Source organism: Streptomyces sp. ISL-98 (assembly GCF_018614055.1).
In the GTDB taxonomy this organism is placed as follows: Bacteria; Actinomycetota; Actinomycetes; order Streptomycetales; family Streptomycetaceae; genus Streptomyces; species Streptomyces spiramyceticus.
Genome location: NZ_JAGGPB010000005.1, coordinates 308,610 through 366,280, shown reverse-complemented (window position 1 = coordinate 366,280; position 57,671 = coordinate 308,610). Strand labels below are relative to the sequence as shown.

At 70.5% G+C, this 57,671-nt stretch carries 46 protein-coding genes, 2 tRNA genes and 1 riboswitch (2 of these 49 cut by a window edge); of the genes, 20 read left to right on the top strand and 28 right to left on the bottom strand.

What is annotated here, in order from left to right; all coding sequences use genetic code 11:
• A protein-coding gene (locus tag J7I98_RS06845) for a hypothetical protein (protein ID WP_251020199.1) crosses the window boundary here: on the top strand, positions 1-291 show its end. 543 nt of this gene lie to the left of the window's left edge; only the last 291 of its 834 coding nucleotides appear in the window; its start codon lies beyond the left edge, outside the window; it ends in the stop codon at positions 289-291.
• Here J7I98_RS06845 and J7I98_RS06840 read toward each other — a convergent pair.
• Positions 288-608 (bottom strand): hypothetical protein, encoded by a 321-nt coding sequence (locus tag J7I98_RS06840; RefSeq protein WP_214919658.1) that lies wholly within the window; start codon positions 606-608, stop codon positions 288-290. The two genes, J7I98_RS06845 and J7I98_RS06840, sit on opposite strands and share 4 nt — an antisense overlap.
• A gap of 100 nt (positions 609-708) precedes the next feature.
• Here J7I98_RS06840 and J7I98_RS06835 point away from each other — a divergent pair, with 100 nt between their 5' ends.
• On the top strand, positions 709-939 hold the full coding sequence (locus J7I98_RS06835) for a DUF4287 domain-containing protein (protein WP_214919657.1): 231 nt from the start codon (positions 709-711) through the stop codon (positions 937-939).
• Between the two features lie 73 nt (positions 940-1,012).
• Here J7I98_RS06835 and J7I98_RS06830 read toward each other — a convergent pair whose 3' ends face one another.
• Entirely contained in the window at positions 1,013-1,894 is an 882-nt protein-coding gene (locus tag J7I98_RS06830; RefSeq protein WP_214919656.1) for a Bax inhibitor-1/YccA family protein, read from the bottom strand.
• Positions 1,895-2,009: 115 nt separating this feature from the next.
• Positions 2,010-2,091, bottom strand: a tRNA-Leu gene (locus tag J7I98_RS06825).
• 400 nt (positions 2,092-2,491) lie between these two features.
• Between J7I98_RS06825 and J7I98_RS06820 the strand changes: the two genes are divergently transcribed.
• Entirely contained in the window at positions 2,492-3,259 is a 768-nt protein-coding gene (locus tag J7I98_RS06820; protein ID WP_214919655.1) for an ABC transporter ATP-binding protein, read from the top strand.
• Between the two features lie 60 nt (positions 3,260-3,319).
• Positions 3,320-5,863 carry an ABC transporter permease gene (locus J7I98_RS06815; RefSeq protein WP_214919654.1) on the top strand — a complete coding sequence of 848 codons (2,544 nt, stop codon included), beginning with the start codon at positions 3,320-3,322 and terminating at the stop codon, positions 5,861-5,863.
• 81 nt (positions 5,864-5,944) lie between these two features.
• Here the strand turns inward: J7I98_RS06815 and J7I98_RS06810 are convergent, their stop codons facing one another.
• The 13 genes from J7I98_RS06810 to J7I98_RS06750 form a co-directional block, all read right to left on the bottom strand.
• Positions 5,945-7,258 (bottom strand): cyclopropane-fatty-acyl-phospholipid synthase family protein, encoded by a 1,314-nt coding sequence (locus tag J7I98_RS06810; RefSeq protein WP_214919653.1) that lies wholly within the window; start codon positions 7,256-7,258, stop codon positions 5,945-5,947.
• A gap of 184 nt (positions 7,259-7,442) precedes the next feature.
• Positions 7,443-8,837: an NAD(P)/FAD-dependent oxidoreductase gene (locus J7I98_RS06805; RefSeq protein ID WP_214919652.1), complete on the bottom strand. Its 1,395-nt coding sequence runs from the start codon at positions 8,835-8,837 to the stop codon at positions 7,443-7,445.
• Between the two features lie 346 nt (positions 8,838-9,183).
• Positions 9,184-10,125 (bottom strand): Ppx/GppA phosphatase family protein, encoded by a 942-nt coding sequence (locus tag J7I98_RS06800; RefSeq protein WP_214919651.1) that lies wholly within the window; start codon positions 10,123-10,125, stop codon positions 9,184-9,186.
• Positions 10,122-10,667: a DUF501 domain-containing protein gene (locus tag J7I98_RS06795; protein WP_214919650.1), complete on the bottom strand. Its 546-nt coding sequence runs from the start codon at positions 10,665-10,667 to the stop codon at positions 10,122-10,124. Before J7I98_RS06795 ends, J7I98_RS06800 begins: the two co-directional genes overlap by 4 nt.
• Before the next feature lie 69 nt (positions 10,668-10,736).
• Positions 10,737-11,216, bottom strand: a complete 480-nt coding sequence (locus tag J7I98_RS06790; RefSeq protein ID WP_214919649.1) for a septum formation initiator family protein — start codon at positions 11,214-11,216, stop codon at positions 10,737-10,739.
• Between the two features lie 114 nt (positions 11,217-11,330).
• Positions 11,331-12,617: a phosphopyruvate hydratase gene (gene eno, locus J7I98_RS06785; protein WP_214919648.1), complete on the bottom strand. Its 1,287-nt coding sequence runs from the start codon at positions 12,615-12,617 to the stop codon at positions 11,331-11,333.
• Between the two features lie 247 nt (positions 12,618-12,864).
• Complete coding sequence (locus tag J7I98_RS06780) at positions 12,865-13,551, bottom strand: transglycosylase family protein (RefSeq protein ID WP_214919647.1); 687 nt, start codon at positions 13,549-13,551, stop codon at positions 12,865-12,867.
• A 3-nt stretch (positions 13,552-13,554) separates the two neighbouring features.
• A riboswitch (cyclic di-AMP (ydaO/yuaA leader) is annotated at positions 13,555-13,736 on the bottom strand.
• A 269-nt stretch (positions 13,737-14,005) separates the two neighbouring features.
• Positions 14,006-14,980: a transglycosylase family protein gene (locus J7I98_RS06775; protein WP_214919646.1), complete on the bottom strand. Its 975-nt coding sequence runs from the start codon at positions 14,978-14,980 to the stop codon at positions 14,006-14,008.
• A 113-nt stretch (positions 14,981-15,093) separates the two neighbouring features.
• A complete protein-coding gene (locus J7I98_RS06770; protein WP_214919645.1) occupies positions 15,094-16,347 on the bottom strand; it encodes a cytochrome P450 in 1,254 nt (417 codons plus the stop codon).
• A 116-nt stretch (positions 16,348-16,463) separates the two neighbouring features.
• Positions 16,464-17,453: a nucleoside triphosphate pyrophosphohydrolase gene (locus J7I98_RS06765; RefSeq protein ID WP_214919644.1), complete on the bottom strand. Its 990-nt coding sequence runs from the start codon at positions 17,451-17,453 to the stop codon at positions 16,464-16,466.
• A 34-nt stretch (positions 17,454-17,487) separates the two neighbouring features.
• Complete coding sequence (locus J7I98_RS06760; RefSeq protein WP_214919643.1) at positions 17,488-18,135, bottom strand: SurA N-terminal domain-containing protein; 648 nt, start codon at positions 18,133-18,135, stop codon at positions 17,488-17,490.
• 71 nt (positions 18,136-18,206) lie between these two features.
• A complete protein-coding gene (locus tag J7I98_RS06755) occupies positions 18,207-18,656 on the bottom strand; it encodes a GtrA family protein (RefSeq protein ID WP_214919642.1) in 450 nt (149 codons plus the stop codon).
• Positions 18,653-19,624: a glycosyltransferase family 2 protein gene (locus tag J7I98_RS06750; RefSeq protein WP_214919641.1), complete on the bottom strand. Its 972-nt coding sequence runs from the start codon at positions 19,622-19,624 to the stop codon at positions 18,653-18,655. The genes J7I98_RS06755 and J7I98_RS06750 overlap by 4 nt, the downstream gene beginning before the upstream one ends.
• A 211-nt stretch (positions 19,625-19,835) precedes the next feature.
• Between J7I98_RS06750 and J7I98_RS06745 the strand changes: the two genes are divergently transcribed.
• A complete protein-coding gene (locus tag J7I98_RS06745) occupies positions 19,836-22,337 on the top strand; it encodes a YfhO family protein (RefSeq protein WP_214919640.1) in 2,502 nt (833 codons plus the stop codon).
• 63 nt (positions 22,338-22,400) lie between these two features.
• The gene (locus tag J7I98_RS06740) at positions 22,401-23,303 is read left to right on the top strand and encodes a class I SAM-dependent methyltransferase (RefSeq protein WP_214919639.1); all 903 of its coding nucleotides are present in this window, start codon (positions 22,401-22,403) and stop codon (positions 23,301-23,303) included.
• A 119-nt stretch (positions 23,304-23,422) separates the two neighbouring features.
• Here J7I98_RS06740 and J7I98_RS06735 read toward each other — a convergent pair whose 3' ends face one another.
• The 3 genes from J7I98_RS06735 to J7I98_RS06725 all read right to left on the bottom strand — a co-directional run bounded on the left by J7I98_RS06735 (position 23,423) and on the right by J7I98_RS06725 (position 27,808).
• The gene (locus J7I98_RS06735) at positions 23,423-24,970 is read right to left on the bottom strand and encodes a serine/threonine-protein kinase (RefSeq protein WP_214919638.1); all 1,548 of its coding nucleotides are present in this window, start codon (positions 24,968-24,970) and stop codon (positions 23,423-23,425) included.
• Positions 24,967-25,557 (bottom strand): hypothetical protein, encoded by a 591-nt coding sequence (locus J7I98_RS06730; protein WP_214919637.1) that lies wholly within the window; start codon positions 25,555-25,557, stop codon positions 24,967-24,969. Before J7I98_RS06730 ends, J7I98_RS06735 begins: the two co-directional genes overlap by 4 nt.
• A gap of 184 nt (positions 25,558-25,741) precedes the next feature.
• On the bottom strand, positions 25,742-27,808 hold the full coding sequence (locus tag J7I98_RS06725) for an N-6 DNA methylase (RefSeq protein ID WP_214919636.1): 2,067 nt from the start codon (positions 27,806-27,808) through the stop codon (positions 25,742-25,744).
• Positions 27,809-28,003: 195 nt separating this feature from the next.
• Here J7I98_RS06725 and J7I98_RS06720 point away from each other — a divergent pair, with 195 nt between their 5' ends.
• A complete protein-coding gene (locus J7I98_RS06720; protein WP_214919635.1) occupies positions 28,004-28,807 on the top strand; it encodes a DUF4190 domain-containing protein in 804 nt (267 codons plus the stop codon).
• Between the two features lie 87 nt (positions 28,808-28,894).
• Here J7I98_RS06720 and J7I98_RS06715 read toward each other — a convergent pair whose 3' ends face one another.
• Complete coding sequence (locus J7I98_RS06715) at positions 28,895-29,674, bottom strand: HNH endonuclease family protein (protein WP_214919634.1); 780 nt, start codon at positions 29,672-29,674, stop codon at positions 28,895-28,897.
• A gap of 135 nt (positions 29,675-29,809) precedes the next feature.
• Here J7I98_RS06715 and J7I98_RS06710 point away from each other — a divergent pair, with 135 nt between their 5' ends.
• Positions 29,810-31,102: an SGNH/GDSL hydrolase family protein gene (locus J7I98_RS06710; protein ID WP_214919633.1), complete on the top strand. Its 1,293-nt coding sequence runs from the start codon at positions 29,810-29,812 to the stop codon at positions 31,100-31,102.
• 93 nt (positions 31,103-31,195) lie between these two features.
• Here J7I98_RS06710 and mfd read toward each other — a convergent pair whose 3' ends face one another.
• The 3 genes from mfd to J7I98_RS06695 all read right to left on the bottom strand — a co-directional run bounded on the left by mfd (position 31,196) and on the right by J7I98_RS06695 (position 38,332).
• Positions 31,196-34,750, bottom strand: coding sequence for a transcription-repair coupling factor (gene mfd / locus J7I98_RS06705; protein WP_214919632.1), 3,555 nt, complete (start codon positions 34,748-34,750; stop codon positions 31,196-31,198).
• Between the two features lie 217 nt (positions 34,751-34,967).
• Positions 34,968-37,559, bottom strand: coding sequence for an ABC transporter permease (locus J7I98_RS06700; protein WP_214919631.1), 2,592 nt, complete (start codon positions 37,557-37,559; stop codon positions 34,968-34,970).
• Entirely contained in the window at positions 37,556-38,332 is a 777-nt protein-coding gene (locus J7I98_RS06695) for an ABC transporter ATP-binding protein (protein ID WP_214919630.1), read from the bottom strand. Before J7I98_RS06695 ends, J7I98_RS06700 begins: the two co-directional genes overlap by 4 nt.
• A 262-nt stretch (positions 38,333-38,594) precedes the next feature.
• On the opposite strand from J7I98_RS06695, the gene J7I98_RS06690 reads away from it, so the two are divergent.
• The 3 genes from J7I98_RS06690 to J7I98_RS06680 all read left to right on the top strand — a co-directional run bounded on the left by J7I98_RS06690 (position 38,595) and on the right by J7I98_RS06680 (position 42,425).
• The gene (locus J7I98_RS06690; RefSeq protein ID WP_374225080.1) at positions 38,595-40,214 is read left to right on the top strand and encodes an MFS transporter; all 1,620 of its coding nucleotides are present in this window, start codon (positions 38,595-38,597) and stop codon (positions 40,212-40,214) included.
• A gap of 223 nt (positions 40,215-40,437) precedes the next feature.
• Positions 40,438-40,824, top strand: coding sequence for a DUF485 domain-containing protein (locus J7I98_RS06685; protein WP_214919629.1), 387 nt, complete (start codon positions 40,438-40,440; stop codon positions 40,822-40,824).
• On the top strand, positions 40,821-42,425 hold the full coding sequence (locus tag J7I98_RS06680) for a cation acetate symporter (RefSeq protein WP_308377691.1): 1,605 nt from the start codon (positions 40,821-40,823) through the stop codon (positions 42,423-42,425). The genes J7I98_RS06685 and J7I98_RS06680 overlap by 4 nt, the downstream gene beginning before the upstream one ends.
• Before the next feature lie 57 nt (positions 42,426-42,482).
• Here the strand turns inward: J7I98_RS06680 and J7I98_RS06675 are convergent, their stop codons facing one another.
• The 3 genes from J7I98_RS06675 to J7I98_RS06665 all read right to left on the bottom strand — a co-directional run bounded on the left by J7I98_RS06675 (position 42,483) and on the right by J7I98_RS06665 (position 47,489).
• Entirely contained in the window at positions 42,483-43,376 is an 894-nt protein-coding gene (locus tag J7I98_RS06675) for a cellulose-binding protein (RefSeq protein ID WP_214919628.1), read from the bottom strand.
• A 238-nt stretch (positions 43,377-43,614) separates the two neighbouring features.
• Complete coding sequence (locus J7I98_RS06670; RefSeq protein WP_214919699.1) at positions 43,615-46,500, bottom strand: SUKH-4 family immunity protein; 2,886 nt, start codon at positions 46,498-46,500, stop codon at positions 43,615-43,617.
• Positions 46,501-46,505: 5 nt separating this feature from the next.
• A complete protein-coding gene (locus tag J7I98_RS06665; protein WP_214919627.1) occupies positions 46,506-47,489 on the bottom strand; it encodes an SMI1/KNR4 family protein in 984 nt (327 codons plus the stop codon).
• A gap of 238 nt (positions 47,490-47,727) precedes the next feature.
• On the opposite strand from J7I98_RS06665, the gene J7I98_RS06660 reads away from it, so the two are divergent.
• Together J7I98_RS06660 and J7I98_RS06655 are read left to right on the top strand one after the other, a co-directional pair.
• A complete protein-coding gene (locus J7I98_RS06660; protein ID WP_214919626.1) occupies positions 47,728-48,333 on the top strand; it encodes a YwqJ-related putative deaminase in 606 nt (201 codons plus the stop codon).
• Between the two features lie 10 nt (positions 48,334-48,343).
• A complete protein-coding gene (locus tag J7I98_RS06655; protein WP_214919625.1) occupies positions 48,344-48,859 on the top strand; it encodes an SUKH-3 domain-containing protein in 516 nt (171 codons plus the stop codon).
• Positions 48,860-48,977: 118 nt separating this feature from the next.
• On the opposite strand, the gene J7I98_RS06650 is transcribed toward J7I98_RS06655, so the two are convergent.
• On the bottom strand, positions 48,978-50,303 hold the full coding sequence (locus J7I98_RS06650) for a sensor histidine kinase (protein ID WP_214919624.1): 1,326 nt from the start codon (positions 50,301-50,303) through the stop codon (positions 48,978-48,980).
• Between the two features lie 161 nt (positions 50,304-50,464).
• Here J7I98_RS06650 and J7I98_RS06645 point away from each other — a divergent pair.
• The 7 genes from J7I98_RS06645 (at position 50,465) to J7I98_RS06615 (ending at position 56,115) form a co-directional block, all read left to right on the top strand.
• Positions 50,465-50,536 (top strand) — tRNA-Gln (locus J7I98_RS06645).
• A gap of 131 nt (positions 50,537-50,667) precedes the next feature.
• Positions 50,668-52,113 carry a bifunctional UDP-N-acetylglucosamine diphosphorylase/glucosamine-1-phosphate N-acetyltransferase GlmU gene (gene glmU, locus J7I98_RS06640; protein ID WP_308377692.1) on the top strand — a complete coding sequence of 482 codons (1,446 nt, stop codon included), beginning with the start codon at positions 50,668-50,670 and terminating at the stop codon, positions 52,111-52,113.
• 121 nt (positions 52,114-52,234) lie between these two features.
• Positions 52,235-53,212 (top strand): ribose-phosphate diphosphokinase, encoded by a 978-nt coding sequence (locus J7I98_RS06635; protein WP_214919623.1) that lies wholly within the window; start codon positions 52,235-52,237, stop codon positions 53,210-53,212.
• Between the two features lie 192 nt (positions 53,213-53,404).
• Positions 53,405-53,989 carry a 50S ribosomal protein L25/general stress protein Ctc gene (locus tag J7I98_RS06630; RefSeq protein ID WP_214919622.1) on the top strand — a complete coding sequence of 195 codons (585 nt, stop codon included), beginning with the start codon at positions 53,405-53,407 and terminating at the stop codon, positions 53,987-53,989.
• Between the two features lie 122 nt (positions 53,990-54,111).
• Positions 54,112-54,702, top strand: coding sequence for an aminoacyl-tRNA hydrolase (gene pth / locus J7I98_RS06625; protein ID WP_214919621.1), 591 nt, complete (start codon positions 54,112-54,114; stop codon positions 54,700-54,702).
• A 57-nt stretch (positions 54,703-54,759) separates the two neighbouring features.
• Positions 54,760-55,230, top strand: a complete 471-nt coding sequence (locus tag J7I98_RS06620) for a hypothetical protein (RefSeq protein ID WP_214919620.1) — start codon at positions 54,760-54,762, stop codon at positions 55,228-55,230.
• A gap of 198 nt (positions 55,231-55,428) precedes the next feature.
• On the top strand, positions 55,429-56,115 hold the full coding sequence (locus J7I98_RS06615) for an LPXTG cell wall anchor domain-containing protein (RefSeq protein WP_214919619.1): 687 nt from the start codon (positions 55,429-55,431) through the stop codon (positions 56,113-56,115).
• Positions 56,116-56,233: 118 nt separating this feature from the next.
• On the opposite strand, the gene ppc is transcribed toward J7I98_RS06615, so the two are convergent.
• Positions 56,234-57,671, bottom strand: the 3' portion of a protein-coding gene (ppc, locus tag J7I98_RS06610; RefSeq protein WP_214919618.1) for a phosphoenolpyruvate carboxylase. The gene runs 1,289 nt beyond the window's last position; only the last 1,438 of its 2,727 coding nucleotides appear in the window; its start codon lies off the right edge, out of view — the gene reads right to left on this strand; it ends in the stop codon at positions 56,234-56,236.

Sequence of the window (57,671 nt, the reverse complement as noted above, 5' to 3'; positions counted from 1 at the left end):
GAGCGCACCGTGACCCGCCTCGAAGAGCTCGCGGCCGCCCGCACCGAGCTCGCCGACGTACGCCCGGGGCCCCTCGGCACCCTCGACGTGTACGTCTTCACGGACGGTACGACGCTCTGTATGACGCCGGGACACCGCGAGACCGCCGAGCGCCTCGCCGAGGCCCTGCGCGACGGCGAGACGCCGATACTGCTGGGCGGCTCCGGCATCTCCGGCGCGTACGCGCTGACCTTCGCCTGCGGCGAGGAGAGCGTCTACATCCTCGCCGACCGGGTCATCGCCTCGATCTAGAGCTGCGCCCGCGCCGCCGAGGCTCTCACCAGACTCACGGCCTCGTCCAGCTGCTGCTCCGACGGGGCCGTTTGCAATGCCCCAGCCAAATCATGGCCAGCCACCGACAATTGATCAGCCACCGCGAACGCACCCGCGTCCGGCATGATCCGCGGCTCGCTCTCCGGCTCCTCCAGGCGCTGTGCCCGTACGGCCAATTCCCTGGCCAGAGCAAGTCCTTCGGCGGCGGCGCCGCGCTGCAGGCGGCTCTGCGGGGCGGCGCGCAGCCGGTCGGCGAATCGGTCCACGGCGGCCGTCAGAGGCGTTGTATCGAGCACGCCGCGACCCTACGCGCCCGCCCTGGACTGTTGCCAACGGGCGAACGCTCAGGCACGGTGGCGTGAAGGAGCACTCGCGCAATGCGTCCGGAGGCGCCGAATGTCCCAAGTCTTCTCCGAAGAGACCCATCGAAATCTGCTCTCCCGTATCCCCCACTGCACCGGTCGTGAAATCTCCGACTGGCTCCGCGCCGTAGATGACGGCCCAGCCCTCTTCCGCTTCGACGAGAAGGTGAGCTGGCTCCGGAGCGAACACAACCTCGCCTACGGTCACGCGAAAGCAATCGTCCACGAGTACGACTTGAGGCGGGCCGCTCGCCGGCTGCTCTAGCGGACAGCGGTCGGCAACGCGGAAGGGCCCGCCCGGCACACGCCGGACGGGCCCTTCCTCATGCCTGGGACTGCTAGTCGTCGCCGCTGAAGATGGCGACGAGGCGCAGCATCTCCAGGTAGATCCACACCAGCGACATCGTCAGACCGAACGCCGCCAGCCAGGACTCCTCACGCGGAGCACCGTAGGCGACGCCGTCCTCGATCTGCTTGAAGTCCAGCGTCAGGAAGAATGCGCCGAGCAGGATCGCGATGATGCCGACGACCGCGCCGAGCGGACCCATGCTGCGCAGGCCGCCGTCCTCGACTCCGCCGAAGACCACGAGCAGCAGATTGACCGCCATCACGAGAATGAAGCCGATGGCGATGGCCATGCCGATACGGGCATACCTCGCGGTGACCCGGATCCAGCGCTGCTTGTAGGCGAACAGCGTTCCGGCCGCGACCGCCATCGTGCCGAGGACCGCCTGGAACGGCGCTCCCGACCAGCGCTCGTTGAACATCTCGCTGATGACGCCGAGGAAAACGCCCTCGAAAGCGGCGTAACCCAGAATCAGCGCAGGAGACGCCTTGCGCTTGAACGACTGGACGATGGCCAGTACGAAGGCCACCAGCGCGGCGCCGACGGCCAGACCGTAACTGGTCGGCGTGGTCGGCAGCAGCGTCCAGGCGAGCGTGGCGCCGACGACGACGGTGCCGAGCGTCATGGCCGTACGGGTCACGACGTCGTCGATCGTCATGACGTCGGTGCGCGCGGGCGCCTGCGGGGCGCCGTACTGCGTGTCCTGCTGGGCGTACGGGTTGGTCGCGTACGGGTTCGTGGCGCCCTGGGCATAAGGGTTGCCCTGCGTCGCACCGACGGCGGGGCCCCCGGCCTGCGGTGCCGCGTTGAAGCCCGCGTAGCCGTTGTCGCGGCTGAAGCCCCGTCGCGAGAAGACCGGGTTGCTGCTCCTCATCTCACTCCTCCATGGCCACCGTGTGTGGTCTCTGGACAAGAGTAATGGGAAAGCAAAAGGAACACCCTAGTGCCAGAGGAGGATCTTTCGAAGATCCCGCCCGTACGGCTAAAGGTGCCCGGAGCCGGACTCGAACCGGCACGCCCGCGAGGGCAGCGAGGTTTAAGCTCGCCGTGTCTGCGTTCCACCATCCGGGCCAGGTGCGCGGCTCCACAATTCGCGGGTCAGAGCCTATCCGGAGGCTTCCCCCGAACAGCGGAACGCCTGGCCGATGTTGTCTTATTTTATTGACGCTTGAGGGCCCGTCAGCGCCCGTAAAGGGCCGTCGGCACATGCCGGGCGCGGTAGGCGGCCGCAAGGGCCGGCGTACGGGAATGACGGAAACTCGCCTGCCCGCGCCTCTTTCCGCGCCCTCCCCCCGCCCTGCTTCGTCCCTCCCCCGGTCTCAGGGGCGACGTCATACCAAAGGAGGACGGGCGAGGGCCCCGATGCGACTCAAGAGGGCCCCGGGAACGGGCTCGGGGGCTGATCCGTGGGGCCCGAACGGACGGGACGATGAATCCGTTCCCGTAAACGTCCGCGACAGGAGTCCCACTCGTGACCACCACCACCGCTCACCGCGCCACCGCGGTGGCAGCACGCGCCACGGAGCTTTCCAAGGTCTACGGACAGGGCGAGACCCAGGTGGTCGCCCTGGACCGGGTCACCGTGGACTTCCGGCAGGGTGAGTTCACCGCGATCATGGGCCCGTCGGGATCCGGCAAGTCGACGCTGATGCACTGCGTCGCGGGCCTCGACTCGTTCAGCTCCGGCTCCGTACGGATCGGCGAGACCGAGCTGGGCACCCTGAAGGACAAGCAGCTCACGCAGCTGCGCCGGGACAAGATCGGCTTCATCTTCCAGGCGTTCAACCTGCTGCCGACGCTCACCGCCGCCGAGAACATCACGCTGCCGATGGACATAGCGGGCCGTAAGCCCGACAAGCAGTGGCTGGAGCAGGTCATCGGCATGGTCGGCCTCTCCGACCGGCTGAGCCACCGGCCCACCGAGCTCTCCGGCGGCCAGCAGCAGCGTGTCGCCGTGGCCCGCGCACTGGCGAGCCGCCCCGAGATCGTCTTCGGTGACGAGCCGACCGGAAACCTGGACTCGCGCTCCGGCGCCGAGGTGCTCGGATTCCTGCGGAACTCCGTGCGGGAACTGGGCCAGACCGTGGTCATGGTGACGCACGACCCGGTGGCGGCCTCGTACGCGGACCGCGTGATCTTCCTCGCCGACGGCCGGATCGTCGACGAGATGCTGAACCCGACCGCGGACGGCGTACTCGACCGGATGAAGGAGTTCGACTCCAAGGGCCGCACCAGCTGATCATCCCGGCCCGCAGCCCGCCCGGCCTCCCGGCCGCCCCACCCCAGGACTGACAGAAACATGTTCCGTACCGCCCTGCGCAATGTGCTCGCGCACAAGGCCCGACTGCTGATGACCGTGCTCGCGGTCATGCTCGGCGTGGCCTTCGTGTCCGGCACTCTCGTCTTCTCCGACACCATCGGCAACGCCTACAAGAACAAGTCGGCGAAGAGCTTCGACCATGTGTCGGTCGCCATCCAGCCCGACCGCTCCTCCGAGCCCTCCGGCGAGGCAGGCCAGGGAGCCAAGCAGCAACCCCTGCTGACCGACGCCCTGCTGAAGAAGGCTCAGGACCTTCCCGGCGCCTCCTCCGTCATCGGCGACATGTCCGGTTTCACGGCGCTCGCCGACAAGAACGGCAAGCTCGTAGGCCAGAACTGGGGCACCACGGGCGCCAACTTCTACCCCGGCGCCGACGGCAAGGACTCCCGTTACGACTTCACCGCCGGGCACGCACCGCGCAAGGCCGGTGAGATCGCGCTCGACAGCCGCACCGCCGGGCGCACCGGCTACAAGGTCGGCGACACCGCCCGGCTGTCCACCGACGGACCGGTGACGGAGCAGCGGGTCAGCGGCATCTTCGACACCTCCAACGGCAACGTGGTGGCCGGCGGCAGCCTGGTGCTGTTCGACAACGACACCGCGCGCAAGATGCTCGGCAAGACCGAGTACGACCAGATCGACATCAAGGCGGCCGCCGGCACCTCCCAGGCCGCCCTCAAGAGCGCGGCCGAGAAGATCCTTCCGAAGGACACCCTGGCCGTCACCGGTGACACGCTCGCCGACGACCAGGACCGGATGATCGCCGAGCAGACCAGCGCGCTGAGCCAGACGCTGCTCTACTTCGCCGCCATCTCGCTCTTCGTCGGCATCTTCATCATCGCCAACACCTTCACGATGCTGGTCGCCCAGCGCACCAAGGAACTGGCGCTGATGCGCGCCATCGGCGCCTCCCGCCGCCAGGTGACGCGTTCCGTACTGACCGAGGCGTTCCTCGTCGGCCTCATCGCCGCGGTGACCGGTTTCGCCCTGGGCATCGGCGTGGCGGTCGGCCTGCGGTCCCTGGTCAACTCCATCGGCGCCTCGCTGCCGGAAGGCCCCCTGGTCATCGCCCCGATGACCGGCGTCGTCGCGCTCGTCATCGGTGTGGTCGTCACCATGCTCGCCGCGTGGCTGCCGGGCCGCCGCGCCGCGAAGATCCCGCCGGTCGCCGCGATGAACAGCGTGCACGCCACCCCGACCGTGCGCGGTCTGGTCGTACGCAACACCATCGGGTCGGTCATCGCCGCCCTCGGTCTCGGCGCCCTCTTCATGGGCGTCTCCGCCGGCAAGGACGGCATGCCGTACATGGCGCTGGGCGCCGGGCTGATGCTCATCGGCGTCATCGTGCTCACGCCGCTGCTCTCCCGCCCGTTCATCGCCGCCGCCACTCCGCTCCTGAAGCCGTTCGGAGTCACCGGCAAGCTGGCCCGGCAGAACTCGCTGCGCAATCCGCGCCGTACAGCCTCCACCGCTGCCGCGCTGATGATCGGCCTCACCCTCATCACGGCGATGACGGTGATCGCGACCTCCATGCAGACCGCGATCAACAAGATGGCGGCGGACTCCCTGAAGTCCGACTACACCGTCTCCATGGCCAACTACCAGCCGCTGTCGCCCGAGGTGAACAAGAAGCTGGCGGCCCTCCCCGACGTCGAGGCGAGCAGCCCGATGCGCGTCGCCTACGGAGAGGCCGACGGTACGTTCACGAGGATCGCCGGCGTCGACCAGAAGCACATCGGCGAGCTGCTGAACCTCGACTTCACCAGCGGCTCGCTGGACGGCCTGACCGGCAACTCGACGATCATGGATCACGACACCGCCGACCGGAAGGGCCTGAAGGCGGGCGACACCACCTCGGTGAAGTTCGACGACGGCAAGACGGCCGAGCTGAAGGTCACCGGCGTCTACCGCGAGAACGACATGCTCAACGGGCTCTTCACGCCGACCGCCGTGGTCGACCCGCACCTGGAGAAGACCGCCGACGAGCAGGTCCTGCTCAAGATGAAGAACGGTCCCTCCGACCGGGCCGAGGACTCCATCGTCAAGGCTCTCGGCGAGAACCCCGCCATCAAGATCCAGGACAAGCAGGACATCAGCGACGAGGTCGGCGGCGCCATCAACCTCATTCTCAACATGATGTACGGCCTGCTGGCGATGGCCGTCCTGATCGCGGTGCTCGGTGTCATCAACACGCTGGCCATGTCGGTGTTCGAGCGCAAGCACGAGATCGGGATGCTGCGGGCGATCGGCCTCGACCGGTCGAAGGTCAAGCAGATGGTGCGACTGGAGTCGGTCATCATCTCGCTGTTCGGCGCGGCGCTCGGCATCGGCCTCGGGATCTTCCTGGGCTGGGCCGCGGGCAGTGGCATCAGCGAGTCGGTGAAGACGTACGTCATGGAAATCCCGTTCGCCCGGATCGGGGTCTTCCTCGCCATCGCCGCCCTCGTGGGTGTGCTCGCCGCCATGTGGCCGGCGCGCAGCGCGGCGCGGCTGAACCCGCTGGCGGCGATCAAGGCGGAGTAGCCGACGGAGTGGAGCGGTACGCAGACGGCGAAGGGCCGGCCCACGGGGGGTCGGCCCTTCGCCGTCTGTTCGCCGGGTGTATCAACGACCCCCGGAATTCCTCCAGTCACGCGATCGCAACGGCATGCCGGACGTGCCGCCCTCCCCCGACCGCACGGCGAGCACCTGGTTGACGCCGATCTTGTTGTGCTCGAAGGAGAGCGCGGAGGCCGCCATGTAGAGCTGCCAGACGCGGGCCCGCCCCTGCGAGGTCGCCCGTACCGCCGCCGCCCAGTTGTCCTCCAGGTTGGAGACCCACTGGCGCAGTGTCAGGGCGTAGTGCTCGCGGAGCGACTCGACGTCGCGCACCTCGAAGCCGGCCTCCTCCAGCGTGGCGACGGTACGGCCGACCGGGGCGAGCTCCCCGTCGGGGAAGACGTACGCGTCGATGAACTCGTCGACGTGGTACGCCTCTTCGTCCGGTTCGGGGCGGCGGGCGATCTGGTGGTTGAGCAGCCGGCCGCCCGGCTTGAGCAGCGAGAACAGCGTGCCGGCGTACTCCCGGTAGAGCGCCGAGCCGACGTGCTCGGCCATGCCGATCGACGAGATCGCGTCGTACGGACCGTCCCTGACGTCCCGGTAGTCCTGCACCCGGATCTCGATGCGGTCGGTCAGGCCCTCCTCGGCGATGCGCTTGCGGGCGAACGCCGCCTGCTCGGTGGAGAGCGTGACACCGGTGACCTGGGCGCCGTACTCGCGCGCCGCGTGGATGGCCATGGAGCCCCAGCCGCACCCGACGTCGAGCAGCCGGACGCCCTCCCTGAGGCCGAGCTTGCGGCTGATCAGGTCGAGCTTGCCGCGCTGGGCCTCTTCGAGTGTCAGCCCCTCAACGGAATCGTCGAAGTACGCGCACGAGTAGACCATCGACGGGCCGAGCACCAGGGCATAGAAGTCGTTGCCCACGTCGTAGTGGTGGCTGATCGCTTCCTTGTCGCGGCGCCTGGTGTGCAGCGGGCCGCTGCGCCGTCTGACCTCTTCGCGGGGCGGGGGAGGCGGCGGCCACAGGCCCACCAGGCCGACCATGCCGCAGGCGGCGGCGCGCAGGCGGGGGTCGCGTACGGGATGGATGGGGGACTTGGTCTCGGCGCCGCGGTCCCAGAGCAGCCCGGCGATGTGGTCCAGGGCCTCGTACAGGTCGCCCCGTACCGAGATCTCGCCCGCCACCCAGGCCCGGGCGAGGCCGAGTTCGCCGGGCTTCCAGAGCAGGCGGCGCAGGGCACGGCGGTGGTGGATGACGAGGGTCGGCGCGTCGGGCGGGCCGGACTCGCTGCCGTCCCAGGCCCGGATGCGGACCGGTAGTGGTTGCCCGAGGAGTTCCTCGGCAAGCGTGGTCAGCCGCAGGGCGGCGTCGGCCATGGTGCACACCTCCGTGACAGTGGAGCCCGGATGCCTTGGCGACATTCATTCCACATAACACCGGGCGCCACCCCGCAACATCCCGGTACCGGGTACCGGGTACCCGGAAGTGCGGGAACGCCGAAGGGGCCGCCCGCACCACGGATGGCGGGCGGCCCCCTCGGGCTGCGACGTACTGGCTGTACTAGGAGGCCTTGGCCTTCTCGCCACCGGCGGGCGCGGCAGCCTTGGCGGCCGGAGCCGGCGCCGGCTTGGCGGCCTCGTAGAACTCCTCGCGGGGAGTCTCCATGGCGCCGAGCGAGACGACCTCGCGCTTGAGGAACATCGCGAGGGTCCAGTCGGCGAGGACGCGGATCTTGCGGTTCCAGGTCGGGACGGCCATGCCGTGGTAGCCACGGTGCATGTACCAGGCGAGACGGCCCTTGAGCTTGATCTTCACCTTGCCCATGACGATCATCGCGACGCCCTTGTGCAGGCCGAGACCGGCGACCGCACCCTTGTTGGCGTGGCTGTACTCCTTCTGGGGGAAGCCCCTCATGCCGGAGATCACGTTGTCGCCGAGGACCTTCGCCTGACGGAGCGCGTGCTGGGCGTTCGGCGGGCACCAGGCGTTCTCGACGCCGGCCGCGCGGGCGGCCATGTCCGGGACCTGGGCGTTGTCGCCCGCGGCCCAGATGTAGTCGCTGCCCTGCACCTGGAGGGTGGCGGCGGTGTCCACGTGGCCGCGGGGGCCGAGCGGCAGGCCGTAGCGGGCCAGCGCCGGGTTCGGCTTCACACCGGCGGTCCACACGATGGTGTTGGAGTCGACTTCGAGGCCGTTGTTGAGCACCACGTGACCGTCGACGCAGGAGTCCATGCCGGTCTTGAGGTAGACCTCGACGCCGCGGCTCTCCAGGTGCTCCTTGCCGTACGCGCCGAGCTTCGGCCCGACCTCGGGAAGGATCTTGTCGGCCACGTCGACGAGCAGGAAGCGCATGTCTTCGCGCTTGACGCTCGTGTAGTACTTCGCGGCGTCGCGGGCCATGTCCTCGACCTCGCCGATGGTCTCCGCACCCGCGAAGCCACCGCCGACGAAGACGAAGGTGAGCGCCTTGCGGCGGACGTCCTCGTCGGTCGTGGAGTCGGCCTTGTCCAGCTGCTCAAGAACGTGGTTGCGCAGGCCGATGGCCTCCTCGACGCCCTTCATACCGATGCCCTGTTCGGCCAGGCCGGGGATCGGGAAGGTGCGGGAGACCGCGCCGAGCGCGATGACCAGGTAGTCGAAGGGCAGCTCGTAGGCCTCGCCGACGAGCGGCGCAACCGTGGCGACCTTGCGGTCCTGATCGATGGTCGTGACCCGACCGGTGAGCACCTCGGCCTTGGGCAGGACGCGTCGCAGCGGTACGACGACGTGCCTCGGCGAGATGCTGCCGGCGGCAGCTTCGGGGAGGAAGGGCTGGTACGTCATGTACGAGCGCGGGTCGACGACCGTGACGGTCGCTTCCGCATAACGCATCTTCTTGAGAATGCGTCGTGCTGCGTACAGGCCTACGTACCCACCGCCTACTACGAGGATCCTGGGACGCTCCGTGGTGCTCATGCCATCGAGTATCCACCCCATCGAAGGGGGTGGCTCGTGAGCCCCTTCACAAGCTCCTTGGGGCCCTCTGCTACACTCCGCCGCCCACGTGACACAGGTCATGGCGCGGCGGGGGAACCAGGGTGTAGGGCGGCACGTTGAAAACCCCCCGTGAGCTGGCCCCTCGGCCTATATCCGGGGCTGGACCACTGCCCCGGGCCACCCGGACGTGACGCGTCCGGAACGGTCCGAAATGGGACCGCAGGGCGCGAGTTGGGCCCCCGACCGCCCCGCAGGGGGCAGATCGGGGGCCCAGAGACCCCAATTCCTTGTGAAGAACTTCACGAAGTTCGTCGGCGGGTGCCTCTCAGGCGATGGACCAGCCGATTCCATCAAGAATGTCGTGCTCGCTGACGAGGACCTCCGAGGCCCCGGTCCGCTCCATGATCTCCAGCAGTACGAGCGCTCCGGCCGCGATGACATCCACCCGGCCGGGGTGCATGACGGGGATCGCGGCCCGCTCTGCGTGCGTCGAGATGAGCAGCTCGCCGGTGATCCGCTTGACCGACTCGTACGTGACACGCGAGTGGTGGATCAGCGCCGAGTCGTACGCGTGGAGCCCCAGCGCGATGGCGCCCACGGTCGTCACCGAACCCGCGAGCCCGACCAGGGTGTGCGCCTCGCGGAGCGGCACCGTCTCCTCCGCGAGGTCGAGCGCGGCGCGGATGTCGGCTCGTATGGCGGTGATCTGGCCGAGGGTGGGCGGGTCGGAGACGACCCCGTCCCGCATGAGGTGGCGCTCGGTCATCCGTACGCAGCCGATGTCGACGGAGCGGGCGGCCCGTACGTGGTCGTCGCCCACGACGAACTCCGTGGAGCCGCCGCCGATGTCCACCACCAGGTAGGGCCTGGGCAGGTCGGCGCGGCCCGCGAGCTCCTTGGTGGCGCCGGTGAAGGAGAACTCGGCCTCCTGGTCACCGGTGATCACCTCGGGCTCGACGCCGAGGATGTCGACGACGCCGCGGACGAATTCCTCGCGGTTCTCGGCGTCGCGCGATGCGGAGGTCGCCACGAAGCGGATCTTCTCGGCGCCGTGCGCCTTGATGACATCGGCGTACTGGTGGCAGGCGGCGAAGGTACGCTCCAGCGCTTCCGGGGCGAGGCGGCCGGTGCGGTCGACGTCCTGGCCGAGGCGCACGATCTCCATGCGCCGGTCGAGATCGACGATCTCGCCCGTCCCGGGGTCGGCGTCGGCAACGAGCAGCCGGATGGAGTTCGTACCGCAGTCGATGGCGGCAACACGGGTCACTTGTCGTCCTCCTGGCCAGTCTTGTCGGCGCACGGCGTCACGCACGGGCCCTTCGCCCACCACTCGGGCAGCAGCGCGAGCGCTTCGTCGCCGAACGGGTTCACCCCGGGCCCGGCCGCCAGCGAGTGGCCGACCAGGACGTGCAGGCACTTCACGCGGTCCGGCATGCCGCCCGCGCTCGGGAAGCCCTGGAGCACCTCGATCGCGTCGCGGCGCTGGATGTAGTCCTCGTGGGCCGCGCGGTAGGCGGCGGCCAGCTCCGGGTCGTCGGCGAGCCGGTCCTGCATCTCCTTCATCAGGCCCGAGCCCTCAAGGGTGCCGATGGCGCCGGCCGCACGGGGGCAGGTGAGGTAGTAGAGCGTCGGGAACGGCGTGCCGTCCTCCAGACGCGGGGCCGTCTCGACCACGTCAGGCTGTCCGCACGGGCAGCGGTGCGCGATGGCGCGCAGGCCGCGCGGCGGGCGGCCCAGCTGCAGCTTGAACGCGGCGATGTCCACCTCGGTGGGCTCGGTGCGCGGGGTGGTCGGGGGTGCGGCGTCCATGCGTGCGTTCGTGCCTTCGTGTTGTGTTGGCTTACTGATTACCACGTACTGATTACTGCTTGCTGATTACTACTGCTGGTCCGGGCGGTCGGCGTTGTCGACGCCGTCCCAGAGGTTGGAGTACCAGGGACGGTCCGCGGCGCCCTGGTCGTCGCGGCGCTTGTCGCGCGCGTCCGGGTCGAAGACCGTGAAGCCCGTCTCGCCGGGGCGTACGAGATGGAGGTGCTCACGGGCCAGGCGCTCGATGTACGCGTCGTCCTTGAGCCGGGCCTTCTCGTCGCGCAGCTGCTCGACCCGGGCGCCGGCCTCCTGCATCTTCCGCTGCTCGTCGGCGATCTCGCCGCGCTGCGACACGTACTGACGCATCGGATAGGCGAGCGCCACGATGAGCGAGCAGAGCACCAGGACGAGCAGCGCCGCCCGGCCGGTGAGCCGGGAGCGGCGGGCCTGACGGCGGGTCTGGGAACGGTAGACGCGGGCGGCGGTCTGCTCACCGAGCAGCCGCAGCCTGGTCGCAGTGGAGAACCGGTCCCGGTTCTTCGCGGCCATGTCTCCCGCCTCCCCTTATACGCGCGTACGTCCCCGCACACGGTACGGGACCGTGGGCGGGGACGTAGGGAGGCTGGGGTCTTCAGCCCTTGCTGTGCTTAACCCTTGCCGCGCTTATCCCTTGAAGCGGGGGAACGCGCTGCGGCCCGCGTACACCGCCGCGTCGTCGAGGATCTCCTCGATGCGCAGCAGCTGGTTGTACTTGGCGACGCGCTCGGAGCGGGCCGGGGCGCCGGTCTTGATCTGACCGCAGTTGGTGGCGACGGCGAGGTCGGCGATGGTGACGTCCTCGGTCTCACCGGAGCGGTGCGACATCATGCACTTGAAGCCGTTGCGCTGGGCCAGCTCGACGGCGTCCAGGGTCTCGGTCAGCGAACCGATCTGGTTGACCTTCACGAGCAGCGAGTTGGCGGCGCCTTCCTCGATGCCGCGCGCCAGGCGCTCCGGGTTGGTGACGAAGAGGTCGTCGCCGACGATCTGGACCTTGGTGCCCAGCTTGTCGGTGAGGACCTTCCAGCCGGCCCAGTCGTCCTCGAAGAGCGGGTCCTCGATGGAGACGAGCGGGTACGCCGCCACGAGCTCCTCGTAGTACTCCGTCATCTCGGCGGCCGAGCGGGACTTGCCCTCGAACTCGTACGCGCCGTCCTTGTAGAACTCGGACGCGGCGACGTCGAGCGCGAGCGCGATCTGCTCGCCCGGGATGTAACCGGCCTGCTGGATGGCCTCGAGGATGAGGTCGAGCGCGGCGCGGTTGGAGTCCAGGTTCGGGGCGAAGCCGCCCTCGTCGCCGAGGCCGGTGGACAGGCCCTTGGTCTTCAGGACGGACTTGAGGGTGTGGTAGACCTCCGTGCCCCAGCGCAGGGCCTCGGAGAACGACTCGGCGCCGATCGGCGCGATCATGAACTCCTGGATGTCGACGTTGGAGTCGGCGTGCGACCCACCGTTGAGGATGTTCATCATCGGAACGGGCAGCAGGTGCGCGTTCGGGCCGCCGAGGTAGCGGAAGAGCGGCAGGTCGGACGCCTCGGAGGCGGCGTGCGCGACGGCAAGGGAGACGCCGAGGATGGCGTTGGCGCCGAGGGAGGCCTTGTTCTCGGTGGCGTCCAGGTCGAACATCGCCTGGTCGATCAGGCGCTGCTCGGTGGCGTCGTAGCCGACGAGCTCCGGGCCGATCTGCTCGATGACGGCGAGGACGGCCTTCTCGACACCCTTGCCCTGATAGCGGTCGGGGTCACCGTCGCGGAGCTCAATGGCCTCGAACGCTCCGGTGGAGGCACCGGACGGAACAGCAGCACGACCGGTGCTGCCGTCGTCGAGGCCGACCTCGACCTCGACCGTGGGGTTGCCTCGGGAGTCCAGGATTTCCCGGGCTACGACGACGTCGATGGACGGCACGAGCATCTCCTTCTGGGATGTGACGCTAGGGGTGCAGGGTCGCATTGGCCTTGCGGCAAGAGCCTATCCGGCTCGGGAGCATCGGTCGGCCGATGGCCCGCCCCCTGGGACGAGAAGGCGCCCGAATACCCGCAAGACGGTACGAAACTCCTGGCCGGAAGTCGCGACGTACTGGGCAGTAACGACAAAACCCCGGCCCGGCGCGTACGGGGGAAGACGCGCCGGGCCGGGGAGCTCTGTGGGGTTGTCAGGCTCAGCCGAGGTGCAGCTGCTGGCCCGGGAAGATCACGTCGGCGTCGCTGATGATGTCCTGGTTCAGCTCGAAGATCTTCTTCCAGCCGCCCTCGACGTCCTCCGCCTCGGCGATCTTGCCGAGGGTGTCGCCGGACTTCACCTTGTACTCGCCGTCGCCCTTCTTGACGGCCTTGCGGCCCTCGTCGCGGGAGGCCGCCCGGGTGTCGCCGGAGCTGCGCTCGGCCTTGGGCTCGGCCTGGGCCGCCTTGGGCTGGGCCGCCTTGGGCTGGGCCGCCTTGGGCTGGGCCTGCTCGGCGGAGCCGCCGTCGTACGCGGCGCCGGACAGGCCCACGCCGCAGTTCGGCCACGCGCCCTTGCCCTGGCCGGCCAGGACCTTCTCGGCTATCTCGATCTGCTGCGCCTTGGAGGCCTGGTCGGCGGTGCCGGCGTACGCGGTGCCGCCGTACGCGGCCCAGGTGGAGGCCGAGAACTGCAGGCCGCCGTGGTAGCCGTTGCCGGTGTTGATGGACCAGTTGCCGCCGGACTCGCACTGCGCGACCTTGTCCCACTCCGCGGCGGTGGCGGCCGAGGCGGACGTGGCGCCCATCAGCGGGGCGGCGACGGCGACACCGGTGATGCCGGCGAACGCGGCGAACCGGACGGCCTTGGACGGGCGACGGTGCTTGGCCTTGCTGGAAAACAGCATGCGACATCTCCTCACCGACGCCTACGAGGTGAGCTGTCGGGTTCGGGCCATGTGAGTTGCCCGGCCGCGCGACCTGGTGCGATCTGTCGCGCGGCTTCACCCCAAGCCGGTTCCGGTGCGTCTTTCGACGGCCGGGCCCGGCACTTACCTGGGTCCCCCGCTCCTGCCTACGGCGCTTTACGCGTCAGCTACTCCCCCGACCGACGGCAGGATTCGGCGTGACGGTCGACGGGGCCCGCGGTGGCGAGCGGTTCGACCGTAAACACATGACTCCCCGATGTTCAAAGACGCACATCGGGGAGAAATCGCCCCTACTTGCCTTCGCATAACCGGCATTCACGCAGGTCAGAGGCGAAACGGGTGGAGTGTCCGGACCGACCGCGCCAGTTGAGGCAAAGAGACCCTTGTCTCACTGGCTCCAATGGGGACATAGCGGCCCGAACTCCCCCTGTTTTCAGCTCAGATCAAGGCTCTGGCCAGGAAGGATGAGGTCCGCGTCGGACCCGATGGCCTTCTCGTTGGCCTCGTAGAGCGCGGGCCAGCCGCCGGGGACGTCGTGCGCGTCGGCGATGGACCAGAGGTTGTCACCGGTTCGCACGGTGTACTCACCTTCGCCCGCATTGCCTGCCTTGTCGGCATTAGTCGCGTTGGCCGCGTCGCGCGGCGATCCGTCACCTCGGGAGGCGTGGCGGCCCGATTCATACTTGTTGCCTGAATTGCCCGCTGCGGCGTCGGTGCGGTTCTCCTCGCGGGCTTCTTCGCCGCGGTGCTTGCCCGAGGGGGCGCTCTTCTCGGGGGCGGGCGGAGTGGTCTCGCCCGCGGGGGTGGCGTCGGAGGGCTTGGCGGGCTCGGAGGCGTCCGACCCGGCAGGCTCCTCGCTCTCTTCAACCTTGTCGGCCTTGTCGGCCTCGTCGGCCTTCTTCGTCTTGGCGGCTCCGGAGTCGGAGCCCACGATGTCCTCAAGGGACTCGGACCCTTCCGAAGCGTCCGGACTGTCCGAAGTCTCCGACGGCGCCGGCTCGGCGGTCGCGCCGTCGCCCGGCGGGGTGTCGTCACCCTCCACCAGGCCGGAGATGGTCGCGCAGCTGGGCCACGCCTTCGGCCCCTGGTCGGCCAGGACCTTCTCCGCTATCTGGATCTGCTGGGAGCGGCTGGCGAGGTCGGCGCGCGGTGCGTACGCCGTACCACCGTTGCTCTCCCAGGTCTCCTGCGAGAACTGCAGTCCGCCGTAGTAGCCGTTGCCGAGGTCGGCACTCCACATGCCTCCGCTCTCGCACTCGGCGACCCGGTCCCAGGTCGTGGTCTCGGCAGCGTTCGCGCCGGTCGCGCCGAGGAGCGGGATGGCGATGGCCGAGCCGGCGACGCCTGCCGCGACGACGAGAGCTGGAGCCTGACGCGGGCGTCGGTGTCGACCGTTCCCGGAGCGCATGCGGTTGCCTTTCGAGTGACGGCTGAAGTTGACGGTGAACGTAGCCGTACTCGAACGCTTGTCACAAGTCGATGCAGCAGAGATCACGTGAAGGTCTCATACTTGACGCACCGTCAACTCTTCCCGGTTCCGAACTCCACAGGAAGCGTGCGCAGTCCGCGCATAATGAGGCCCCCACGCCACCGCAAATCGTCAGGTTCCACCGCAAGTCGCAGGTCGGGAAGGCGCCGAAGCAGCGTCGAGATCGCCGTCTGCCCTTCCAGCCGGGCCAGCGGCGCGCCGAGGCAGTAATGGATGCCGTGCCCGTACCCCAGGTGCGGATTGTCGCGGCGCGAGAGGTCGAGCGTGTCCGGATCACGGAAGCGCTCGGGGTCGCGGTCGGCGGCGGCGAGTACGACGAGTACGGGGTCGCCGGCCGCGATGTCCTGGCCGCCGAGGGTCAGCGACTCGGTGGCGTACCGCCACGTCGCGAGCTCCACCGGCCCGTCGTAGCGCAGGAGTTCCTCGACTCCGGTGGCGAGCAGCTGCGTATCGCCCTCGGCGAGTGCGCGCTGGAGCCGCTCGCGCTGCTCCGGATTGCGCAGGAGCGCGTACACGCCGTTTCCGATCAGGTTGACCGTCGTCTCGAAGCCGGCGAAGAGGAGAATGAAGGCCATCGCGGCGGCTTCGTTCTCGGTGAGGTGCTCGCCGTGGTCGCTGGCGCGGATGAGGCCCGAGATGAGGTCGTCGCCCGGTTCTTCCCTTTTACGGTGGATGAGTTCGGCGAGGTAGTTGCGCATCTTCTTCACCGAACGGGCAACGCCACCGCGCGGACCGCCGCCGTGCCGGATCATCATCCCGGCCCAGTCGCGGAAGTCGTCCTGGTCCTCGCGCGGTACGCCGAGAAGGTCGCAAATGGCATAGATGGGGAGCGGGAAGGCGAACTCGTGGATGAGGTCGGCGTTCCCCTTCTGCACGAAGCCGTCGATCAGCTGATCCGTCAGCTCTTGCACGCGCGGCGCGAACTCGGCGACCGTGCGTGGCGTGAACGCCTTCGACACCAGCCGCCGCAGCCGGGTGTGGTCCGGCGGGTCGATGTTCAGCAGATGCGTCATGAGCTCGGCCTTGCGTTCACCCGGAATGCCCGTCTTGCGCTTGGCGTGCGCGGACCCGGTGTGGTGAGCCGGATCCTTGGAAAGCCGCTGATCGGCCAGCGCCTGCCGGGCATCCCCGTACCGCGTCACCAGCCATGCGTCGACCCCGCTGGGCAGTGTGGTCCGGTGCACGGGCGAGTGCTCGCGCAGCCAGGCGTACGCGGGGTAGGGGTCGGTGGCGAACTCCCAGGTGAAGAGCGCGGGGGTGGGGGCGGAGGCGTGCTGGTCGGGCATGCGTCGACAGTAGCTGCGGGCGGTGCCCGCCGCGCTGGGCCGTCCCCTCCCCTGCCCCTTCCCGCTGTGACCTTTTGCGGCTGCCGCCGTAAGGGGCTCCGCCCTGGACCCCGCGCCTACCGCCGCCCCGCCGCCTCCGTTGCGAGGATCGCGTCGCGGTATGTCCGGCCCGCTGCGCGCAGTGCCGCTTCCGGGTCCACGCCGGCCGCCTCCGCCTGTACCGCCAGGGCCAGAAGGTCGTAGCCGATTCCTTCGCCCGTCGGGAGTGGGACTTCCAGGCCTGCCGTTCGTACGCGGGAGGCCAGCTTTGCCGCCAGGGCCAGGCCCGGCTGGCCCAGGGGGACGCCGTCGGTCAGTGAGTCGCGCTGCTTTTCGGCCGCCTTCGTGCGGAGCCAGTGCTCCTTGACCTCCTCCGGCGTCTCGGCGGTCTCGTCGCCGAAGACGTGCGGGTGGCGGTGGATCAGCTTCTCGACGATCGTGCCGGCTACGTCGTCGATCGAGAACGGCTCGTCCTCGTCCTCCTGCGCGATGCGCGCGTGGAAGACGACCTGGAGGAGTACGTCGCCGAGCTCCTCGCGGAGTTCGTCGCGGTCGCCGTCCTCGATGGCCTCGACGAGTTCGTACGCCTCCTCGATGCCGTACTTCGCGAGGCCCTTGTGGGTCTGCTGCGACGACCACGGGCATTCGAGGCGGATGCGGTCCATGACCTGGACCAGGTCGAGCAGGCGTGCGCCCGGCAGGTCGTACGAGCCGGGGAGCAGCTCCAGGTCGGGCATCTGGACGCGACCGGACCCGGCCAGCCTGGCGAGGCCGTCGGTCAGGGCCTTGTCGCCCTCGCCGGAGGGGATGACGACGACCGTGCAGTCGCCCTCGCACGCGTCGAGCAGCTCCTGCGCGGTCGGGGCCGCGTGCTCGACGGTGATGCCCGCCTCGCGCAGGTACGGCAGCTGCGGGTGGCCCGCGTCGGCGCACAGCACCTGGTCGGCGGCCCGCAGCGTCTGCCAGGCGGGCCAGGACAGCAGGCCGGGCGCGACGCGGTGGCTGGCGGTGAGGAGGACGATGCGGCCGGGGGCGGCGGGTGCGGGTGCGGAGGCTTCGCTGGTCACCTCTCGAACGTACCTCGCCCCTGTGACAACGCCGCTACACGCCCTCGGGGGCGGCCGCCTCCTTGGTGACCTGGGTGATCCACGGCGCCTTGTAGTCGCCGAGCTGCATCTTCTCGTCGTCCCAGGTGCCGTAGCGCGGGTTCACATTGATGCGCAGTGCCTTCGACGCCGCGATGAACGCCTCGTTCACCTTCTTCTGGCCGGCGGGGGTGTTCGTCGCGCCGATCGCCGCCGCGAGCTTGCCGACCAGGACGTCCCTGCGGATGGCGTTGTCGATCTGGTCCGGGGCGATGCCGCGCTGCTGGAGATACATCGCGGCGAGCTGCTCCTCGCCGCCCGCCTGCCGCACCGCGTCCGCCTTCGCGGTCTGGATCTCCTTGCGGCTCGCGCTCGCACCGGCGTCATCGGCGGCCCGCTGCACGATCCGGTCGACGATCAGGTCGTAGAGCTTGGCGCGGCCGAGCTGCCCGGTCGAGCCGACCAGCTGGGCGGCCTGCGGGGAGGACTGCTGGGCCTGGCGTACGTCCTTGACCTGCTCCTGGAGGGCGGCCACGTCGATACGACCGCCGCCCACGACGGCCGCCGCTCCTGGATGCGCCTCATTGCCGCAGGCGGCGAGGAACGGTGCCGCGACGAGGAGCGCGGCGGAGACGGAGAGCGCGGTGCGACGGCGGCGGTGCAAAGGGTGCCTCCCGGCGGTGATCGTGCGGCATAGCAACGAAAGTGCGACGAACGACCTTGCGGTGATCGATGTTAGGCAGTCGGAGTGGTCCGGGCCACTGATTCGCCCAACGATTCGTTCGCGTTCGGGGATGCGCTGTCCCGGGAGTCCCTGGAGGGACCGCCGAGCATGATCGTGCGGGAGACCACGAAAGTGATCGGGATCGCGGCGGACGCGGCGATCAGGGGGGCGTACGTGCTGGTGAAGTGCAGGACGTCCACCAGGAGGTAGACGCCGCTCGTGGTGATCACGAAGTTGGCGGCGTTGGTGAGCGGGAAGAGCAGGAACTTCCGCCAGGTGGGGCGCGTGTTGTAGGTGAAGCGGCAGTTGAGGAAGAAGGAGCCGGTCATGCTGACGGCGAAGGCCAGGACGTGCGCGGCGACGTACGGCAGCCAGGGCAGGAGCAGCAGGTAGCAGGCGTAGTACGTGCCGGTGTTCACCACGCCCACGAGGGCGAACCTGACCAGCTGACGGCGGATCATCGGCGGACGAGCTCCCTGCCCTGCCGCTGCTGGGTCGCGGCGGCCGCTGTCTCCACATTCGTCGCCTGCACCAGGAAGTGCGGGCGCCTTTTCACCTCGTAATAGATGCGGCCGACGTATTCGCCCACGACGCCGATCATCATCATCTGTACTCCGGCGAGCGCGGTGAGGGCGACGAGCAGCGTCACATATCCCGGGGTTTCCACTCCGTTCACGACGGCGTCACCGACAATCCACGCCGAATACGCCATTGCGACGGCGAGCAGCAGCAGGCCGAGATAGAGCGCGGCCCGCAGCGGCTTGTCATTGAATGAGAGAAGGCCGTCGAGCCCGTAGTTGAGCAGCTTCGAGAAGCTCCATTTCGTGCTGCCCTCCTCGCGGACGGCATTCTCGCACTCGAAGGTGACCTTGGAGAATCCGACCCAGGCGAACAGGCCTTTGGAGAAGCGGTTGTACTCGGTGAGTTCGAGTACGGCGTCGACGCTGCGGCGCGACAGCATGCGGAAGTCGCCGACGCCGTCGACGAGCTCGACGTCGACCAGGCGGTTGATGAGCCGGTAGTACGCACGGGCGGCAAGCGTACGCGTGACTCTGTCGCCCTTCCTGGTGCGCCGGGCAATGACCTGGTCGAAGCCCTGCTCGTGCAGTGCCACCATGCGGTGGACCAGCTCCGGCGGGTGCTGGAGGTCGGCGTCCATGATGACGACGGCGTCGCCGGACGCGTTGCGCAGGCCTGCCAGCATCGCCGCCTCCTTGCCGAAGTTCCGGCTGAAGGAGACATAGCGTGTACGCGGACCCGATTCCGCGATCTCCTGGAGGATCGCGAGCGTACGGTCGCTGCTTCCGTCGTCGACATAGACCAGTTCGACGGGGTGGCCGAGGCTGCCGAGCTCCTCGGCCACGCGCTGGTGGAAGCGGCCGATGATCTCCTCTTCGTTGAAGCACGGCACAACAATTGAGATGAGCACGGCTCTCCCCGGTGGGCACTCGGTTGAGGCAGGCGGTCAGCGAAGAACAGCCCCCGGATATGACGGAGGTCGACGCTCCACGTGACGCTGGGGCATCCAATAAGTGAACTCGCCAGATTATGACCGCTTTTAGCCGGAGCCAGTGCCATTGACATCTCTTTTGCCTTCACATGCTGGCTTATTCGGTATGACACACAGTAGAACGATCATTATGTCGACTACGGATTCGGTCAGAGGCCGCGCCATGGCGCTCTCCGCGCTGATCACCGCCGTGGCCGTGTGCGCGGGTGACGCCCTCGCCCGTAGCCACCCCTTCGGCCCGCGCACCCGCAGCGTGAACGACCTCGGCAACCAGTTCGTGCCGTACCACGCCCGTCTGTGGGACCTTCTGCACGGGCGGGCGGACGGCGGGGTGCTGGTCAACTGGCAGTCCGGGTACGGCACGAGCTTCCTGCCCGACATCGGCACGTACGTCAGCAGTCCCTTCGCACTGCTCGTCGGACTCTTCCCGCGCGACGAGATCGACCTCGCTGTGTACGTCGTCACGGTGCTCAAGATGGCCGCGGCCGCCGCCGCCATGACACTCCTGCTGCTCGCCCTGCGCGAAGGCGGCAGCCGGTGGTGGGCCGCGGCGGTGCTCGGGTCCTCGTACGCGCTGTGCGGATGGGCGGTCACCGAGGCCGTCTACAACCCGATGTGGATGGACGGCCTGATCGCCTTCCCGCTGCTGTGCCTGGTGGGCGAGTGGGCGCGTACGGGCAGCCATCGCGTCCTGGGTCCGGTGGTCGTGGCCGTCGCATGGACCGCGAACTTCTACACGGCGTACATGGCGACCCTCGGGGCCGGTCTCGTTCTGCTGCTCCGGCTGCTGACCGAGGAGCCTGTCGTACGGGCACGGGTTCGGGCGCTGCTGCGTGCCGCCCTCACCACGCTGCTCGGCATCGGTCTCGCGGCCCCCGTCCTGGCCGTCGTCTTCCTCGGGGCGAAGCACGCCTACCCCGGCTGGACGAAGGACTTCGCGCCCGCCGGGTGGGGCGATGTGTTCGCCCGCGCTCTCCCGGCGACGTACAGCTTCTTCACGCCTGCCGTCTTCGTCGGCACCGGCGCGCTGTTGCTCGCCTGCACGCTGCTGTTCAACCGGGCGGCGCGGCGGCGCGAGCGGGTCGGCTGGACCCTGCTGGCCGTCGCGGTTGCGTTGTCGATGCAGTGGGGGCCGACGCATCTGGTGTGGCACGTCTTCGCGACGCCCAACGGCAGCCCCTACCGGCAGACGTTCGTCCTCAGCGGGATCCTGGTGATCGCGGCCTGGCTTTCGGTCTCGTACGGCTGGCCGGGGCGGCGCGCGCTGCTCGGCGGGACGGCCGTGGTCGTGCTCATGGCCCTGGGCGCGGTGACAAGCCCCCGGATCACCGCCTGGACGTACCCGCTCTTCGCGGCCGGGGTGGCAGCGGCGGTGGGCGGGGTGGTGCTGGCCCGGCGGGGCCGGGTGCTCGGCGTGGCCGCCGCACTGCTGCTGATCTGCGCGCAGGTCGGGCAGGCCGCCGTGACCACCGCTCACGCCGACCGGCAGCGCCTCAACAGGCTCGACGACTACGCGCCGTGGGGCGCGCGGCAGGAGGCGCAGGCCGACGCGGTGGCAGAAGCGGACGGGTGGCCGGCCTTCCGTACGGAACCGGGGCGTGAACAGACCACGGCCAACGACCCGCTGACCGTCGGCGGCCAGGGCGCGTCGTACTACAGCAGCCACACCCCCGACGTCCTCACCCGCACGCTGGCCGCGCTCGGCACCGGCTGGACGTCCAACGGCCGGTCCGTACAGGGCGTCGACAGTCCCGTGACGGACGCCCTGTTCTCCGTCGGCGCTCGCGTGCACATGCCGCGCGATCAGCACCAGCGCTGGGCGCGGCCGGACGACCGCAAGGTGACGGTCACGCGGGCCGCCGTGCCGCAGCTGGTCACTGTGCGCCCACCCGCTACGGAGCCGCGCTTCGGCGTCTCGCCCTTCCGTAACCAGGAGAAGCTGCTGGGCGCGTCCGTCTATACGCTCCCGGCCACAGCACTGCGGTCGCCGGGGACGCTGACCGCCACCTGTCCGGCCGGCAGCGAAGTCTTCCTCTGGGCACCCGATTTCTTCGGTACAGCACGCCTCCAAGGCGGCGGTACAGAGGCCGACATACGCGGCGGGCTCCCCGCGCGGCGTGCGGCCGTGCAGCCGCTGGGCACCGTACCGGCCGACGGCCGCGTCTCGATCGCCCTCAAGGGAGGCCCGACAACCGGGCTCCCCCGCCTGAGCGTCGGCTGCCTGGACCGGGACCGGCTGGCCGACGCCGTGGACGGCCTCAGGGCGGGCGGCGCGACCGCTGTGCACGTCACGGACAGCGGCGTACGGGCGGTCGTCCCGCCGGGCACGAGGGGAACGGCCGTCTTCGCCATGCCCCGCATCGCGGGCTGGAGCTGCGCCACCGACGGCGGAAAGGCCCGCCCCGCCGGCTCCTACCTGGGCCTGGTCGCCGTCCCCCTGGAGGGTGACGGCCGGGCAGTCACCCTTGTGTGTGAATTCAGCCCGCCGGGCCTTCGCATCGGCGTGCTCGTGGGCGGTCTTTCGCTGCTCCTGCTCCTGATGGTGGCCGCCGTTCCACGGTTTCAGGACCGCCGCAGGAGCGCCATGAAGACTTCACCCCAGGACCATCGGCCCGTGGCCCACGCGGCATGAGCCCAGGCATACGGTCGGGCACCTGCCCCCCACCCACAGGACCGAAGCCAGAGGCGAATCCGCATGCCATCTCTGCTGAGCAACCGGCTGACGAAGTGGGCCCTGCGCCCTGTCGCCGCGCTCGTCGACCAGCGCATCCAACGCAGCACCGCCGGACTCCGCAAGGAAGTCACCGAGCTCCGGCGCAGGCAGCACGGCATCAGCATGCTGCTCGACCGCACCGGGCGCGGCCAGCACCGCATGCCGACACCCGACCAGATCAGCACGCTCGTGAGCGAGGTCGGGGCCGCGACGGACGAGAGTGAGCGCGCCCGCCGCAATGTCACCGTCGCCTACCGCAATGTGGTCGCCATCGAGGCGCTCGGCGTGGGCCGCATGGCAGGTGGCACGTCCAATGTGTGCGGCAAGCTCGCCACCATCCCGCTGCTGGCGCCGCGCAACGGCAACGATCTCGAAGTCCTCGAAATCGGCACGCTGCACGGCCTGTTCGCGGCCGCCCTGATGCGCATGCTGCACCGCACGGGCATCGAGGCGACGCTGACGATCGTGGACCCGCTGGCCGGCTCCCAGCTCCAGCCGGGCACATCGGACTACGAGGAGCCGACGGGCACTCCCGTCCGCGAGGACGTCGTACGGGCCAACCTGGCGCTCGGCGGCGGCCGTCCGGGCGTCGAGGCGCGCATCAGGCAGGGCTTCTCCGGCGATCCCGACGTACGGGCGGAGATCTCCGACCGGAAGTACGGCGTGATCGTGGTGGACGGGGACCACTCATTCGAGGGCGTGCGCGCCGACCTGGAGTGGGTCGAGCTGATCGCCGCGCAGGGCGGAATCGTGGTCCTCGACGACTACGGCGACGGGCGCTGGCCCGGGGTGAAGGACGCCCTGGACAAGCACCTGGCGGGCGGCGACAGCCGGCTCCAGATGGTGGGCCGGGTGGCCACGTCCGCGTTCCTGCGGGCGCGCTGACCACCCGGCACCTGTATCGGGCGCCGCTGCCGCCCTGTATCGGGCGCCGCTACGGGCAGCCCGTATCAGGCGCCCCGTATCAGGCGCCCCGCACCAGGCGGCGTGTCAGGCGGCCCGTGTCAGGCGCCCCGCATCCGCTGGTGCCGGTCGAGGGCGCGGCGCACCTCGGCCGGCAGCGGGTGGTACGCCCCGTACGCGCGCTCGGCGTCGTACAGCAGGCCCTGCAACTGGCCGTGCGCCGCGGCATGGTCGCCCATCGCGAGCAGCAGGTTCGCTATGCGGTGCCGGATGTCGAAGGCGCGGGCGGTGGCGTCGGCCGTGGCGGACGAGGCGGCTGCCCCCTGCCCGTACTGGTTCTCGTAGTACGGGAGCAGGCCGCGGTACTCGGCGAGCGCCGCGGCCGGTTCGCCGAGCTGCTCCAGGCACTGCGCCGCGTCGTAACGGAACTGGAGCGCCTGCGGGTCGGCCAGGCCGGACTCGGCCGCACGGTCGTCGGCGAGGCGGCGCAGCTCGGGCAGGGCGCGGCGGTACTGCCCGTCGTCCAGCAGCGTCGCCGCGTACTGCTTGCGCAGGATGCGGACGACCGGGGAGCGCTCGCCGTGCTGCGCGGCGGCCGCGGGGAGGATGCCACCGAGGATGTCGACGGCCTGGGTGATGCGCCCTTCGCCGAGGAGTTGCTTGACCTCGTCGACGGCGCTCGCGACGTCCGGCTGCGCGGCGGCGGGCGTCGTCGGCTGGGCGACGGGCGGGGTGGCGGCGCGGTCGGGCCAGGGGGCGTGCGGGCGCAGGAAGGGGCGGGTCGGGTCGAGCGGGCCCGACGGCACACCGCCGTGCGCCGGCAGCAGCGGGACCAGAGCCTCGTAGACCTCCTGGGCCGAGGACGGGCGGTGCTGGGGGTCCTTGGCGAGCAGCCGCAGGACGAGCGCTTCGAGCGGCTCGGGGATGTCCTGGCGGAGCTGGCGCACCGGGAGGGGCGGCTCGTACAGGTGGCGGTGGAGGACGCCCAGGACGGTGGATCCGGCGAAGGGGACATTGCCGCTGAGGAGTTCGTGCAGGAGGACGCCGAGTGCGTAGAGGTCGGTGTACGGGCCGACCGCGCCGCCCATCGCCTGCTCGGGCGCCATGTAGGCGGGGCTTCCGATGGGCGAACCGGTGTGGGTGAGGCGGGTGGTGTCGGTGTCGAGTACGGAGGCGACGCCGAGGTCGAGGACGGTGACGGTGCCGTCGGGCTTGACCATGACGTTCCGCGGCTTGAGGTCGCGGTGGACGATCGGCACGGCGTGTACGGCGGAGAGCACGGCGCAGAGCTGAGCGGCCACGGAGACGGCCCACGGCCAGGGGTACGGGTCGTGCTCGGCGAGGTGGTCCGCGAGGTCGGCGCCCTTGACGTACTGCATGACGAGGTAGAGGTCGTCGTCGTCGCTGCCCGCGTCGTGGACGGTGACGAGACCGGGGTGGTCGACCTGGGCGGTGACGCGGCACTCGCGCACGAAGCGGCGGCGCATGTCCTCTGCGGCGGTGGCGGCGGCCATGCGGTCGGGGCGCAGCAGTTTCACGGCCACGCGGCGGTCGAGGCGCTGGTCGTACGCGTTCCAGACCTGGCCCATGCCGCCCTGCCCGATGACGGTGGCCAGCTCGTAACGCCCGGCGATGATCCGTCCGTTCACCGGTCCTGGTCACCCCGCTGGTCCTTGCGCAGGAGGTCGCTCAGTTCGTCGAGCTCGGCGCGGACCTGGTCCATGCGGTGGGGCGGTTGCTGCTGTGGGGGCTGAGGCTGCTGCACCGGGGCCGGATTGGTCGCCGGGGTGTTGGCATACGGGTTCGGGTAGCCGTAGTGCGGCGGGGCGGCCGCCGGGGCGGCCGCCGGGGCGGCGTACGGCCCGTAGGGGGCGCGCGGGGCGAGGGGCGTGTACGGGGCGGCCGTGGCCCGGAGCCGTGCGTAGTACCGGATGTCGAACGTCAGGAAATACCCGGCGCTCGCGGCTCCGAGGAGCAGGATGCAGGCCAGTGCGATGTCGGTCCTGGCGTCGCCCTCGGGCAGCGTGCCGACGACGGCGAAGCCCGCGATCGCGACCGGCAGGCTCAGCCAGGCGACGGCCCAGTCGAACCATCGCCCGCGCAGGATGGCGATACGGAACAGCGGCACGCACGCGAGCAAGCCGCAGCTGAATACGGCGCCGACCGCGAACAGCACACGCATGGTGATGACGACGCCGTCGCTACGAACGGGCGGCGCGCTGCCGGAGCCGTGCATGGCTGCTCCTGAAAAGCCGGTGGGACCCGCACATGGGGACGTGCACGGGGACAACGCGCGTCGTGGGGGTACGCGCTTCGAGCGTATACACCGACACCGACAACGGTCTCCGGGTTGTACGGATCCGGTGTGGCGCACCTCACCCCGGGCTCACCCTCCCTCCCCGGGCCCCTCGTTCCCCGGCTTATTCCGGTCGTACGGTCCCGTCCGTCAGCCCGTCGTAAAGCCCCTGCACCAGCTGCTCGCCGAGCCGCCCGGCCAAGCGCAGGGCGTCCTCGAAGGCGGCGAGGGTGCGGAAGCGTTCGCCGTAGAGCCGCTGGTCTTCGAGGGGCAGCCGGGGCAGCTGGAGGCGGCGTACATCGAGCCGGGTCGAGGTGGAGGCATAGCTGCTGGCCTGCCGGTTGTTGGCGGTGCCGCGCAGGAACCCGGCGAGGAACCAGGGGTCCAGGGCCTCCGGGTCCGGCCTGAGCAGCTGGAGGCTGCGGCCGAGGGCGGCGCCCGCCGTCGCCTCGTCGACGACACGGACGACGGCGCCGCCGCCCAGTACGGGCACGACGATGTCGCCCGCCTCGACGAGTACGGGGTCTTCCGCCGGTCCTTCGGGGAGAGTGCCGGAGGGTGCGCTTCCGGTGAGGACGTCCTGTTCGGTGAGGACGGTTTCTCCCGATGCGGCTCCCGCGCCGCCCGCGCGCAGGACCAGTGCCCCGGCCCTGGCGAGTTCGCCGACGGTGGTGGCGGGCCAGCGGACGGGCTGCGTGGACTCGACGGTGGAGGGCGTGAGTTCGGTGGTCATCCGCAGCGTGTCGGCCAGCTGCTCCCGTACGTCGGCGAGTTCGGCGGCGCCGCCGCCCGCGGCGGGGGGCGGGAGGTGGCGGGCGGGGGCGAGGTCGACGTCGTCGTCGAGGAGCTCGATGACGGACACGGCGCGGCTGACACCGGGGCGCTCCTCGACCGTGCCCCGGCGGTCGAAGACCTGCCAGGTGTCGAGGACGGCGGTGTGCAGGGCCTGCCAGTCGAGCTTGTCGCGGCCGGCGGCGGAGAGGTCGGCGGTGTCCACGAGGAGGAGTTCGTGGGCGGGCCGGCCGTCGGCGGCGGGCTTGCGCAGCACCCACAGGTGGAGCGGGATGCCGTACGGGGGCGCGGCGCCGGCCGGCAGGGCGACGACGGCGCGCAGGGCGCCCCGGCGGAGCAGGTCGGCGCGGATGCGGCGGCCTGAGCGGCGGGAGGCGGCGGCGGGGGGCATCAACAGGACGGCTGTGCCGCCGTCGCGCAGCCGGGCGAGTGCGTGCTGGACCCAGGCGAGTTCGGACTCCGTACGGGCCGGGAAGCCGTACTCCCAGCGTGGGTCGTACGCCAGCTCGTCGTGGCCCCAGTTGCGTTCGTTGAACGGCGGGTGGCAGAGGACGGCGTCGGCGGCGAGGTGCGGGAAGGCGTCGGCGCGCAGCGAGTCGTCGGCGGCGATGCGTACTTCGGCGGCGCCGTTCTCGGCGTGCAGGGCGAGCCGCAGGGCGGTGAGGGCGGCCAGGTCGGGGTCGGCCTCCTGACCGTGCAGGGCGGTGGCCGCGGGGCCTTCCGGGGCGGCAGGGGGCTGCGACGCGACGGCGCGGAGCAGGGTGCCGGTGCCGCAGGCCGGGTCCAGAACGCTGCGGGGGCTGCCGACGAGGGCGGCCATCAGGGCGGCGGGGCCCGGCGGGGTCAGCGTGTACTGGCGCGGGTTGGCGTCGAGGTGACGGCCGAGCAGGAACTCGTACGTCTGGCGCGCGCCGCCCATCCCGGCTGCGAGTTCGGCGGTCGCGCGCAGCAGGGGGACGGACGGGGTCAGCTCGGGGGTGCCCGGGGTGGGTACGGCGCGGTGTGCGCCGAAGCGCGGGGTGAGGATCTCCTCCAGGGCGGGCGGGAGCAGGTGTGCGAGCTTCTCGTCGGAGACGGCGGCCAGTTGGAGCCAGGCGGTGGGCCTGTCGCGTACGAGGAGGAGCACGCAGCCCGTGTGGATCAGGGCGGGGACGGCACCTGCCGGGTGGCCGGCGAGCTGCTGCCAGACGCGCTCGCGCAGCGGGACCTCGGCAATCTTTCCCTGGTCGCGCAGCCACTGCTCGACCTCGGAGAGGGCGAACGAGGGACTCGTCTCGGTGCCGCCGACCGGTCTGGGGAAGTCGGGGTGGCGACGGCGCCAGTTGCTGACGGCGGCGCGTCCGACCCCCGCGAGCCGGGCGATTCCGGCGGCGGTCACCTCTGCTGCGTTGTCCGACACCGGCCGGCTCCCCTCGTACACCTGCGCCTGCTTGTGCATCGAGCATACCCATGGATACAAGACAGCCCCCTTCACGGCGTGAACGGCAAGTAATCCGTGAATCGTGTTGACTCGGTTCACAAGCTCTGCTGTGATTACCGCATCGCAGCACGGGGCGGCAGGCAGTCCCGAACACACCTTGTCCGGAGGACATCCATGTCTCAGCACACGCAGCAGCCTCAGTTCCCGCAGGCGCCGGTGCCTGCCGCGCAGGCCCGGAACGGCCTGGGCACTGCCGCCCTGATCCTCGGCATCATCGGCGCACTGTCGGGTCTGATCCCGTTCCTCTTCTGGCTCGCCGGCATCCTCGGCATCATCGCCCTGATCATGGGCCTGGCCGGCCGTGGCCGCGCCAAGCGCGGCGAGGCCACCAACAAGGGCGTGGCCCTCACCGGCGCCATCCTGGGCCTGGTCTCCCTGATCATTTCGGTCGTCGGCGCGGTGATCCTGTTCAAGGCCGTGGGCGACGCAGTCGACGAGATCGACAAGGCGACCAACGGCGCGTCCGCGTCGAAGAAGTCGGGCGACGACTCCGCCAAGGGCGGCGACAAGGGCGGCGACAAGGCCGGCGAGACCCTGGCGGCCGGCGACTCGGCCCTCTACCCCGACAAGCTGACGGTCACCGTCTCCGAGCCCAAGCCGTACACCCCCAGCGAGTTCGCGGTCGGTCACACCAAGGGCAACAAGGCCTACCAGGTCACGATCGTCGTCGAGAACGCCGGCAAGGAGAAGTACGACGCCTCGCTCTTCACCACCGAGGCCCGCGCGGGCAAGGACGGCGTGGAGGCCGAGGGGGTCTACGACGACAAGGTCGGCAAGCCCCTCACCGGCAAGATCATGCCGGGCAAGAAGGTCACTCTGCAGCAGGCATTCGACGCCCCCGCCGACGCCAAGGACCTCACTGTCGAGGTCTCTCCCGGCATCACGTACGACGCCTCGCAGTGGGACCTGAAGCTCTGATCACCAGCAGTACCGCGAGACCGGGCAGGCCGTCGGAGGGGGACGGCCTGCCCGGTCTCGCGTTGTGCGTCAACGACGCGTTGTGCGTCAACGACCGAAACGCGCGGGCGCCTCGGTCGGCGCACCACCCGCGGGCAGCCGCTCGCCGGGGCACCCCGACAGCACACGCTTCATGGCGTCCCTCTCGGCACGGGTGACCCACAGCTCGTACTTCTCCTTCACGGCCACCTGCCGGGCCACGTACACACAGCGGTACGCCTTGTTCTTCGGCAGCCACGTCGCCGTATCGCCGTCGCTCTTGCGACGGTTGGCGGAGGAGTCGACGGCGAGCAGGTTCAGCGGGTCGTTGGCGAGCGCGATGCGCTTGCGGCGCTGCCACTTCTGGGCGCCCTTCTGCCAGGCGTCGGAGAGAGCGACGACATGGTCTATGTCGACCTTGCTGCGCCCGCGCACGAATTCCACGCGCTGTCCGGTGTACGGGTCCTTGGTGAGCGTCCCCGCCGCGACCTTGCAGTCCCCGCCGCCGCCACTGCGGAACCGCACGTCCACGAGGTCCCGCTTCAGTATGTCGTCGCGTGTACCGCACCCGTTCCCGTCGGTGTCGGCCCAGGCCCGCCCGAACTCCTCGCGCTCGTAACCGGTCCGAGGGGCGCGGCCCTTGACGGTCAGCGACTCGACGGCTGCGAGCGCCGACCCGGCCGGTGCCGTCGCCCCCGCCCCGTCCCGGCCGCCACTGTCACGGCCACCGCCGCCCGTCGTCTCCGGAGTACAGCCGGTGAGGGCGAGTGCGGAAGCGAGGGCGGCGACGGGGAGGGCTGTGCGGAGCGTACGTATCAAGGCGGTGCGTCCTGACGGGTCGGTAGGCATGCCGCCAGAATCCCACGGCCGTTCGCCGGTGGCCCGACCGCGCCCCAGGGAATAGCCGGACCCGCTCCGCGCTTGATCGTTGCGTGTGCACGTGATCAACAACATGGACATCGGAACACAACAGGGGTGGGAAACATGAGATCCAGGACTTCCTTACGACGTACGGGAGTTGCGCTGCTTTCGGCAGCCGCGCTGGCAGCGCTGCCGGTCGTCGGCGGGGCAGGACTGACGGGATCCGCGGGCGCCGTGGCGGCCGAGCAGCGTGGTGACGCGTGGCAGGGCGGCTGGGCAACTTCGCCGCAGGCGCCGACCGCGCCGTTCGGACCGAACTGGTCGCAACAGGGCTTCGACAACCACACGGTCAGGCAGGTCGTACGGGTCAGCACCGGCGGCACCAAGGCCCGTATCGAGCTGTCCAACCGCTACGGCAGCACCCCGCTCCGTATCACCGGCGCGACGGTGGCCCGTACGGACAAGGGGGCCGCCGTGCAGAAGGGTTCGGTCCGGCAGCTGTCCTTCGGAAAGGGGCGGTCGGTAACGATCCCGGCGGACGGCAAGGTGACCAGTGACGGGGTGCCGTTCAAGGTCAAGGCGCTGGAGTCGGTGACCGTCACGCTGTATCTGGCGGCGCCCACCGGCCCTGCCACCTTCCACACGTTCTCCGCCGCCACGAGCTACCGGGCGCAGGGCGACCACCGTTCGGACCGCGACGGTGCGGCGTTCAAGGAGACCAGCGACTCCTGGTACTACCTCACCGGGGTCGAGGTCACCGGTGGCAAGTCCGCGCGCCGCGACGGCGTGGTGACCTTCGGCGACTCCATCACCGACGGCGTCGGATCCTCGCTGAACACGAACAACCGCTACCCCGACGAGCTGGCTGAGCGCTTCGCTGCCACCGGGCACCCCCGCAGCGTCCTCAACCACGGGATCGGCGGCAACCAGGTCACCAATGACACGACCTGGGCCGGGGAGAAGGGCATCGCCCGCTTCAAGAAGGACGTGCTCACCGAGCCGGGCGTGCGCACGGTCATCGTGCTGGAGGGCATCAACGACATCGGGGGCAGCGGACCGAGCTTCCCGGGCGGCCCGACCCCCGAGGTCTCGGTCAGCCAACTGATCGAGGGCCACCGCTCGTTGATCCGCCAGGCGCACGCCAAGGGCATCAAGGCAGTCGGCGCCACCCTGACGCCCATCAAGGGCTCGTTCTACGACGACGCCCAGAAGGTCAACGAGGCCAAGCGCGACGCGGTCAACCACTGGATCCGTACCTCCGGGGAGTACGACGCCGTGGTCGACCTGGACCGCGCCCTGGCCGACCCCTCCGACCAGGACCGCATGGCCACCGCCTACGACTCGGGCGACCACCTGCACCCGAGCGACGCCGGATACCGCGTGATGGCCGAGGCCGTCGACCTCGACGCGCTCTAGACAAACCGGCCGGGCGTGCCCGGGGCGCGCAGAAGCGACCCGGGCACGCCCGGCCAGTGCCGGCTACGACTGGCTACGACTGGCTACGACTGGCTACGACCCCAGGATCGTCGTGAGGAACTCCCCGGTCCACCCCAGCAGTTCGCGTCCCACCACCGGCTTGCCACCGATCTGGCCCGTCGTCGGGCGCGGGACCAGGATCTGGTGCGTGGCGGGCTTCAGCACCGTGCGCGGATACAACCGCTTCAGCCTCAGCTCCTGCGACTCCCGCAGTTCCACCGGGCCGAAGCGGATGTTGGGACCCGCGAGGGTGATGTCCGCGACGCCGCACGCCCGCGCCAGCATCCGCAGGCCGGCCACCAGCAGCAGGTTCTCGACCGGCTCCGGGAGCTTGCCGTAGCGGTCGGTGAGCTCCTCGCGTACGGCCTTGATGTCCTCCTCCGAGTTCGCCGAGGCGATCGCCCGGTACGCCTGGAGGCGCAGGCGCTCGCCCGGGGCGTAGTCGTGCGGAACGTGGGCGTCCACAGGAAGCTCGATCTTGACCTCCAGCGGCGGCTCCTCCTCCACGCCGCCCTCCACCGCCGCGCGGTAGTCGGCGACCGCCTCGCCCACCATGCGGATGTACAGGTCGAAGCCGACGCCCGCGATGTGACCGGACTGCTCGCCGCCGAGCAGGTTGCCCGCGCCTCGGATTTCGAGGTCCTTCATGGCGACGTACATGCCCGCGCCCATCTCGGTGTGCTGGGCGATCGTCGCGAGCCGCTCGTGCGCGGTCTCGGTCAGCGGCTTCTCCGGCGGGTAGAGGAAGTACGCGTAACCGCGGTCGCGGCCACGGCCCACACGACCGCGCAGCTGGTGGAGCTGGGAGAGGCCGAAGTTGTCGCCGCGCTCGACGATGAGGGTATTGGCGTTGGAGATGTCGATGCCCGACTCGACGATCGTCGTCGAGACCAGTACGTCGAACTTCTTCTCCCAGAAGTCGACGACAACCTGCTCCAGCGCGCTCTCCCCCATCTGCCCGTGCGCCGTGGCGATCCGCGCCTCCGGGACGATCTCGCGCAGCTTGGCGGCCGCCCGGTCGATCGACTCGACACGGTTGTGGATGTAGAAGACCTGGCCCTCGCGCAGCAGTTCGCGGCGGATCGCGGCGCCGATCTGCTTCTGCTCGTACGGGCCGACGAAGGTCAGCACCGGGTGGCGCTCCTCCGGCGGCGTCGTGATGGTCGACATCTCGCGGATGCCGGTGACCGCCATTTCGAGGGTGCGGGGAATGGGGGTGGCGGACATCGTCAGGACGTCGACGTTGGCGCGGAGCTTCTTCAGCTGCTCCTTGTGCTCGACGCCGAAGCGCTGCTCCTCGTCGACGATGACCAGGCCCAGGTCCTTGAACTTCGTCTCGGAGGAGAAGAGCCGGTGCGTGCCGATGACAAGGTCGACCGAGCCCTCGTTGAGGCCTTCGAGGGTCGCCTTCGCCTCGGTGTCCGACTGGAAGCGCGAAAGGGCCTTCACGACGACCGGGAACTGGGCGTACCGCTCGGAGAATGTCCCGAAGTGCTGCTGCACCAGCAGGGTGGTGGGGACGAGTACGGCGACCTGCTTGCCGTCCTGGACCGCCTTGAAGGCAGCGCGGACCGCGATCTCCGTCTTGCCGTAACCGACGTCGCCGCAGATCAGACGGTCCATGGGGATCGACTTCTCCATGTCCTCCTTCACCTCGGCGATGGTGGACAGCTGGTCGGGCGTCTCGACGTACGGGAACGCGTCCTCCAGCTCCCGCTGCCACGGGGTGTCCGGGCCGAAGGTGTGGCCGGGGGCCGCCATGCGCGCCGAGTAGAGCTTGATCAGGTCGGCGGCGATCTCCTTGACCGCCTTCTTCGCGCGCGCCTTGGTCTTCGTCCAGTCCGCGCCGCCGAGCCGGTGGAGGGTCGGGGCCTCGCCGCCCACGTACTTGGTGACCTGTTCGAGCTGGTCGGTGGGGATGTAGAGACGGTCACCGGGCTGGCCGCGCTTGGCCGGGGCGTACTCGACGAGGAGGTACTCGCGGGTCGCGCCCTGGACCGTGCGCTGGATCATCTCGACGTAACGGCCGACGCCGTGCTGCTCGTGGACGATGTAGTCGCCCGCCTGGAGCGTCAGCGGGTCGATGGTCTTGCGGCGGCGGGCCGGCATCCGGCCCAGTTCCTTGGTGGCGGTGCGCTGGCCGGTCAGGTCGGTCTCGGTCAGGACGGCCAGCTTGAGCGCCGGGTCCACGAAGCCGAAGTCGATCGAGCCGCATGCCACGTGGACGAGGGACGGCTCGACCGCCGACAGGTCCGCTTCGAGCCGGGCCGGGATTCCCTCGCTGCCGAGGACCTCCACGGTGCGCGCCGCCGGGCCGTGGCCCTCCGTGACGTACACCGTGCGCCAGCCGTCGGCCAGCCAGCCCTTGGTGTCGGCGAGCGCCCGCGCGGTGTCGCCGCGGTACGCCTCCGGGGCGTGCATGCCCAGCTTGAGGGTGCCCTCCGACTCGTCGGCTGATGTCACGGTGGAAAGCTCCTCGTCCGCCGCGAACGGCGCGACCGACCACCACATCATGTCCAGCTCGCGGGCCCGCTCCCGTACGTCCGCGATCCCGCGCAGCGACGCCGCGCCCACATCGATCGGGGCCTCGCCGCCGCCCGCCGTGGCCGCCCACGACGCCTGGAGGAACTCCTGCGACGTCGCCACCAGGTCGGCCGCCCGGGTCCGCACCCGCTCCGGGTCGCACACCAGCGCCATGGAGCCCTTGGGCAGGACGTCCAGGAGCAGCTCCATGTCGTCGACGAGGACGGGGGCGAGGGACTCCATGCCCTCCACGGCGATGCCCTCGGCGAGCTTGCCGAGCAGCTCGCCCAGCTCCGGGTGCGCCTCGGCGAGGGCGGCCGCCCGCTCCTTCACGCTGTCGGTGAGCAGCAGCTCGCGGCAGGGCGGCGCCCACAGGCCGTGCTCGGCGACCTCCAGGGAGCGCTGGTCGGCGACCTTGAAGTAACGGATCTCCTCGACGTCGTCGCCCCAGAACTCCACCCGGAGCGGGTGCTCCTCGGTCGGCGGGAAGACGTCGAGGATCCCGCCGCGTACCGCGAACTCGCCGCGCTTCTCGACCAGTTCGACCCGGGAGTACGCCGCTGCCGCCAGCGCTGCCGTGATGTCGCCCAGATCCGCGCTCTGCCCGGTCCGCAGCGCCACCGGCTCCAGGTCGCCCAGCCCCTTGACCTGCGGCTGCAGTACCGACCGTACGGGCGCCACGATCACGCTCACCGGGCCCGCGGACGGATCGTCGGCGCGGGGGTGCGCGAGGCGGCGCAGGACGGCGAGGCGGCGGCCCATCGTGTCGCTGCGCGGCGACAGGCGCTCGTGCGGCAGCGTCTCCCACGACGGGAACTCGACGACCCGGTCCTCGGGCAGCAGCGTGCGCAGCGCGGCGGCCAGGTCCTCGGCCTCGCGGCCGGTCGCGGTCACGGCGAGCACGGTCCTGCCGGTCTCGCGGGCCAGCGCGGCCACCGCGAAGGGGCGCGCGGCGGGCGGGCCGACCAGGTCGATGTGCATGCGGTTGCCGTCGGCGGCGGCCGTCACCGCTTCGGCGAGCGCCGGGTCTCGTACAACGGCATCCAGCAGACCGTGCAGGCTCATGAAGGGCTTCCGTCCGGGTAAGCGGGTGTGGTGTAGGCAACGCGAAGGACCCGACACGTGAACGGGCCGGGGTTCTTCCAGCCTACGGCTCGCTGCTGACAACCGCGTCCGCAATCCACCCCCACACAAACAGCCCGGCACACAAACAGCCCGGCCCGGGGTGTTCCTCGGAACACCCCGGGCCGGGCCCGCCCCCGCAGCGCCGCGCTCCGCCCCGCTAATCCGTGGCGATCGCGTTCAGTACGTTCATCCGCCCCGCCCGGAACGCCGGGACCAGCGCCGCGAACAGGCCCACGAAGGCCGAGGCCACGAAGACCGTGATGATCGTCGGCCACGGGATGTCCAGGATGCCCAGGCCCTCCAGGGCCAGCAGCTTCTGCGCCGACGTGCCCCAGCCCATGCCCAGGCCGAGGCCCAGCAGGGCGCCGAACAGGGCGATGACCACCGACTCCAGGCGGATCATGCGGCGCAGCTGGCGGCGTGAGAGGCCGATGGCCCGCATCAGACCGATCTCCCTGGTCCGCTCGACGACCGACAGGGCCAGCGTGTTCACCACACCCAGCACGGCGACGATGATCGCGAGGGCCAGCAGGCCGTAGACGATGTTGAGCAGCTGGCCGACCTGGTCCTTGAGGTCCTGCTTGAAGTCGGCCTGGTTCTGCACCTTGTACTGCGGGTACTCGGACAGCGTGTCCTTGAGCGCGGCGTACGCGGCTTCCTCCTTGCCTTCCACCGCCTTCGCGTACATGACCGGGTTCAGCGGCATCCTGTCGGCCGGCAGGTACTGAGCCGCGGTCGTGATGTTGGTGTACATCGCGCCCTCGTCGACGTCCGTGTCGTCCGAGGTGATCGCCGCGATCTTGAGCTTCGCGGTCTCGCCGCCCTTGAAAGCGACCGTCATCTCGTCGCCGACCTTGATGCCGTGCTTCTTGGCGTACGTGTCGCCGACGGACATGGCGTTCTTGCCGTACGCCGCCGACAGTTCACCGGCGACGGTCTCGCGCCGCAGGTCGCTGGTGTACGTCGGGTCGGCGGCGGCCAGTTCCGTCTCCTCCGACGTGCCGTCGGGGGCGGTCAGCTCGGCCTCGATGCCCTTGTAGCTGGTGAAGTGCTCGATGCCGGGGACGGCGCGCAGCGCCTTCTCCGCCTCGGGCACGATCGGCCCGCTGGGGCCGCTGCGGACGATGAAGTCCGCGCCGACCGACTTGTCGAGCTGGTCCGTCGCCGACGCGACCATCGAGGAGCCGACCACCGACAGGCACGCCACCAGCGCGAGGCCGATCATCAGGGCCGCGCCGGTCGCTCCCGTACGCCGGGGGTTGCGCAGCGCGTTGCGCTCGGCCATCCGGCCGACGGGGCCGAACATCCGCAGCACGAGGGCGCTGAGCACCCGCACCACACCCCCGGCGAGCAGCGGTCCGACGACGATGAAGCCGATGAGCGTGAGAACGACACCGCCGCCGAGGAGCAGCGCGCCGTCGCTCGCCTTGTCCGCCTGCGCCGTCAGGTAGAGCAGCGCGCCACCCGTACCGGTCAGGACCAGGCCGATCCCGGCCCGTATCCAGCCTGCCTTGGCGTCCGCCGGAGTCCCGGCGTCGCGCAGTGCGGCCATCGGGGAGACCTGGCCGGCCCGCCGGGCGGGGATGTAGGCGGCGACGACGGTGACGATGATGCCGAGTGCGAGGCCGACGGCCGGGGTCGTCCAGGCCACGGTCAGGTCCTCGGTGGACAGCTCCATGCCCATGGATCCCATGAGCTTCATCAGGCCGACGGCGAGGCCGACACCGGTGCCGACACCGGCGATCGAACCGACGATGCCCAGCAGCAGCGCCTCCACCAGCACGGACCTGTTGATCTGCTTGCGGCTGGAGCCGATGGCCCGCATCAGGCCGATCTCGCGGGTGCGCTGGGTGACCAGCATCGAGAAAGTGTTGACGATCAGGAAGATGCCGACGAGGAAGGCGATTCCGGCGAAGCCGAGCATCGCGTACTTCATCACGTCGAGGAAGGAGCCGACGTCCTCACGGCCCGAGTCGGCGGCCTCCTTCGCGGTCTGGAGCTTGTACGCCGCCGAGTCTCCGGGCGCACTGAGCGCACTCGCGACGTCCTGCTTCAACTGCGTGTCGCTGACGCCCTGTTCGGCGGTGACCGCGATGTGCGTGAAGGTGTCCGGCTTGCCCAGCAGCTTCTGCTGCGAGGTCGCGGTGTCGAAGTACACGACGGTCGCCCCCGGGTTGGTCACCTTGAAGGAGGCGATGCCGGAGATCTTGGCGCCGAAGTCGCCGGTGACGGCTATGGTCCGCAGCTCGTCGCCCAGCTTCAGGCCGTGCTTGTCCGCGGTGTCGGCGTCGACCATCACCTCGGTGGGCCCGCGCGGGGCGTGTCCCGAGGTGATCTCCATGGCCTTGAGGTCGTTCTGCGTCCAGTTGCCGGCGATGGTCGGTGCGCCGGTGTCGGAGCCCATGTTCTTGTTGTCGCTGTTGACGACGGTCACGGACATGCTGGTCACGGCGCCTTCGGCGGACTTCACGCCGTCCGCCTTCGCCACCTTCTCGACGACGGAAGCGGGCAGCGCCTCGGGCCTGCCGGTCCGCGGGCCCTCGTCGTCGCCGACCTCGGCGGACTTGGGGCTGACGGTGACATCGGCCGCGGTCGCGGCGAAGAGCTTGTCGAACGTCGTGTTCATGGTGTCGGTGAAGACGAGCGTGCCGCACACGAACGCCACCGAGAGGAGGACCGCGACGGCGGAGAGCGCCATCCGTCCCTTGTGCGCGACGAAGTTGCGCATGGAGGTCCTGAGGACAGTCATGACGTCCGCCCGCGCGCGTCGAAGTCCTTCATGCGGTCGAGGACCTGCTCGGCGGTCGGGGAGAACATCTCGTCGACGATCCGGCCGTCCGCGAGATACAGCACCCGGTCCGCGTACGAAGCGGCGACCGGGTCATGGGTGACCATCACGATGGTCTGGCCCAGCTCGTCCACCGACGTGCGCAGGAAGTCCAGCACCTCCGCTCCCGCCCGGGAGTCGAGGTTTCCGGTCGGCTCGTCGCCGAAGATGATCTCGGGGCGGGCGGCGAGGGCCCGCGCCACGGCTACTCGCTGCTGCTGGCCGCCGGACAGCTGCGTCGGCCGGTGCTTGAGGCGGTCCCCGAGACCGACCGTCTCCACCACCCTGTTCAGCCACGCGGCGTCCGGTTTGCGGCCCGCGATGTCCATCGGCAGCGTGATGTTCTCCAGGGCGTTGAGCGTCGGCAGCAGGTTGAAGGCCTGGAATATGAAACCGATCCGGTCCCTGCGCAGCTGCGTGAGCTTCTTGTCCTTGAGCTTGGTGATCTCGGTTTCGTCGAGATGGATCTCGCCCGACGTCACGGTGTCCAGGCCGGCCAGGCAGTGCATCAGCGTCGACTTGCCGGAGCCGGACGGGCCCATGATGGCGGTGAACTGCCCCCGGTTGATGTCCACATCGACGTGGTCGAGCGCGACGACGCGGGTCTCCCCCGCCCCGTACGCCTTGACGACCTGCCGCGCCCTCGCGGCAACGGCCGTACGCCCGCCGGCGCCCTCTTGCCTGGTCATGGTCATGGCCGTTGTCACGGTAAATCTCCTAGGTCGTCGATCGAGCACGTCGAATCTGCGATCAGCCGTAAGAACAAGCTAAGGAACGGACCCCGCCCACCTCGTCCTCCACCGGGACGAACGCCCCCTGGCCAGAAGTAAGGAGATCCCCCTAGGGGCTCTCCACCCTCAGGTGGAGCCGTACTCGGGGACGCTGCACCCTCCCGCTGCGCGACCTGCGGGTGAGAAGGTGTCGAGAGCCAGATACGTGCACGGTGAAGGGATCTTGGTGAGCGGCGCAAGCGGCACTGCGGGCACGACCGGCAACACGGGCGGCACAGGCGGCGCCGGCAGTCCGGACGGCACGGGCGGCACGGACAGCACCGGCCCGATACGCACCGCCCGCCGCGGCCCGGTCGTCGCCGCGCTCATGCTCGGCATGGCACTGGCCGCCCTCGACGGCACGATCGTCTCCACCGCCGTCCCCCAGATCGTCGGCGACCTGGGCGGATTCGCCATCTTCTCCTGGCTGTTCTCCGGCTATCTCCTCGCCGTGACCGTCACCCTCCCGGTGTACGGAAAGCTCTCCGACACCTTCGGCCGCAAGCCCGTCCTGATCGCGGGCATAGCCCTGTTCCTCCTCGGCTCGCTCCTCTGCGCCTGTGCCTGGAACATGGGCAGCCTGATCGCGTTCCGTATCGTCCAGGGCCTCGGCGGCGGCGCCATCCAGGGCACCGTCCAGACCATCGCCGCCGACCTCTACCCCCTCAAGGAACGCCCGAAGATCCAGGCGAAGCTGTCGACCGTGTGGGCGGTGTCGGCCGTCGCGGGCCCGGCGCTCGGCGGGCTGCTCGCCGCGTACGCCGACTGGCGCTGGATCTTCCTCGTCAACCTGCCGGTCGGCGGCGTCGCCCTCTGGCTCATCGCCCGCCACCTGCACGAAGGCGCCCGTACGACGTCGCGTACGGCCACCCGCCCCCGTATCGACTGGGCGGGCGCCCTGGCCGTTTTCGCCTGCGGCGGCCTGCTGCTCTTCGCCCTCGTCCAGGGCGGCGTCGCCTGGCCCTGGCTCTCCGCGCCCTCCCTGGCCCTGTTCGGCGGGAGCGCTCTTCTCGCCGCCGCGACCGTCGTCATCGAACGCCGCGCAGCCGAGCCGATCATCCCGGGGTGGGTGTGGCGCAGGCGCACCATTGCCGCCGTCAATCTCGCCCTCGGCGCGCTCGGCCTCCTCATGGTCGCGCCGACCGTGTTCCTGCCCACCTACGCCCAGTCGGTCCTCGGTCTCGGCCCGATCGCCGCCGGTTTCGTCCTGTCGATCATGACGCTGAGCTGGCCGGTCTCCGCCGCGCTGAGCCAGCACGCGTACAACCGCATCGGCTTCCGGCTGACCGCGATCATCGGCATCGGCTGCTCGACGCTGATCCTGCTCGCCTTCCCGCTGCTGCCGTTCCCGGGCGCCGCGTGGCAGCCCGCCCTGATCATGCTGCTGCTCGGCGCGGCGCTCGGCCTCTTCCAGCTGCCCCTGATCGTCGGCGTCCAGTCGACGGTGGGCTGGTCGGAGCGCGGCACGACGACCGCGTCGGTCCTCTTCTGCCGGCAGGTGGGCCAGTCCGTCGGCGCGGCCCTCTTCGGCGCGATCGCCAATGCCACGCTCGCTTCCAAACTCGCCGCCGCGCCCGACGGGATACGGAACGGGCTGCCCGGCGACCTCGATTCCGTCTCGCACGCGCTGGGCGATCCGGGCTCGCTCACCGCAGAGGCCGCCGACTATCTGCGGCGGGCCGTGGACACCGCCGTCGACCATGTCTACGTGGGCGCGGCGATCGCGGCGGGCGTCGCTCTGCTCGTGCTCGTCTTTGTCGCGCCGCGTCGCTTCCCTGTCCTGGGAGAAGACAAACCGGTCGGCTGAAACGGGCCTTCTCGACCCGTTACCACCAGTAAGGTTTCGGGAGCGTCTCATTACCCGAGGTAACTGCCTGATTCCCGGTGCGAGTTCGTACGAAAGGCTCGCCGGGGCGACTACCCCTGGGTAACGTACGCGACCCCACAAGCGCCCCGCCGCCGCTCCCGGCCCCGGTCGCGCTCCTCCCTGCACCCGCTCGGGTACCAGCCGCGCAAGGAGAAGCCCGTACATGCCGCACTACCCGGAATACCTGTACCCCTGGCAAAGCTCCAAGCCTGTCCCACCCGTACCGCCGCAGCCCGTCCCCGCCCACACCGGCATTCCCGGCCACCACAGCGACCTGCGCCAACTGCGTTCGGCGTACCGCCGCCTGCGCCGCGTCGCCACCCTCACCGCCCTCGGCTATTTCACGCTCTTCCTGATCCTCTCCGGCTACGCGCCCGGCCTGATGGGCAGCGAGCTGCCGGGCGGTCTCAACACCGGCCTGCTGCTGGGCCTCTGCCAGCTCCCCGTCACCCTCGTGGCCATCACGGTGTACGAGAAGTCCGCCCGCCGCAGAGTCGACCCGCTCTCCGAGAACCTCCGCAACCAAGCGTCGCGGGGGGCGGCCCGGTGACCGGATTCAGCGACTCCACGCAGGAAATCTCCCTGGTCGCCTTCATCGCCGTGGCGACAGTGACGCTGCTGATGTGCGTGATGACCGGGCCCGACCGCGACGACCTCGCCGAGTTCTACACGGGCTACCGCTCGCTCTCCCCCATGCGCAACGGCCTGGCCATAGCGGGCGACTACATCTCGGCGGCCACCGTCCTCGGCACGATCGGCGTCATCTCCCTCACCGGCTACGACGGCGTCGTACTGGCCCTGAGCACGGCACTCTCCCTCGTACTCCTGATGTTTCTGCTGGCCGAACCCCTGCGCAACGCGGGCCGGTTCACCATGGGCGACGCCCTCGCCCGCCGCGCGCCCAGCCGCGCCGTACGCATCACCGCCAGCGCCGTCACGCTCGCCGCGCTGCTCCCCCTGATGGTCGTACAGCTCGCGGGCGCCGGCCACTTGCTCTCCTTCATCCTGGGCTTCGAGGGCTCGGGATTCAGGACCAGCTGCATCGTCCTGCTGGGCGTACTGATGATCAGTTACGCCGCCATCGGGGGCATGAAGGGCACCGCTCTCATCCAGATCATCAAAACCGTCTTCCTGCTGGGCGCGGGCGTGGCGGTCGCCGTCCTCGTCCTCAACCACTTCGACTGGAGCACCGGCGGGCTGCTGGGCGCGGCCAGGGACGGCAGCGGCGCGGGCGATGCCTACCTGAGGTCGGGGCTCCAGTTCGACGGCAACGAACTCGACATGATCAGCTCGGAGTTGACGGTCGTCCTGGGCGCCGCCTGCCTCCCCCACATCACGATGCGCATGTACAGCTCGCGCAACGCACTCGCCGTACGCCGCTCGATGTCCTGGGCGGTCTCGGTCGTCGTCTTCTTCTGCCTGCTCATCACGGTGATCGGCTTCGGCGCGGCGGCGCTCGTCGGCCGCCCGACGATCACTACGCACGACCCGCAGGGCAACACCTCGATCCTGCTGGTCACTCAGGCCCTGCTGGGCGCCGACGCATCCGCCCTCGAAACCCTGATCTTCACGTCCGTGACCACCGCGATCTTCCTCACCCTTCTCGCCTCGGTCGCGGGCATGATCCTGGCGTGCGCGAACTCGCTCGCCCACGACCTCTTCGCCCACGGCGTCCGCAAATCCCTCGTGCGGGACGCGACAGAGATGGGCGTGGCCAGGGCGGCGGCAGTCGGAGTCGGCCTCCCCGCGATCGTCCTCGCGGTCCTGGCCCGCCACTGGAACGTACAGCCGCTCGTCACCCTTTCCTTCTGCATCGGCGCATCCGCCCTCGCCCCGGCCCTCGTCTACAGCCTCTTCTGGCGCCGCTTCACGCGCACCGGCCTGATGTGCACCCTCATCGGCGGCACGCTGTGCGTCTTCGTGCTGATCACGGGCACCAACCTGGTCTCGGGATCGCCCCATTCCGTCTTCCCCGCCCAGGACTTCAACTGGTACCCGTTCACCACGACAGGCCTGGTCTCGATCCCGTTCGGCTTCTTCATGGGCTGGCTCGGTACGTTCCTGAGCCGCCGAAAATCCGGCGATCAGCGGCGCCAGTACGAGGCGGTGGAGGCGTGGATCCTGGCCGGGGCGGGGGGCGGCAGCCGGTGACGACCCCGGGCGGCCCTGGTCGGACCAGGGCCGCCGCCTCCCCCTCGTCGGACCTGGTCACCCCTCTGCCGTCGCCCGGCCCGTCAGAGTGGCCAGGCTGGTGCGTACATGGGTCATGTGGGCCTGCATCTCCTCGCCGGCCTCCTCGTGCTCGCGCAGGATGCGTTCCGTCTCGCGTGCGATGCGCTCCTCGCTCACCCGGGCCTGCGCCAGCAGCTCCGCCGCCTGAGCCTCCGCGTCCTCCTGGCCGTGGCGGGCCGCCTCCTCCGCCTCGGCCAGGGCGCGCTTGGCATCAGCCAGGGTGCCCTCGGCGTGCGCCGTCAGCTCGGCGTGGCGTGCGTCGAACAGGGCCTGGTGACCCGCGAGTTCACGCCCCACCGCCTCCCAGCGCTCGGCGTGTTCCTCGCGCTGGGCGGCGAGCAGGGCGGCCGTACGCTGCCGCGTCTCCTTCAGCGCCCCGACCGCCTCGCCCCGCACCTCCTTCACGTACCGGCGTGCGCCGATCCGGGCCTCGTCGGCGGTGGCCTGTGCGGTGTTGAGGAGCTGCTGGGCGCAGGCCTCGGCGTCCGCCCGTACCTTGTCGGCGTACGCACGCGCCGCGTCCCGGATCTTGGCCGCCTCCGCCTCGGCCGCGTCGTGCAGCGCCTGCGCGTCGTCGCGTGCCGCGGCGGCCACCGCCGCGACCTCCTCCTCGACCACCGCGAGGAGGTTCTGGGCGCCCTTGCCGAGGTTCTCGTACGTCTGCGGGGCGAGCCCTGCCGCCAGCCGGCAGACCTCGGCCGCCTCGGCCTCCATGTCCCTGGCGAGGACGGTGAGGCGCGCTGCGCGCTCCCACGCGGCGTCGCGGTCCCGGGAGAGCCGGGCGACTTGGCGTTCCACCTGTTCCTGGCGGTAGCCGCGGCCTCGTACGACGACGAAGCCGTGAGGTGACGGTGAAACCGATGCATTCATCCTTGAAGCCTCTCTCCGACACACAACGCAGTCCGCGCAATCTTGACGGATCAAGATGAAGTGCTCATAACGCGACACTCCGCCCGACTCGTTCGGTCAAGGGTGCGTGATTTGTTGTCAGAAATCGGAAAGGGATGGCTAGATCGGATCGTGCGTTGCATATGACTGAGGCGCCCGACCCGTTCTGCGGGGGTCGGGCGCCTCAGTCGTACGTACACACTTCAGCCGGGTCGGCCGGTCAGATCAGGCCGTCCCACATCTGCTCCAGCAGCACCGACCACCAGCTCTCCGGCGACGACAGCGCCGCCGGGTCCAGCGCGGCGAGCTGCGCCTGGAAGTCGACCGTCCAGCGGCCCGCCTGTTCCGGCGTGAGCCCGAAGCGCAGTCGCCACATCCGGCCGAGCAGGGCCAGCGAGCGCGCGAACTCGGGCAGCCCGGTGTTCACGAACTGCGGCGGTACGGGCCGGCCGCCTGGGCCCGCCTCCACCGGTACGGCGACGATGTTCGCCGTACCGTACTGAACGCAGATCGCGCGTCCGAAGTCGCTGCCCATGACGAGGTACGAGCCCGCGTCCGAGGCCGGCTGCACCCCACGCTGGGCGGCGAGTTCCGCCAGCGTCGGGACCGGCTGCCCCGGCACCGCCTGCGCCCAGAAGAACGGCCCGAAGTCGATCGGCAGGCCCGCCCAGACGAGCGTGCGGCCGACGATCTCCGGTACGCCCTGACGCGATACGGCGGCCTGGTCGAAGCGGAAGATGCCCTGCGGCCCGAAGGCCCCCGCCAGCTCGTGCGCGACCCCCTCGGGCGGGATCGGCGGCGCCTGCATCAGCTGGCCGGGGTGCGGCAGCGGCACCCGTACCGGCGCAGGTCGCGCCGGACCGTCCGCGACCTGGTGCAACTCGCCCTGGTGGGTGAGGAGATGCTGCATGCCCTGCTGACGGCTGGCGTGATCGGTGCCGTACGGCGCGACGCTCGTGATCCGCACCTGGGGCCAGGTCTCGCGGATCATACGGGCGCAGTAACCACCGGGCAGCTCGCACGACTCCAGCTCGGTGTGGAGTTCGAGCACCTGCTGCGGCGGCACGTTCATGGCGCGCAGCTCGTGCAGGATCTGCCACTCGGGGTGCGGCGTACCGGGCGCGGAGCGGCGGATGAGCTGCTGCTCGCTGCCGTCCTGGGCGCGGTAGCGCAGTACGGCCTGGTAGCCGGGGCCCACGGTCGGCACACCGGTCGGCGCGGGCGGCTGCGGGTAGCCGTACGCCTGGGGCTGCGGAGCCTGGGGGGCGTGCGGCTGCTGGGGCATGGGTGCCTGGGCCATGGGCGGCTGCGGAGCGGCGCCGGGCGGCGTCCCGGGGGCACCGGGCGGACCCGGGGGCCGGGGAGCACCGGGCGGCGGCCCGACCTGGCCGGGCCCGGCCAACATGGTCGCCGCGTGATGCACACCGCCGCCGGGAGGGCCGGGAGGCTGGGGGGCACCCGGAGCGCCGGGAGGACCGGGGGGCTGCGGAGCACCGGGCGTACCGGGCGCGCGGGGAGGACCGGGCGGGCCGGGAGGCTGCGGAGCACCGGGCATGCCACCGCCCTGGCTCGGGTCGGCAAACATCGTCGCCGCCTGGTGAACACCCCCACCCGGAGGCGGCGTGGGAGAGGCGGGCGCACCCGGCGGCTTCGGCCCGTCGGGGTCGAGCGCCGATACGAGCTGGGTCGGTACGTACCCACCCGCCGGGGCACCGGGCGTACCCGGCCCCGACGGCGGCGGAACCGCACCCGGCCCCGCTCCCGGCGTACCGGGGGCGCCGGGCGGCGGAGGAGTCGTAGAACCGCCGCCCCGCGGACCGCGCGGCGGCAAGGCGGCCTTGCTGGTCGCGGCGTCGGCGATGTCGCGGGCGCCTGGGGACCCTGCGGGCGACTGGGGCGACGGGGGCGAGGCGGGTGACGCGGGCGGCTGCGCACCCGGAAGGGCCGGGGCGATCGCGGTCGAGGGCAACTGGCTCCCACCCGACATCAGCGCCGTCTTGGCCTCCGGCGCCACACCGGGCGGCGGGGTGTCGTCATCGTCGGAGCCGGAGAGCGGCGGCGCGAAAACGGTGGCCGGAAGCGGAACTGACATGTCGTCCCCGGCCCCGTTGGTGTCCGTACCGGCCCAGGGGGTTGCCCCTGCGGGCACGCCTGCGGAGGCGGTGGGGTCGTAGCCGCCCTGGGAGCCTCCGGCGGTGGGCCAGGGAGTGCCCCCGGACCCGTGCTCGGCCTGCGAAGCGTTCTCACTCCCACCCGAGCCTGCACCGGCACCGGCCCAGCCGTCACCGGAGGACGCCGAACCCACGGAACCTGCAAGGGGCCAGTCGCCACCTTCGGAAGGCGAACCAGCACTGTCCTGCGGGCCGTTGGCCCCAGGGCCGGCCGCGAACGAAGGCGAACCCGCAACCTGCGGACCCTCCGCGCCGACGCCGGCAGATCCGTCGGCGGCAGCGGCATCGGCCCAACTGCCGCTGCCGGAAGGCGAACCAGCGCCGACCCCGACCGAAGGCGAGACCGCAGCCCCGGAAGCGGATCCGGCACCGGCCGACGCGTCAGCGCCGATGCCTGCGCGGCCGCCCGCCGAAGGGGAAGCCGCACCCCCGCTGACCGAGTCCGCCCAACTACCGCCCGCAGCAGGCGGAAGCGAACCCGCAGGCACGCCCGTACCGGCATCGGCACCAGAGCCAGCGTCATCCGCACCCGCGTCCCCGCGCCGGTGGTCCGGAATGCCCATCTTGTCTGCCGCGTCCTGGAGCCACTCCGGCGGCGTCAGCAGGAACGACGTCTGTTCCAGGTCTATCCGCTGCGCCGGCGGCGGACCCGCGTCGTCCGCCGGTGACGTGTCCGGCGTCCCGTACTCCTCCTCGTACCGGCGGATCACCTCACCCACCGGCAGGCCGGGCCACAGGGTGGCCTCGCCGCTGTCGCGGGCGATGACGAGGCGCTGGCGCCCGCCGTCCGAGGTCGGGCCGTCCACGCGGTCCTCCGCCCAGACCACGAAGCCGAGTTCGAACTCGCGCACCCGCACCTCACGGTGCGACGGCGCGGGTACGTCCCCGTTGACCCACTCTTCCGCGCGCTCCTGCGCCTGCGCGAACGTCACCATCGCGCTCACCCCTCGTTCGGTACGGGGACGGCGCGCGCGAAGCCGCCGTCCACCATCAGGTTCGCCACGGTCTCCAGCTCCGGCGGGTTGCCCGCGAGCCGCTGCAAAAACGCGTCGAAGTCGTCGCCGCACGGCAGCAGCAGCCGCTCCACGCGCTCGTGCACCGTCCAGCCGTCGCGGTCCCGCGCGTCGTCGTACGCGACGAACCACACCGAGCCGGTTTCGCCGCCCCTGACCTTCACCGCCAGCAGGCCGCCCTGCACGAAGGCGACGCCCAGGTAGTCCTTCGTCATGTGGTCGCGCAGGCACTTGTTGACGTACACCAGGTCATTGACCGCCGCCTCGTCGCGCACCGTGAAGAACGGCTGGTCGACCAGCAGCCCCAGCTCCGCGTCCAGCGCCGCACCCACCGGCGCGCAGCCGCCCGCCGCCTTCAGGAACGAGCGGTACGCGCCGGGCAGCCGGTAGCCGAGGTCTTCCTCCACGCCCAGGATCTGCTGCTCGCTCACCGATACGGAACCCTTCGGCAGCCCGAAATGGACCGGCCGGGTCTCCTGCAGCTGGCGCGTGCCGCGCTTGTCCTGGTCGACGGCGGCCGTCGTGAGTCCGCCGTGGTGGCGCAGCAGCGCCTTCACCTCGACCGGTACCAACTCCATGCGCCGCGTGCCCGCTACGTGGTGCCAGGTCCAGCCGTGCGGGGTCGCGACCGCCGGAACGGTGTCCCACAGCTCGTGGCCGCCGGCGGCCAGCGCCGCATTGGCGGACACGTAGTCGGTGAGGCGCAGTTCGTCCACGCCGAAGCCCTCCGGGGGCTCCGCGATCTCCGCGGCGGCACGTGCGTACGGCGAGAAAACCGGGTGGCCGTCTTCGTCCACGCGCACACCCTTGGGGTGGCGGGAGGCCCGGACCGGGTCCGGGAAGTGCACGACCTGCCCGGCGTAGGCCGCGTTCGGTGGCGCGGCTTGCTGCCCGAGCCGACCTGTCGTCATGGCGGTTGCCCCCTGCTGCTTCTGGCTGGTTCGCACAGCCTATGCGGTGGGACAACGGGGGGGCCCGCCCCTCGCCTTGCGTAACGAACCGTCACGCCCGCGTCACCACTCGGCGACGTCCGCGCACGGTTCACCGACCCAGCTTCCGCACCACTGGTCACATTTGGCAGGCTGTCCCAGCAACGCGGGGGCGTGCACACCAGCGGCCACCGCCGCGGGCACGGAGGGGAGCACCACCATGCACACGGCACAAAAGGAAACCACCGTCACTTCACACACGTCGGAGCCGGGCACACCGGGCACGCAGGACACACCGGGCACATCCGGCACGCCGGGCCCCGGAGCGCACCCGTCCGGCGATCCCCGCCTCAGCTGGAGCAGCACCGAGGGCGCCCGCCCGCCGATGCTGCACCACCGCCGCGACGGCATCCTGCCGACCGTCGCCGCAGCGCTCTCCGTGCGCGGCGCCGACACCCTCACCTGTACGGCGGGCAAGGGGGACCAGCCGCCCGCGCTGCACCCGCTTGTCCAGGACTTCCTCGACACCCTCACCAGCGGCCAGCGCGAACGCTTCACCGGCCGCTGCCCCGAGGCCATCCTCATCTCCCGGCACATCACCGCCGCCGAGGCGTCCCGCTCCAAGCGCGCCTCCCGCAAGCCGCTCACGCCCGGCGACGCCCGGCGCTCGCTCAAGCACGCGAAGCTCACCACGCGCCACATCCGCGAGGACGGCGACCCGCTGCACGGCAGTTACGCCCCGCCCTGCCGCTCCTGTACGCCGATGCTCGCCCATTTCGGCGTACGCCCCGTAGCCCCCACCGTGACCACCGCACAGAAGGGCTGACCCGCCGCCGATGCCGGGCCCCAACCTCAACACCAACACCACTCGCTTTCCCGTGGCCGTCGACGCCGCCCTGCGTGCCGCCGGCTGGCAGCCGGGGCGGTGGGACATAAGGCAGGCGGAGCACTGGGCGGACACCCTGCGCGCGCACCTGTCCCCGGCCGGCCACCGGCACAGTGTCTTTCCCGCAGCGGTCGAGGCGTGGGCCGAATTCGGCGGCCTGTACGTCGCGGCGCCGGGCCCCGGCCGCCAGATCGCGCCGACGCCGGTACGTTTCGACCCGCTCGGGGGTCTGCACCACGCCCGCACGCTCGCCGACCTCGGGCGCGCGCTGGGCACGGAGGTGTGCCCGCTCGGCACGGAGTTCGGCAGCGACGGGGCCGACGGGCAGACGGTGCTCGCGATCGATTCGGCGGGGCGGGTCTACGCCCTGGACCACACGGGCGACTGGTACCTGGGCGCCGACGTGGACCAGGCCCTGTCGACCCTGGTAACCGGCACCCAGCCGAGCCGGCTGTCCCCGGCGTAGGGGTGCCGGGGCGCCCTGGGGTATGTCCGGCGGATCAGGCCTGGGCCGGGGCCTGGCACGCACATCTGCGGCGAGATGGCGCCGCACCCTGAAGCCGGCCTGATACGCCGGACGCGCCCTAACCCCGCGCGGGGAGCACCGCCGACACCCGGAAGCCGCCCGCGTCCGTCGGCCCGGACACGAATACACCTCCCAGTGCCGTCACCCGCTCCCGCATCCCCACCAGGCCGTTCCCGCCGCTCGGCAGGCCCGCGTCGGCCGTGCCGCCGTCGGAGGGGCCGTTCTCGACCTGCATGGCCACCTCGGAGCCGCGGTGCGCGAGCCGCACCCACGTCTTCGCGCCCGCCGCGTGCTTGTGCACGTTCGTCAGGGCCTCCTGCACCACGCGGTACGCCGTCTGCTCGACCTGCGCCCCGTACAGAACGGGGTCGCCCTCCACCGTGAGTTCCACCACCATCCCGGCCTGCCGGGACTGCCCGACCAGGGCGTCCAGTTCGGCCAGGCACGGCCCGTCCTCCACCGCCTCGGCGGAGGGTGCTGCGGCCGCCGCGGCCGCAGCCGCGCCGACCGACGCCAGCGGGACCGCCGTGGTCACCGGCTTCGCCCGGTCGCCGGACCGCAGTACCCCGAGCATCTCGCGCAGCTCCGTCAGCGCCTGGCGGCCCATGTCGCCGACCAGCGCCGCGTTCTTGACGGCCTTCGCCGGGTCCTTCAGGGCCACTGCCTGAAGCGCCGCCGAGTGCACCACCATCAGGCTCACCCGGTGCGCGACCACGTCATGCATCTCCCGCGCGATACGGGTCCGCTCCTCCGTACGCGCCCATTCGGCCCGCTCCTCCGCCCGGTCGGCGAGCAGCGACAGCTCCCTCTCCAGCGAATCCGCACGCTCCCTCAGGCTCTCCATCAGCCGCCGCCGGGCCCCTATATAGAGCCCGAAGAGCACCGGCGGGCCGGTCAGTCCGAGCGAAAGGAAGAGCGACACCACCGGCACGTACCAGGGCCCGGGATCGAAGTCCCCGTCCGTGGCGTTCGCGACGTCCTGCTGGGTCCGTACGTACGTCACGATCAGTGTCCCGGCCAGGGACATCCCCGCCAGCACCACGGTGATCCGGCGCGGCACCTCCGAAGCGGCCAGCGTGTACAGCGACACGATGCCCATCAGGAAGGCCATCTCGGCCGGTGTCACGGCGATGGACACCAGGACCACGGCGATCGGCCAGCGCCGCCGTACGAGCAGCACGGAGCCCGCGGCCACGCCGAGGGCTACCCCCAGCGGTACCGGCAGTCCCGCGTTCCCCGCGAACCTCACACCTTCCAGCGCACACTCCAGCGCCGAAACCAGCGCCAGCCCCACATCCAGCACGACGCTGCGGCGCCGCTCCCACCACCAGTAACGCCGGGCGGTCATGCCCGTGGCGTCCTGGTCTGCCCCCGTTGCGGTCATGCCATCCACCCTACGGGCGGGCGCCACTCAATATCCGGAGACCGGGCGAGCACGGTCGGGCCGGGAGCCCGTCGCATTGAAGGCCGGTGTTACGGCATAGTGTTTGCAGCCAAGCCGTCGGCCTGACACATCGTCCGTTTTGGGTCGCCCGGCCGCCTTATTCCCCTGTGGTGTAATTGGCAGCACTGAGGCTTTTGGTGCCTTATGTCCGGGTTCGAGTCCTGGCAGGGGAGCTCACCGAGAGGTGATCGACAGCTCATCGATACGGGTCCTGACCATGCCGGTCAGGACCCGCGCGCGTTTCGGTCCTGAGGCCCCCCGGTATCCTGCGGGTGTCCACCACCCGAAGCCGAAGGGCATCACCGTGAGCGCCAATCCGGCCGCCGTCGTCGTCCTCGCAGCGGGTGAGGGCACCCGCATGAAGTCGGCCATCCCCAAGGTTCTGCACGAGATCAGCGGGCGCTCGCTCGTCGGGCACGTCGTCGCCGCCTCCCGAGAACTGAACCCCGAGCACCTCGTCGTGGTCGTCGGCCACGCCCGCGAGCAGGTCGCGGCGCACCTGGGCGAGATCGACCCCGAGGCCCGTACCGCCGTACAGGAGCAGCAGAAGGGCACCGGACACGCCGTCCGGATGGGCCTGGAGCAGCTCGGCGGCGGGATCGACGGGACCGTGGTCGTCGTCTGCGGCGACACGCCGCTGCTGGCCGGCGACACCCTGACCGAGCTCGCGCGCACGCACGCGGCCGACGGCAACGCCTGCACCGTGCTGACCGCCGAGGTCCCCGACTCCACGGGGTACGGCCGGATCGTGCGGGACGAGGCCACCGGCGCCGTCACCGCGATCGTCGAGCACAAGGACGCGACCGAGACGCAGCGCGCGATCAGCGAGATCAACTCGGGCGTCTTCGCCTTCGACGGCCGGCTGCTCGCCGACGCGCTCGGCAAGGTCCGTACGGACAACAGCCAGGGCGAGGAGTACCTCACGGACGTCCTCGGCATCCTGCGCGAGGCCGGGCACCGGGTGGGCGCGGCGGTCGCCGCCGACCACCGGGAGATCCTGGGCATCAACAACCGCGTGCAGCTGGCCGAGGCGCGCAGGCTGCTCAACGTCCGTCTTCTCGAGCGCGCGATGCTCAGCGGCGTGACGGTGATCGACCCGGCGTCGACGTTCATCGACGTGACGGTGACGTTCGACCAGGACTCGGTCGTCCACCCCGGCACCCAGCTGCTCGGTGCGACCCACCTCGGCGAGGGCTGCGAAGTCGGCCCCAACACCCGCCTCAAGGACACGGTCGTCGACCGGGGCGCCCGCGTCGACAACACGGTGGCGGACCGTGCGGAGATCGGCGAGGGGGCGACCGTCGGCCCGTACACGTATCTGCGGCCCGGCACCAAGCTCGGTCCGAAGTCCAAGGCCGGTGCGTACGTGGAGATGAAGAGCGCCGTGATCGGCGAGGGCACGAAGGTGCCGCACCTCTCGTACGTCGGGGACGCCACCATCGGCGACCACACGAACATCGGCGCCGCGAGCGTCTTCGTGAACTACGACGGCGAGACCAAGCACCACACCACGATCGGCTCCCACTGCCGGACGGGCTCGGACAACATGTTTGTGGCGCCTGTCACGGTCGGGGACGGCGCGTACACCGCCGCCGGCTCCGTCATCACCAAGGATGTGCCGCCCGGTTCGCTCGCCGTTGCCCGTGGGCAGCAACGGAATATCGAGGGCTGGGTGGCTCGCAAGCGTCCGGGAAGTGCTGCCGCACAGGCGGCTCAGGCGGCGGCCGACGAGGCCGAAGCCGACAGCTGACCGGAAACAGGTGCGCCCCCGACGGCGTACCGTGATAGGTGCACACAATTCGGCTGGCTCGTATGCGATTCAAAGGCGTGCGGGCGCAGCAGCAATGAATCACGTCTGAGGAGACAGTGCTGTGACCGGGATCAAGACGACCGGCGAGAAGAAGCTGATGCTCTTCTCCGGCCGCGCCCACCCCGAGCTGGCCGAGGAGGTTGCGCACCAGTTGGGTGTCGGCCTCGTGCCGACGAAGGCTTTCGACTTCGCCAATGGTGAGATCTACGTCCGTTTCCAGGAGTCGGCGCGCGGCGCCGACTGCTTCCTGATCCAGAGCCACACGGCCCCCATCAATAAGTGGATCATGGAGCAGCTGATCATGCTCGACGCTCTGAAGCGGGCTTCCGCTCGGAGCATCACCGTGATCATCCCGTCGTACGGCTACGCCCGTCAGGACAAGAAGCACCGTGGCCGCGAGCCGATCTCGGCCCGGCTGATCGCCGACCTGCTGAAGACCGCGGGCGCCGACCGCATCCTCACGGTCGACCTGCACACCGACCAGATCCAGGGCTTCTTCGACGGCCCGGTGGACCACCTCTCCGCGCTGCCGGTGCTGGCGGACTACGTGGGCGCGAAGGTCGACAGGAACAAGCTGACGATCGTCTCCCCGGACGCCGGCCGTGTGCGCGTCGCCGACCGCTGGTGCGACCGGCTGGACGCGCCGCTGGCGATCGTCCACAAGCGCCGCGACAAGGACGTCGCCAACCAGGTGACCGTCCACGAGGTCGTCGGTGAGGTCAAGGGCCGGGTGTGCGTCCTGGTCGACGACATGATCGACACGGGCGGCACGATCTGCGCCGCGGCGGAGGCGCTGTTCGCCAACGGCGCGGAGGACGTCATCGTCACCGCGACGCACGGCATCCTCTCGGGTCCGGCGGCGGACCGGCTGAAGAACTCCAAGGTCAGCGAGTTCGTACTGACGAACACGCTGCCGACGCCGGGCGAACTGGAGCTCGACAAGATCACGGTGCTGTCGATGGCGCCGACGATCGCCCGCGCGGTGCGCGAGGTCTTCGAGGACGGTTCCGTCACGAGCCTCTTCGAGGAGCAGTCGTAGCAGCTCCGGGCCGGTCCTGAGCTAGATCGATTTCTGGTACGGCCTCCCCGCCGGGTAGACTCCCTGAGTTGCTCGGCGAGGGAGGCCGTACTCATTCAGTACGGCGCATCCGTTATCGACGCGCTCTTCGTAGCAGGCCGTTTCGTGGCCGGGTGACCCATCCGTTTTTCGTCACCTGCGAGGAGTGCAGCCATGGCTGAGATCAAGATCGCCGCTGAAGTCCGTACCGAGTTCGGCAAGGGCGCTGCCCGTCAGACCCGCCGCGCCAACAAGGTTCCCGGCGTCATCTACGGCCACGGCGCCGAGCCCGTACACGTCACGCTGCCGGGTCACGAGCTGATGATGGCGCTCAAGACCAGCAACGCGCTCCTGAGCCTCGACGTCGCCGGCAAGACCGAGCTCGTCATCCCCAAGGCCGTCCAGCGTGACGCCATCAAGCGCAACATCACCCACGTCGACCTGCTCGCGGTCAAGCTGGGCGAGAAGGTCACGGTCGAGGTCGCCGTGCACACCGAGGGCGAGCTGGCCCCGGGCGGCAACCTCCTCGAGAACGTGCTGAACACGCTGTCGGTCGAGACCGAGGCCACGCACATCCCCGAGTCCGTCACGGTCTCCATCGCGGGCCTTGAGGCCGGTGTCTCGATCCACGCCAAGGACGTTCCGCTGCCCGAGGGCACCACCCTGGTCACCGACCCGGACGCCATCGTCATCCAGGTCCTGGCCCCGCAGGCCGAGGAGGCCCCGGCCGAGGCTGCCGCCGAGGGCGCCGAGGCCTGAGCCTCGGTCTGAACCCCGCTGTTCCCCCGGACATCGCTGTAGCCCCGGGCCCAGCACCGTCCAGCCGCCGTCCCGCGCCACCGCGCGCGGGACGGCGGCTGGCGTATGAAGGAGATATGCAGATGACGGACGCAGCCGACCCCTGGCTCATCGTGGGTCTGGGCAATCCGGGGCCGGACTACGCGGCCAACCGCCACAACGTCGGCTTCATGGTCGCCGACCTCCTCGCCGACCGCATGCGGGCGAAGTTCAAGGCGCACAAGGCCCGCGCCCAGGTCGTCGAGGGCCGCATCGGCCCGCCCGGCCCCGGCAACCGCCGTGTGGTGCTGGCCAAGCCGATGTCGTACATGAATCTGTCCGGCGGTCCCGTCACCGCGCTGCGCGACTTCTACAAGGTGCCGACGGCGAACATCGTCGCGATCCACGACGAGCTGGACATCGACTACGGCACGCTGCGGCTGAAGCTGGGCGGCGGCGACAACGGACACAACGGTCTGAAGTCGATGACCAAGGCGATGGGCCCCGACTACCACCGCGTGCGGTTCGGCATCGGCCGTCCGCCGGGTCGTATGCAGGTGGCCGACTTCGTCCTGAAGGACTTCTCCTCGACGGAGCGCAAGGAGCTGGACTACCTGGTGGACCGGGCGGCGGACGCGGTGGAGTGCCTGGTCATCGACGGCCTGGAACGCGCGCAGTCCACGTACAACTCCTGACACAATCATTGGCCAGAGGTTGACCGAGCGCGGTCGGATGGCCAAGGATCGCCCTCCATGGCCACGAAGCGGACTCAAGCCCTCCTGTACGCCCGACGTGCGGCGATGGCCGGCGTCGCCCTGTTGCTGCTCGTCGCCGGCATCCGCTCCTCCTGGGGCGCCGCCCAGCACGTCATGCTCTCCAAGGGCCGCGAGCACGGCACGCTGACGGTCGCCAAGTGCGGCGACGAGACGTGCACGGGCCCGTACGTCCCGGCGGACCCCGCGGCGGCCGACCGCTCCCCCGTCACCATCGACAGGTCGGTCGGCACCAAGAAGGGCGCGAAGTTCCCGGTGGTCCTGAAGCCGGGCACGTCCGAAGCGGTACGTGCCGGAGCCCCCGGCATCCTCCACGCGTGGATCCCGCTGGGCGGCGCCCTGCTCCTCTCGGCCCTGGTGATCGCGGGCGGCCTGCGCATGACGCGGCTGGCGTGGGGTGCGGCGCTGGCGGGCGGGGCGCTGCTGACGGCGTCGTTCTTCACGCTCTGACTCCGGCTCAGCCCGCTCACCCGGCCGAGCCGACTCAGCGGAAGCGGAGTGGCGCATTCACCCGATCGTTACCCGGGACTACTGGGACGAGTGGCTGTTCTCGGTACGGATGCATCACAACGCACCTTGACGGTCCCGTGAGTTCACAGGATGCTGAGCCGCCCCCCACAGCACCCCTCCTCTCACGATGGACTGCCCATGCGCACTCGTATTTCCATCGGCGCTGTGGTGACGGCGGCCGCGCTCTCGCTGCTGACCGCTCCCTCCGCGTTCGCCACCCCGCCCGGCGACAACGGCACCGTGAAAATCCACGACGCCGAGACCGGCAAAGAACTCCGCAAGAACGAGCCGCACGTCTGCACCTTCTACCTCGACGCGTTCGGTTTTGACGCCGGGCAGCAGGTGGAGTGGCGCATCGAGGCGTGGGCCCCGACCGCCGACGTCAAGGGCGTGCAGGTCAAGGCCGGTTCGCTGACGCTCGACGCCGACGGTCACGAGCGCACCGTGGACCTCACGCTCCCCGACGGCCACTACAAGCTGTTCTGGAACTTCGACGGCGAACACGGCAAGGCCAAGCACAAGGTCTTCTGGACCGACTGCCCCGGCGACGACGTAAAGCCGAGCGAGGAGCCGGGTGAGAAGCCTGGCGAGGACGCTTCGGGCACGCCGAGCGCCGAACCCTCCGAGGCGACCCCGGACAAGCCCGGCGCCGCTGCTCCGACCTCGACCGCGAACCCCGCCCCGGCCCCGTCCGGCAACGGCGGCGGCGACCTGGCCGAGACCGGCAGCGGTGCGCCCGTCGGCATGCTCTCGGCGATCGCGGCCGCGCTGGTCGCCGGCGGCGGCTACCTGGTGGCGCGACGCCGCACGGCCCGCAACCACTGAGTCGGAGCAACGAGCACGCGAACGGCGGTGGTCCGAAGGGACCACCGCCGTTCTGTGTCTGCGTCTCTGTGTCTGCGTCGCAGGCTCTGCGTCGCAGGCTCTGCGTCGCAGGCTGGGCTCAGCCCGTGTTGCGCAGGCCCGCCGCCACGCCGTTGACCGTGAGCAGCAGCGCCCTGGCCAGCAGCGGATCGGCCTCCTCGTTCCGCTCGGCCGCCGCGCGCTGGCGGGCCAGCAGCGAGACCTGGAGGTAGGAGATCGGGTCCAGGTAGGCGTCACGGATCGCGAAGGTCTGCTGGAGCACCGGGTTGGAGTCGAGCAGCTGCTTGCCGCCCGTGATGCGCAGGACCTCGGCCACCGTCAGCTCGTGCTCGGCGCGGATCGTCTCGAAGACGTGCTTCAGGTCGTCCGGGACGAGCGTGTCGACGTAATGACCGGCGATGCGCAGGTCGGTCTTCGCGAGCGTCATCTCCACGTTGGAGAGGAAGTTCTGGAAGAAGTGCCAGCGCTCGTGCATCTCGTCCAGGACCGTGTCCAGGCCCGCCTCGCGCAGCGCCTTGAGGCCGGACCCGACGCCGAACCAGCCCGGCACGATCTGCCGCGACTGCGTCCACCCGAAGACCCACGGGATCGCCCGGAGCCCGTCCAGGCCCGCACCGCTGTCCGGGCGGCGCGAGGGGCGCGAGCCCAGGTGCAGGTCGGCGAGCTGGTCCACCGGGGTTGCCGCGAAGAAGTACGCGGGCAGGTCCGGGTCCTCGACGAGCCGCCGGTACGCCGTGTGGGCCGCGTCGGACACCGTGTCCATCGCCGCGTCCCAGCGCGCGAGCGCCTCGTCGGACTGGCGGGGCGAGGTGTGCAGCGCGGACGCCTGCAGCGTGGCGGCGACCGTCAGCTCCAGGTTCTCCCTGGCCAGGGACGGCACCAGGTACTTGTCGGAGATGACCTCGCCCTGCTCGGTCACCTTGATCTCGCCCTCCAGCGTGCCCCACGGCTGCGCGAGGATCGCGTCGTGCGAGGGGCCGCCGCCCCGGCCGACGGTGCCGCCGCGGCCGTGGAAGAGCCGCAGGCGTACGCCGTACCGGTGCGCGACGTCACGCAGGCGGCGCTGGGCGCGGTGGATCTCCCACTGGGAGGTGGTGATGCCGCCGAACTTCGACGAGTCGGAGTACCCGAGCATGACTTCCTGCACGTCGCCGCGCAGCGAGACCAGCCGCCGGTACGACGGGTCGGCGAGCATCTCGTCGAGGATCACATCGGCGGCGCGCAGCTCGTCCGTGGTCTCCAGGAGCGGCACGATGCCGATCTTCGCCCAGCCCGCGTGCAGGTCGACGAGACCCGCCTCGCGCGCCAGCACGGCGGCGGCGAAGACGTCGTCGGCGCCCTGGCACATCGAGATGATGTACGACTCGATCACCTCGGGCCCGAAGCGCTCCAGCGCCTCCCTGATCGTGCTGAACACGCCGAGCGTCTTGTCCCCGGCCGCGTCCAGCGGCGCGGGCGTCGGCGCCAGCGGGCGCCTCGACCGCAGCTCCTTCGCGAGCAGCTTCTGCCGGTAGTCG

What these genes read in the sequence shown, in the direction of transcription:
- J7I98_RS06835 (WP_214919657.1), top strand. Translation starts at nt 709, where the DNA reads ATGTCCCAAGTCTTCTCCGAAGAGACCCATCGAAATCTGCTCTCCCGT.
- J7I98_RS06830 (WP_214919656.1), bottom strand. Translation starts at nt 1,894, where the DNA reads ATGAGGAGCAGCAACCCGGTCTTCTCGCGACGGGGCTTCAGCCGCGAC.
- J7I98_RS06815 (WP_214919654.1), top strand. Translation starts at nt 3,320, where the DNA reads ATGTTCCGTACCGCCCTGCGCAATGTGCTCGCGCACAAGGCCCGACTG.
- J7I98_RS06810 (WP_214919653.1), bottom strand. Translation starts at nt 7,258, where the DNA reads ATGGCCGACGCCGCCCTGCGGCTGACCACGCTTGCCGAGGAACTCCTC.
- J7I98_RS06805 (WP_214919652.1), bottom strand. Translation starts at nt 8,837, where the DNA reads ATGAGCACCACGGAGCGTCCCAGGATCCTCGTAGTAGGCGGTGGGTAC.
- J7I98_RS06795 (WP_214919650.1), bottom strand. Translation starts at nt 10,667, where the DNA reads ATGGACGCCGCACCCCCGACCACCCCGCGCACCGAGCCCACCGAGGTG.
- J7I98_RS06790 (WP_214919649.1), bottom strand. Translation starts at nt 11,216, where the DNA reads ATGGCCGCGAAGAACCGGGACCGGTTCTCCACTGCGACCAGGCTGCGG.
- eno (WP_214919648.1), bottom strand. Translation starts at nt 12,617, where the DNA reads ATGCTCGTGCCGTCCATCGACGTCGTCGTAGCCCGGGAAATCCTGGAC.
- J7I98_RS06780 (WP_214919647.1), bottom strand. Translation starts at nt 13,551, where the DNA reads ATGCTGTTTTCCAGCAAGGCCAAGCACCGTCGCCCGTCCAAGGCCGTC.
- J7I98_RS06775 (WP_214919646.1), bottom strand. Translation starts at nt 14,980, where the DNA reads ATGCGCTCCGGGAACGGTCGACACCGACGCCCGCGTCAGGCTCCAGCT.
- J7I98_RS06770 (WP_214919645.1), bottom strand. Translation starts at nt 16,347, where the DNA reads ATGCCCGACCAGCACGCCTCCGCCCCCACCCCCGCGCTCTTCACCTGG.
- J7I98_RS06755 (WP_214919642.1), bottom strand. Translation starts at nt 18,656, where the DNA reads ATGATCCGCCGTCAGCTGGTCAGGTTCGCCCTCGTGGGCGTGGTGAAC.
- J7I98_RS06745 (WP_214919640.1), top strand. Translation starts at nt 19,836, where the DNA reads ATGTCGACTACGGATTCGGTCAGAGGCCGCGCCATGGCGCTCTCCGCG.
- J7I98_RS06740 (WP_214919639.1), top strand. Translation starts at nt 22,401, where the DNA reads ATGCCATCTCTGCTGAGCAACCGGCTGACGAAGTGGGCCCTGCGCCCT.
- J7I98_RS06730 (WP_214919637.1), bottom strand. Translation starts at nt 25,557, where the DNA reads ATGCACGGCTCCGGCAGCGCGCCGCCCGTTCGTAGCGACGGCGTCGTC.
- J7I98_RS06720 (WP_214919635.1), top strand. Translation starts at nt 28,004, where the DNA reads ATGTCTCAGCACACGCAGCAGCCTCAGTTCCCGCAGGCGCCGGTGCCT.
- J7I98_RS06715 (WP_214919634.1), bottom strand. Translation starts at nt 29,674, where the DNA reads ATGCCTACCGACCCGTCAGGACGCACCGCCTTGATACGTACGCTCCGC.
- J7I98_RS06710 (WP_214919633.1), top strand. Translation starts at nt 29,810, where the DNA reads ATGAGATCCAGGACTTCCTTACGACGTACGGGAGTTGCGCTGCTTTCG.
- mfd (WP_214919632.1), bottom strand. Translation starts at nt 34,750, where the DNA reads ATGAGCCTGCACGGTCTGCTGGATGCCGTTGTACGAGACCCGGCGCTC.
- J7I98_RS06700 (WP_214919631.1), bottom strand. Translation starts at nt 37,559, where the DNA reads ATGACTGTCCTCAGGACCTCCATGCGCAACTTCGTCGCGCACAAGGGA.
- J7I98_RS06695 (WP_214919630.1), bottom strand. Translation starts at nt 38,332, where the DNA reads ATGACCATGACCAGGCAAGAGGGCGCCGGCGGGCGTACGGCCGTTGCC.
- J7I98_RS06685 (WP_214919629.1), top strand. Translation starts at nt 40,438, where the DNA reads ATGCCGCACTACCCGGAATACCTGTACCCCTGGCAAAGCTCCAAGCCT.
- J7I98_RS06675 (WP_214919628.1), bottom strand. Translation starts at nt 43,376, where the DNA reads ATGAATGCATCGGTTTCACCGTCACCTCACGGCTTCGTCGTCGTACGA.
- J7I98_RS06670 (WP_214919699.1), bottom strand. Translation starts at nt 46,500, where the DNA reads ATGGTGACGTTCGCGCAGGCGCAGGAGCGCGCGGAAGAGTGGGTCAAC.
- J7I98_RS06665 (WP_214919627.1), bottom strand. Translation starts at nt 47,489, where the DNA reads ATGACGACAGGTCGGCTCGGGCAGCAAGCCGCGCCACCGAACGCGGCC.
- J7I98_RS06660 (WP_214919626.1), top strand. Translation starts at nt 47,728, where the DNA reads ATGCACACGGCACAAAAGGAAACCACCGTCACTTCACACACGTCGGAG.
- J7I98_RS06655 (WP_214919625.1), top strand. Translation starts at nt 48,344, where the DNA reads ATGCCGGGCCCCAACCTCAACACCAACACCACTCGCTTTCCCGTGGCC.
- J7I98_RS06650 (WP_214919624.1), bottom strand. Translation starts at nt 50,303, where the DNA reads ATGACCGCAACGGGGGCAGACCAGGACGCCACGGGCATGACCGCCCGG.
- J7I98_RS06630 (WP_214919622.1), top strand. Translation starts at nt 53,405, where the DNA reads ATGGCTGAGATCAAGATCGCCGCTGAAGTCCGTACCGAGTTCGGCAAG.
- pth (WP_214919621.1), top strand. Translation starts at nt 54,112, where the DNA reads ATGACGGACGCAGCCGACCCCTGGCTCATCGTGGGTCTGGGCAATCCG.
- J7I98_RS06620 (WP_214919620.1), top strand. Translation starts at nt 54,760, where the DNA reads ATGGCCACGAAGCGGACTCAAGCCCTCCTGTACGCCCGACGTGCGGCG.
- J7I98_RS06615 (WP_214919619.1), top strand. Translation starts at nt 55,429, where the DNA reads ATGCGCACTCGTATTTCCATCGGCGCTGTGGTGACGGCGGCCGCGCTC.